The organism is Psychrobacillus sp. FSL H8-0510, assembly GCF_038008345.1.
Classification (GTDB): Bacteria; Bacillota; Bacilli; order Bacillales_A; family Planococcaceae; genus Psychrobacillus; species Psychrobacillus psychrotolerans.
Window position 1 is genome coordinate 403,701 of sequence record NZ_JBBOYZ010000001.1, and the last position, 57,671, is coordinate 461,371.

A 57,671-nucleotide genomic window follows, 5' to 3' on the forward strand; every position below is an offset into this window, starting at 1 on the left:
AAGAAAAATATTGTTATTGGTAAAATAAATTTGTTTTTCTTTCTTTTCAGGGATTTGAACTCTGTACTTTCTGCAATCGCAGAATAATTAGGCGGACCCCCTTTTTGGGGTGTTGTTTTCTTTTTATCTAGAGGTTTCGTCTTATTTAAAGCAGTTTCGGTCTTAATCGCCATGCACGTTCCTCCTAAATTATATTCAATTTTTAGAATTTTCTATCTAAAAACTGTAAATCTATCATAATAAAGATTAATAGAGTAAGCAATTATTAATTCACAAAATATTCATATTTATTTCATAACTCCTATTGATATTATTTGAAAATAGTATTAGCGAAAGATAGATAAGTCGGATTATGCAATTTCTCAGCTAAAAATGATAACATAGATAAGTTGAATAAATTACGTATTTACTTACGATAAAGAAGGAGGTTTGTTCATGAGCCAATCAGCAACCTTAGTTAAGACATTGCGCTGTAATTTAATGATTACTAATAAAGCGCGCAAAGGAATTCAGGAATGGTCAACTGATGAACATGCCTTTTTTAACATACAGAGTTCTTTTGAAGTACATATTGAAAAGCGCCCAGTAAATAATCATGGAAATACATCACTGTCCATATATTTTGATAATGTAGCAAACAATAAGCTCGCTGAAAAAATGGATAACCGTGTAGTAGTGATGGAGTGTATCCTGCAAAAAGACGGTTTACTTGCAACGGGTCTTTATGTGAGAGGTCCGAAGGTTCCTGTTCGTACTAATCGCCGTCTTCCGGTCAATTTAACATTTGTTACTGCTAAAAATAATGGTGCAGGCATGCCGCTAGCATTGCATACAAAAATTCAAGAACTCCCTGTAGCAGAAGAGCGTTCAGAGTATGTAAAAAAACGAATTTCTAGTTGGGAAGGTTATTTGAAGATTCAAGAGCGTAATGCAGATATTGCGGATATAACTAGTCCATACTCTAAACTTATCTTCAATGCAGATTTTAGTCGTATGAGCTTGCAAGGCTGTACGATGAATGCGAACGAATGGAAAAACTTAAGAGGTCTTAGTGTAACGTTAAAAGGTTTCCAAAATGACGTAGGCGATATATTGAAATCAGATCGAGCAAAACAAACAATTGAAATAGAAATCAAGCCAAAATATAGAGAACTTGCAAGGAAAAATCAATGGAATCCCAAATCGAAAGAGGCAGTTTTTAGTAATTTCGCCTCACTCAGTCAAATTAGACGTCTACGGAAGGGATTTGAAGATTTACAAAATGGGTTAGCTGCCAATCCAAATCTCGAGAAAATTTTATTCGAAGATCGGCCAACCATTCGTGTGAATGCAAAGCGTAAAGAATTAGAATTCCATAACCAGCTAAACGAATTCCAACAAGAAGCGGTAATTGGTGCGATGTCAGCGGAAGATTTATATGTGATTCAAGGTCCGCCTGGCACTGGAAAAACAACGGTCATCTCTGAAATATGTCAACAAAATGCAAAGGCCGGGTTACGTACACTTGTAGCGTCTCAATCTAATTTAGCAGTAGACAATGCACTTAGTAGATTACTTTCAAACAAAGAAATTCGTATTCTGCGATTCGGTAGGACAGAAAGTATTGAAGAAGAGGGCAAAAGGTTTATCGAAGAAAACGTGGGGCAGTATTGGAAAGAACAAACTTTATCTGCCTTACAAAAAGAGTTGGATGAACACTCTTTAAGAGAAGGTCAGCTCCTTAAACAAATAGCTGGATGTAAGCTTCAAATTGAGGAACTTAGTAAAGAACAAATTTTATTGAAAAAAGCTATTGAACAAAAAGCAGAAGCAAAAGTGGAGTATGAGTTAGGAATAGAAGAGATTAAAAAGTTAAAAAAAGCATTGGTTTTATTAAAAAAAGATCATGAAGAGCTAGAATCGAGACTATACGAAGTACGAGTAAAGTCGGAAGCTTTAGCGCATGAAGTAAATACTATGGAGCAATTCCTTGTGTCTAATCCGACTAAGCAAGAACTTGTCACCGAAATAGACTCTCTTATGGTAGAGATAAAGGGAATTCAAAATTACCTTGTATATAAGGACACGATAGCGTCCCTGCAACAAACAGAAGCAAATGTAGAAACATATAGAGAGAAGTATCAAACCGTACTGACAAAGTTAAATCATCTTGAAAGGTTAAAGATTGATATAGATTCTATCAAGAAGATAGATCAGCTGAAAAGTACAATGAAAGAGTATGGAATAGAACTATCATCGCAACTACAGCAACAGATGGCTGAATTAGATGAGCTAATAGACAAAATTAAAGCATTCAATGATTGGCAAGATTTAAACTCTCGCTTACACGCTGCTATAGATTATGTAGAAAAGTTACTTCTCAAGTATAAATTCCCTGTTGAAAATGTAAAAAACAACATGGGAAGAAGCGGTATTTTGTTTGATACTGAATATACGGTAAAAGAAATTCATCAGTTTATGAATCGGATGAAGCACATTATGACGGGTGATGATGAACTAACAACCGAAAAGTTAGCTATATTACTGGAAGGATTATATGTAAGAGAAAAATTTGTGATAAAGCAGAAATCAATGATTCAGTTAGTAAAAAATAGTTCCATTACTAAGTTTCAAACGATTAAGTCACAAGTGCTCAGTGATAGCAATAGAGAGTTTATATCACTTCAACATCTTCAAACTGATATAGCTAATAAGACCATAAATGAAAAGAAACAACTAGAGTTTCTTCAAAAGACAGTGAATGAGCTAAAGACGGAGATCGATACAACCAATCTACTCTTGATACACTCGGATTTAAGAGGCAGGAAATCGGAAATCGAAGTCTCTCTTGCCAAATTGAAGAAAACGAAAGAAACGGTTATAAGTTATATGGAACAACTGGAAATGAAAAAGAATCATTTTCAACAGCTAACCAAGGAACTAGAGGGAAAACAAGCTATTCTCCAAGACAACGATCAAAAAATTAAACAAGTGAATGCAGATGGTTTAGAGCAAGAGCGCAAACTAAAAGCTTTAGATGAAATTATACTTCAAAACCCTGAACATGCATTCGACAAAGTAGGGGAAACGATACAAGAAACTAAAGAAGAAATAGTAAAGCTTCAACTAGAGAAGGATCGCCTTCCAATTACGCAAACAGTGCAAAAAGACTGGCACTCACTATTAAAGGATGCAAATGACCACGATTTAGATGAAATTCGTAAGTTGTATGTTCGTCATGCCAATGTTATTGGAACAACATGTGTTGCATCTGCGCGTAAGGAATTTATGGAGAACTACCCTGTTTTTGATGTAGTTATAATAGATGAAGTTTCTAAAGCTACTCCGCCTGAATTGCTTTTACCAATGTTAAAAGGCAAGAAAGTTATTCTAGTTGGTGATCATCATCAGCTACCACCTCTTGTTGGAGAGGATACTCTAGATGAAACACTACAGGCTATACTAGAAGAAAGTGAAAATCTAGAGGAAAAGGATGAGTTAAAAAAACTTTTAAAGGAATCATTATTTGAACGGTTATTCAAAAATTTACCTAAGACGAGTAAAACGATGCTAGCAATCCAGTATAGAATGCATGAAAGTATAATGCAGACAATCACTCCGTTTTATGAGGAAGAGAATTATCGACTCCAATGTGGGTTGGTTGATTCAGATTCTGCCCGTGACCACCTACTTGAATCGCGCTACGTGAATAGAAAAGACCATCTGTTATGGATAGATATGCCCAACCAAAAACCGTATTTTGAAGAGCGTATGAAGGATGGGAAAAGTCGTTTTAACCAAGCGGAGTTAGATACTATTCGTGACGTACTAATAGATTTAAATGAGGCTACGGCAATTGCTAAAAAAGAAGGAAGAATGAATCCTGATGAACGTAAAAGTATTGGGGTCATTAGTTTTTACGGGGAGCAGGTCAAGCGAATTGATCGACTTATTCAACAGCAGGTTAACTTAACTCATTTGACCTTCCGAACTGGAACTGTAGATAAGTTTCAAGGGATGGAGATGGATGTCATCTTACTAAGTATGGTAAGGAACAATCATGAAAAGAGTGGAGACATTGGATTTGCTAATGACTACCGTCGCTTAAATGTGGCATTATCAAGAGCAAGAGAGCTGCTTGTTTTAGTAGGAAGCTCCGATATGTTCACTAAACGAGCAAAACAAAAAACTTCTAGAGAAATGTATGGTCGCTTGCTTCAAATTGTAAAAGATAAGAACGGATGGACTAACTTTCAAGGTGCCAGAAAGAAATAATGTTTAGGTTATAGGAGTATATTAAAATGATTGAACTAGAAAAACGCCTCAAAAAAGAGTTACTACAAAATGTTCAAGCTAAAGTAGTTTCATCCACAGCTTGGACGATTCCACTTCATACAATTGAAGTGGAATATAAACCTGTAAAACGTATAAAAATGGATGTTCTAATGAAAATGATGTTGATAACATGTCAAAAAGCAAAAGTAACAAGTGCTATGCAAATTAGTGAGTTACTACTTGTGGAGCAGTTATTTATGGAAGATTTGATCAACATTATGAAGAGAACACAATTAATAGAAATAAAAAATCAGGTTTATACGTTAACTGAAAAAGGGATTAAACAACTCAACGATGGAATATTTGAAGAAGAACTAGATGCTCAAAGCCAGAATTTACTTTATAGCCCAAGCCACTCTACTTTTTTACAGGGAGAAATAAAACCGGCATTGGACGGCGAAGAAACGTTGAATCTTTTCCGATATGCCTCGGAGGAAAAAGTAAGATTTAAATGGGCAGAAGACGTACTAGTTGATGCACTTCAAGCAAATGGAATGGAAAAAGTGGATGGAGATCTTCAAACCGTTGTATCTGAAATTGTATCCAACACGGAACTATATGTAGATGATGTTCCTTGCTTTGAATTTATTTTATACAATCCATCAGAGGATCTTCTATACGCGAGAGTCTGGAATACATTTCTTGACCAATGGGATGAAACACTCGAAAATGAGCTGAATGAAAAAGAACGAGTTATTTGGCGAGAGAAATTTTTAAATGTGGGTACGTGATTATTTTTATGTGAGAGAGATTCATTGCTATACAAGAGAGAAATTAGCACGAACAAGAGGCATTTATTCCTATACGAGAGCAACAGGAAAAGCCCGATTAGCGAACCAATGCTAATCGGGCTTTCTGTAATCATTTCTGGGAATTATAATACTCTTTAATCGGTATAAAAAGTCCAACTTTACCATACTCATCATGATCTAGTGTAGCAAATACAACGCCAATTACTTTCCCTTTGTCATCCAATACAGGGCTGCCACTATTTCCTCTATACACTGGAGCTTCCATCATCATTACAGGGACTTCCCAATCACTTAACTGATAAAAATCGATTAATGTTCCTTCATTCGCAATACCTGTAAATTTAAGTGGATTGCCGATAAAGGTAATAGGATCACCAAATGAGTAAGATGGTTTTTCTGCAAGCTCTAAATAAGGTAGGTCTTTTTCATCTACTTGTAGAATTGCGAGATCTATAGACGGATAGGTTTGTATAACATCTGCTTTAAAACGTCCCGCTTCTGGAAACCCGACTATTACGGTTTTATTGTCATCGACTACATGATAATTGGTGAGAATTTGTCCTTCCTTTGAAATAGAGAATCCAGTTCCCTTGCTATCATCCGTTAAAACAACAACAACGGCTTCCTTATATCGTGCAATATCTTCCTGTGCTGATAACTTAGCGGAAGTTTTGATAAATTCAATGGCTGGAATGGAATAGATCTGAAAAATGATTGCAAATGTATTGACGAATAAGACAACAGCCATTGTCCAGAATATCCATTTTGGAAAAGGTCGCTTTGGTTTTGGTCTTGTTTTTTGTAACGCTTCTTTTTCTAATGCTTCTCTTTGTGCTTCTAGAACTAGTATCTGTAATTCTTCATCAGTAATGTCTTCGAATTCTTTCTCTATTGATTCCTTGTCCACATCATCACATCCTCTGTAGCTCTTTTTACATTATACCAAATCATTTCCATTGAAATTTAATCGAGAAGAGTATATTATATAAACATAAGCTGCATTGTACGTATGGATATTAAGTTTTAACCTTTAAGCTGTAATAGGGAGTTTTATATAGAGCTGGAATGACACGCCTTGTTCTCTTTTAGACAATAAGGACATGCAGGATAGTATCTGCGAACACCCACTTTGAGGAGTGGTGGTTTAAAACTTTCTAATGAATGTACGGCAAAGGCGGCTTACTTAAAAAGTCTAATATAGCAACACTTATAGAGCACCCTTGCCAGGAATGGTAAGGGTGTTTTTTTGTGGATTTTAAAATGGGGTTGTTCTGGGGTTGAAAATCCAAATAAACCATCAAGTTAAGGGAAGAAGAAAAGCGGTTTTACGCAGGATTGGTAGATATGTGTCCAGTCGATATATGGACTTACTAAAATAACGCTAAAACACTCATTCGACAATCTCGGAGGAGTGTTTTTTATAGAAGGATAGCAACTACAAGCATCTAAACCCACGCAAGTGTGCTTGAAAGGTCCTATCATAGCCAAAAGAAACCTTGCACAGAGCGGTACGTTTAGCTAGGTTGGGAAAATTTTAACAAACCTTAATGAGCAGTTCAAAACACTTCATTTGACAATAATTTTCGATTTATGATATTATTATCTCGAATTAAAGATTTATTAATTAGAGATATAAAAGTCAAAATCAAATAGAGGATCTTTTTCTAAATTATCTCTACTTTTGATTATTTTAAGAAACTATAGGGAAAAGTAAAGCTATTACTTAGAAAAATATTCACTAAATATATGGTGAATAAAAACGGTATTAGTTTAGTAATACTTGCTACTAAGGTGGTGAAAAATAAATTGGGTTTTTTAAGTAAACTATTTGGAACGCAGGAACCACAACAAGAGGAGGAAAAAACAATGACAAAATTAAATATAGGTATCATTTTAGGATCAACACGTGAGGGACGCGTTAGTCCACAAGTAGGGGCATGGGTAAAAGAATTAGCTGATAAACGTGGAGATGCAAACTATACAATTATTGATATTGCAGAATATAAACTACCACTTTTAGGTGAAGCAGGCGGCGATGCATCAGGTGCAGCAGCATGGTCAGAAATTATTGCAAAACAAGACGGATTCGTATTTATCGTTCAAGAATACAATCACTCAATCACAGGAGCACTTAAAAATGCTTTAGATTATTTACGTGAAGAGTGGAATAACAAAGCAGCTGGAATCGTATCTTATGGTTCAGTTGGGGGAGCTCGTGCAACTGAACATTTACGTGGCATTTTAAGTGAATTATTAGTAGCGCATGTACGTGTACATCCAGCATTATCATTATTTACAGATTTTGAAAATGGTACAGACTTCAAACCAGCTGCGGTACAAGCAGATTCAGTAAACCAAATGCTAGATCAAGTTATCCCTTGGACAACAGCATTAAATACAATTCGTAAATAATTATTGTAAAACGATAAATCATAAAATGTACATGTTCGCATGTGCATTTTATAATTTACCAAATAAATTTTGTGCAAAACGATATCAAATAGATTGAAAGTTTTGCTCAGAACTTATTCCCATTAAGTGCTTGCAACCAGCTAATAGAGGAGTTGAAACTATTGATTTCGATTGATCCCAAACAAAATAGTGAGCGAGAGAATTATAAACTTTTAATAGGTTCTATTATTCCTAGGCCCATTGCTTTCGTTACTACACAATCTGGTGGTGGAATTGTTAATGGAGCACCATTTAGTTATTTCAATATTGTTTCGTCCAACCCGCCGATGGTGTCATTAGCAATCCAAAGACCAAGTGGTCGAGTAAAAGATACTGCTCGCAATATTTATGATAACCAACAATTTGTTGTCCATATTGTCGATGATGAGAATGTAGCGAAAATCAATGAAACAGCAGCTTCATTGCCTGCTTCAGAAAGTGAAATTGAATTAGCGAATCTAACTTTGGTAGCAAGCGATAATGTAACGGTACCGGGCATAATGGAAGCAAAGGTTCGAATGGAGTGCAGGCTAATACAAGCAATTCCTCTAGGTGGAGAAGAACCTAGTAGTGATTTATTCATAGGCGAAGTAGTTCAGTTTCATATTGATGAAGCAATATATGAAGATGGAAAGGTAGATCCCAAAAGTTTAAATGCTGTCAGTCGTTTAGCAGGAACTAACTATGCAACAATTGGTAAAATATTTTCTCTTGAAAGACCTAAATAGTGAATTTCCTTATGTACTGTAATAACACTCTTGCCAATAATGGTGAGAGTGTTTTTTATATGAAACGATCAGCTGTTGAATGAATTATTAAATACTTTACAAATGCAGTAAAATAATATTTAATTAATTAGGCTAACTAACTAGTTTTATAATATGAAGGAGGATACTCAACTGAACTCGATGTTTGCTAAATTTAAAATACTGCAAAGACCCTATGCGAATGGTTTACAGCAAGTGTTAGGCCCATATCAAATGTCGGAAGCCCAATGGGGATTAATAAGATATATTTCTGAGGTTGGACCTGCGACAAATTCAGAAATTGCCCTCTACTGGAGTGTAGAGAAGCCATCTGTAACAGCGCTTGCTCAGAAACTTATTGACCAACATCTAATATATGTTGTTTACGGTACGGATAAACGAAAAAAAGTGATGCATTTAACAGAGGAAGGCATAGTTAAATATCAGCAATTAAAGAAAGTAGTACATGCTTTTCAAGCTTCCCTTTTAGTAGATATCACGGAGGAAGAGTGTGAGGTAGTGGAAAAGGTATTAGAAAAATTGCAGCAAAATTTTAGGAAGTAGTGGTAGTTTATGAACAAGGAAAAACTTTGGACAAAGGATTTTATAATCGTTTCAACTATAAATTTTTTAGCGACATTAGTATATTTTTTACTACTTGTAACAATCGCATCTTATGCAAAATCGGAATTTGAGGCATCCACCAGTACGGCAGGCTTAGTATCTAGTATTTTTATTATAGGTTCATTAATAGGGAGACTTGGTGCTGGACGTTTCATCGGAATAAAAGGACCGACTACTATATTGTGGGTAGGTCTATCTTTCTTTACTATTACTTCCTTATTTTACTTTTTAGCGAACAGTATCCCGCTACTATTAGTTAACCGTTTAGCACAAGGGGTTGCCGTTGGAATTATAGGTACAGCTACCGGTACCATTGTGGCTCATATATTGCCGAGAGCCCGTAAAGGAGAAGGAATTGGCTATTTTAGTCTAAGCGCTGTACTAGCTACTGCGATTGGTCCTTTTATAGGGATTCTACTATTGAAGATGGAAAATGGATTCACAATCATGTTCACGATGAACCTTGCTTTGTCTATCCTCTGTATATTATTTTTGGCAGCTGTGAAACTGAAATTAGCGCCAATTAAACAACCAGAGAAAACAGAAGTTAAAAGCTCCATTTTATCTCAATTTATCGAACCGAAAGCAGTGCCTATTTCATTTGTGGCATTAATTATTGGGTTTAGTTATTCGGGCGTTATGACATTTTTGTCATTCTATGCAGAGTCCATTAATCTAGTTAGTGCCACTAGTTATTTCTTTTTAGTGTATGCAATTGTTATTATTATTTCTCGTCCCTTTACAGGTAAACTAATGGATACTAAAGGTGCGAACATAATCGTATACCCATGTATTGTTCTATTTGCTATTGGCATGCTGTTGTTTAGCCAGGCTTCAGCAGGGTGGATGTTACTCCTTGCAGCCGCATTTATAGGTATTGGTTATGGTAACTTTAATTCTGTGGCGCAAACAATAGCGGTTAAAGTAACAGAGCCCCATCGTTTTGGTTTGGCTACTGCAACTTATTTTATTTTATTTGATATTGGTTTAGGGGTAGGACCATATATTTTAGGTTTTATCGTACCTAACACTGGATACCGTACAATCTTTGTAGCAATGGTTGCGGTGATTGTGATTTGTATTCCCGTTTACTATTTATTACACGGAAGAAAAGATAGAGAATTGATGAAGATAGTATAAGTTTTTGTTACAAAAAGCATTAACTAGAAAACGCCTAACGTACAATTCGGTAGGCGTTTCGCTATTTTTTAATATACTCAATCGTTTAGTTTACATTCTAACTTTCCATTTCCATGGATTTTTTTCAGTAGTAAACTTTCAATAGGAAAGATAAATGTCCAAGGCATGCTGTTTCTTGGTTTAATAACTACCTGAGGAATAGTGAAAATATGTTCTGCAACAACTGTTTCTTTTTCCTGGTAGGTAAATTTTTGATGTCGAAAAGTATGTGGTGTATCTGTAAAGTTGTGAATAAGAACAGTGATCAATACCTCACCTTTATAATTCATGGCTTCCCAAATGGGTACCAATTGTATACTCTCTTCACCTTTTTTACTGCTAACTTGAAAAATATCGGTTATCAGTTTTCTGTCATTGATAGCAATGGCCTTCTCCCATGATGCCTCAAATTGTAAACTTTGCAAATTCAAAACTCCTCCATTTAATATCATCTTCCTTAACCATACCAATAAATTTAATAGAATAATATCTTTCATTTTGAGCTTAAATAACCTCTTAAGTATTCGACAATTTGACAACTTTAATTAGTGTTAAAACTTAAGGACTACTAGTTTATAGTGGTTTATGAGTATATTGTACTTTCAAATTAAAAATATTCAATATAAATCGGAAAACACTGTAGATATTGCTTTAAATGACGGTTATATAAAATAATTATGATAATAAAGACCTATTATTAAACATTGTTAGAAATGAGGGGACTTGCCCATTTTTTGCGACCGGGTACAATTGATTATTTATTTAAAATGAAAAAAAAGTGGCGTAAAAAAACAAAAATTTAGCAAATCAATAGCTATATGGTTAAAAGTGGATTATAAAAGTGTTTTTTAGAATATTAAACTTGCAAAGTAATTACTATTAGCCTAGTGAAAAAATACTAAAAATAGTTTATTTTTATCATTTTTCAATATTCAGATTATTTATGTCAGAATTCGACATTATTTAAGTTTGTATTACTTTATTGTTGTATATACACCAAGAGAAATTTAGATTGTCACCATTGATTCTATTTACCAAAATTTATTGGGAAGGAGGAGAGGGTGTTTTTTTGTGGGCTTTTGTTAGTTCAGTTGGTAAAAAAATCTTAATAAAATTCAGGGAGGAATGAAGTTGAGGAAGAAAAAGAGTCAAACTAAAGTTCTTAGTGTTGTTGCTAGTGTACTAATGACGTTTTCGCTTGTTGCACCAAATGTAGTTAGTGCTGAAACGGCAAGCAAACTTCATCAATCGTTCAGGGATTCAAATTCCAATTCTATTTCTGCGAAGGACAAGCTAAACAGTCGATTACTTGAAAGTTTCAAAAGCGATGACAAAGTTACATTTCTAATAAAATTCAAGGAAAAATCAGATTCTTTACAAGTTGCTAGGGAAGCTAAGGAAAGAGCGGAAAAAGCAAATTTATCATCACATAATACTAAGCTTATTCAACGATCGGCAGTTGTATCAGAATTGAAGTCTACTTCCTTAGAATCTCAGCAAACTGTTACAGAATTTCTGGAGCAAGAAGTTGCTAAGGGAAATGCAAAGGATGTTGAGTCATACTATATAGTAAACGGAATGTCTGTTACAGCAACTCAGGAAATTGCTGAAAAATTGGCTACATTCCCAGAGGTAGAAAAAATATTACCAAATGAAACTCGTCAGTTATTTACTACAAAAACAGAGAACGCAGTCGTTCCAAAGGCAGAAACGGCTAATATAGAGTGGAATGTAGAGCGTGTTAAAGCTCCAGAAGTTTGGGAGATGGGCATAGACGGAGCAGGAACTGTTGTAGCTAGTATTGATACAGGTGTGCAATGGGACCATCCTGCGTTGAAAGAAAAATATCGTGGCTTCAACAAGGCAAGTGGAGCAGTTTCTCATGACTTCAACTGGTTTGATGCAACAGCAGGTCGCGCTACTCCATATGATGACCAAGGGCATGGGACTCATGTGACAGGAACTATGGTTGGAAGTGAACCTAATGGTGCGAACCAAATTGGGGTAGCTCCAGGAGCAAAATATATCGCTGTTAAAGCATTTACTGCAAGTGGTGGATCAGATACTGATTTACTCGAAGCAGCGGAGTGGATTCTAGCTCCAACAGATGCAGCAGGCAATACACGAGTGGATATGGCTCCAGATGTAGTGAATAACTCATGGGGTGGCGGAGCAGGACTTGATGAATGGTACCGTGATGTCGTGATCAATTGGCGTGCAGCAGAAATTTTCCCGGAATTTTCTGCGGGTAATACTACTCTAACAAATCCTGGTGGAGCAGGTTCTGTAGCAGCACCTGCAAACTATCCAGAATCATTTGCAACAGGAGCGACTGATATTAATAATGCAGTAGCAAATTTCTCGTTACGTGGACCTTCTCCGTATGCAGAGATTAAACCAGATGTCTCTGCACCTGGTGTGAATATTCGTTCATCTGTACCAGGTGGGGTTTATGAAGGTGGATGGAATGGTACATCGATGGCTGGACCAGCAGTAGCCGGTGTAGCAGCTTTGCTTAGACAAGTGGATGCTGACATAACTGTGAATGAGATGGAAGAGATTCTGCTTAATACAGCAAACCCATTAACAGATTCTGTATATACAGCAGTTCCGAATCATGGATACGGATATGGATTAGTAGATGCATATGAAGCAGTAGGATCTATTATTACAGGTCTTGGAACATTAAAAGGACAGGTTTCAAAAGAAGGCGATGATACAGAGGGTCCAGTATTTGAACATACTGCTCCGGCTGAGACGTATGAGGGAATGGCTTTACCTCTAACAATATCAGTTACTGATAATATCAGTGTTTCATCAGTTAACTTAAACTATAAAGATGGAAGCGGCGCATGGCAATCAATTGAAGCGGGGCGCACATCTGGAGACTATACGGATGGTGAATACACTGTAGTAGTACCCGGAGAAGTTATAACAGGGGAAACATTTACGTACAAATGGACGATAAATGATTTCGGTAACAATGAGGTAGTTAGTGAAGAATATGGAATCCAAGTTAACCCTGGTATAACAGTTGGTTACTCCCAAGATTTTGAAGCTACACCTGTTGGTTGGACTTCTTTTGGGGAGAAGAATAGCTGGGAATGGGGTATTCCAACAGTAGGTCCTGATGGAGCTTCATCGGGAGAAAAAGTGTACGCTACTAACTTAGACGGAGCATATGAGAGTTCTATGAATGCTACACTCGTTATGCCTCCAGTAGATTTACCAGAAGGAAACTCATACCTACAATTCAAACAATGGCACGAGTTTGAACAATCTTCAGCAGGAAGAGCTTGGGATTATGGTCATGTGTTTATCTCTACAGATCAAGTTGAATGGACACAACTTTTAATGATCCAAGGTACATCTAATGGTTGGATCGACGCAGAGGTTGACTTGACAGACTATGCAGGTCAGCGAGTATACATTGGTTTTAACGCTTTCTCAGACGGAAGTGTTGTAAAAAATGGTTGGTATTTAGATGATGTTGTTTTACAGGATACTTCTCAAACAGGAAAAGTATCAAAAGGTGCAAATAAAGGTAATAACGGCAATAAAGCAGGTAATAGTGGAAATAAAGCAAACAAAGATAATAATAAAGAAACGGATAAAAAATCTTTGAAAGAAGCAATTGACCCTAAAACGATTAAACCTATAGTGCCTACTAAAATAGCACCACCAGTAGTAGAGACAATTGTTAATCCGACACTTCTACCATTAGGTGCTCAAGTAAGTGTCTTAGAATCTGGTCGCTCGGTTTATTCGAACCCGGCAGATGGTACGTATTCGCTTATGCATGGCACAGGGACATTTACAGCTAAAGCAGAGTCTTACGGATTTGAATCTGAAGAAAAATCTGTAACGATCGAAGCAGATGGCACTTCAACTGCTAACTTTACTTTATCGGAAATTGAAGAAAATACGATAAGTGGCGTAATCACTGATCAATCGACGGGAGAGGGAATTGAAGGAGCAACGATTATACTTGTAGAAGATGCAAACGTAACTCCAGTAGTAACAGATGCATCTGGTAATTACTCTCTAACTGCTTACGAAGGAGACTACACAATAAAGATAATTGCTCGTGGGTACCATAGCCAAGAAGTTTCAATTACAATCGGTCCTGATGCAACTACACAAAATGTGGCTCTAGAACCCTTCTACACATATCCTGGTGGAGAAATTGGATATGATGACGGAACAGCAGAAAATGCCCGCGCTTTCAATGCAGCAGGAAATGCTTGGGCTGTGAAGATGTCAATGCCTGAAGGGAAAGAGAACGGGATTGTGACAGATGGTGTTTTCCGATTCTGGGATACAGCATGGCCAAACCCAGGTGGAACGGCATTTGCAGTAGAAGTTTGGGATGCTACTGGTGTAGATGGTACACCAGGGAAAAAACTAGCAGGTCCTATAGATGCAACAGCACTTCGTAATGGTGAGTGGACTGTAGTAGATCTTACAGAACATAATATTACGGTAAATGGTGACTTCTTCATGGTGTACGTTCAAACTTTTGCAAATCCAAATACACCTGGTCTTGCAACAGACGAAAATGGAGTAAATGCAGGAAGAAGTTATCAAGGAGTATCTGGAGCATGGTCCCCTTCTCCAGCAGAAGAAGGGAATTATATGATTCGTGCCCGTGTTAGTTATGAAGTTGTTGGTCCAATTATTACATCACCAGAGACTGGTTTAGTAACAAATGAAACGCAGTTTACTGTACAAGGAACTGCTTCACCAACAACTACAATTGAGTTAACACAAAACGGAGAAGATGCAGGCTCAGTAATTGTTGACGAGGCTGGTAAATTCTCTATAGAAACGGAACTGACGGAAGGATCAAATGAATTTGTAGCAGTTTCAGTACTAGATGGTCGAGTAACTGGTCAATCTGAGCCTGCCACTGTTGTTCTTGATACACTAAAACCTGTATTAACTATCGATAGCCCGATTGACGGAGAAAAAACGAATCGTGAAACTGTAACAGTACAAGGTACTATTGCGGATGAGAACCTAGATTTCGTTCATGTTAACGGTCAAGCTGCGGCGGTTTCGAATGGAAAATACTCTAAACGGATTCTTCTAGATGAAGGTGTCAATGAAATTCTAGTAGAGGCTAGTGACAAAGCGGGGAATAGTGAAACGAAAAAAGTCACTGTTACAGCAGACTATAATGCCCCTGAAATTACAAATCTGAAGCCAGAAAATGATCTTTATTTGGCAACAGGTAGAAGCGTTAAAATTGAATTTGACAGCAGCCCAGGATTAAAACCTTCGTTTGTGATCCATATGCCATTAACTAATGTAGGACAAGTGACTAATGCAACTGAGCTACCTATGATGGAGCAAGGCAGTGGACATTACGTTGGATATTGGACAGTGCCTGCGGATACTGTTGCGAATGGAGCAGTTGTCGAAGTAAAAGTGGTAGATGAATTCGCAAATGAAACAAGACAAAAAGCGACAGGTAAACTATTTGTCAATGTTCCTACACCTGCGGGACAGTCCCAAGAAACTGGGACTGAAGTAAAGAAAGATGAACCGGTTCAAGATTCAAAAGAATAAATTTAGCAAAGGTGCCAAAGGGGAAAGTTCCTCTTTGGCATCTTTTTGCTTAGTAAAAGATACTTGTCTTTTCACTGATGGAAGGTTTTACTTTTCTTTTGCATATGATGGCTTAAAGGGGTGTAAAAGTGAAGGATTTTGTTAATGTGTTGTTAAATTTTCTACCACCCACCGCATCTATCCTTGAGTTGTCCGGACTGCCTAATAGTCCCGCGGTGTTGTTGGCTGATATCGATAATGACCAAATCAATGAATTAATTGGTGCCTATAAGTATAAAGATCAAAATTACTTAGTGATTTTAAAAAATGTGGATAACCAGTGGCTACCTTTAATACATATAAAAGGAAGTGGATATGGTATTTCAAGTTTAATGGCGGCACCGATTACAACTAATTGGGTGAATACACTTATTGTTGGCTGGCAAATAGGTAGCGAATGGTCCAAGTTAGATTTACTACAATGGATGGATGGAGGCATTATTCAATTGCCCACTTCGAATATAGCTTATAGTAAGTTAGAAGTAGAAGACATGCCTGGTCTATACGGTCCTGATGGTCAATATGAACTTGCGATATGGATACATGATACAGGCGAAGCCTACAAAGTAGACGTATATCGTTTTGAAGAAAACCAACTAGTTTTAGCTAAGGATGTATATCCATATTATTTTAAAAGGGTAGAAAGTTATTATGAAAGACTACTAAAATCTAATGATTTCTCCTACTATTGGTATTATTTAGCGGAAGCTCAAAAGAAGTCAGGGGATTTCGAGCAGTTTATGATTTCTATTGATAAGGCTCTATCTTTCAGTGAGCCGTACCCTTCACTCGAGTCTTTGTTAAATATGAGGAAGCAAGTGTTAGAGCATATGCAAAATAGTAGGAATAATAATGATGAAATTATTGTGTATTCTAGAGGGGACTTAACTGGGAATGGATTTTTGGACACTGTTTACTTAACTGGAGAAAAAACGGAAGGAAGCCCCTTTTGGCAGAACATCACTTTGAACGTTTTGTATCAACATGAAAATACGTTAGAAAGAATTTATTTAAATCAAAATGTTGGGTATAATCCCACCATCTTTCTTGGAGACTTTACTGGTGATCAAGTGGATGACATTTTAGTTGTTATTGATACTGGAGGAAGTGGAGGGACAATTTATGCATTTGTCTTTTCTTTTACGGTTGGGAGTATGCAACAAGTATTTGACGTAGAAGATTTTAACGAAACCTCCAAGTTTCAAGTGCTTTATGAAAATTACTACAAAGTTAAAGTAATTAGCTCTAATCCAAACAAGCAATACGTATTAGATTTAGCATATAAAGGAGAAGAATATTTATCGGAAATCTATGATGGAAATGGAATTTTAAAGGAACCAATTGAGGGGTGGGTTGACCCTGTTGGTGGATTGTACCCAATCGACTTTGCCAGGGACGGTACGTATGAACTGATGGCTTTTCAAGAAATTGCAGGAAGATACCATGCTGATGCAATTGGATATGTTCAAACAGTATTAAAATGGGATGGACAAAAATTTATAGTGGAGAGGCAGAATGTTGCCATCTTTGGAGAGAACTTGTCTATCAAATAGTGAAAGTTAATATAATAAAGGTCGATTTTCTAAGTTAATAGAAAATCGACCTTTACAAAATTTATATGAATTTTTCAGATGCTAATATTATTGTGCAGTTAATCCGCCGTCAATAATGAATTCTGACCCTGTTGAGTAGCTAGACTCATCAGAAGCTAAGAATAGTACCATGTTTGAAACTTCTTCTGGTTGCGCCACGCGTTTTAAAGGAATGTGTTTAGCAAATTCTTCTACAGCTGCTTTTGTATCTTCTTGAACAACCATAGGTGTAGCGATAACTCCTGGATGTACAGAGTTTACGCGGATTCCCATTGGGGCTAAGTTTATCGCAGCTGCTTTCGTCATACCACGAACTGCAAATTTTGTATCAGTGTAACCTACAGCACCGGCAACTAAACCATTCATTGAAGAAATGTTGATGATTGAACCTCCACCAGTTTTCATCATTGAAGTTGCTGCAGTTTTCATACCCAAGAATACTGAGACTTGGTTAATGTCTACGATACGACGATATTCCTCAACTGTAATATCAAGCATATTTTTCGCCATTGTAATACCAGCGTTGTTTACTAATACGTTTACTGGACCGAAAGCTTCTTCCGTTTTTGCAATAACTGTTGTCCAATCTTCTTCTGATGTTACATTATGTTTAATGAAAAGGGCATTTTCACCTAATTCGGTAGCAAGTGCATTTCCTTTTTCCTCATTTAAATCTGTTAAAACAACCTTTGCACCATGCTCAATGAATAATTTTGCATGTGCTGCACCCATGCCTTGTGCTGCTCCTGTAATAACTGCTACTTTACCTGATAAACGACTCATATAAAATGCCTCCTAAGATAGATTGATATAATGTGATAGTTGACTATCATGTTTTACACTTTCTAGTAAACAGTTTTTTTATGACAATGTCAATCAATCCGTCTGTTTTAGTTATGCCTCAATATAGCGTAAAAATACATCCTTCATCATTGCAAGCTGCTTGTCCGAAGAAAGCAATGACGAAAGACTGGTACCATGCTTCGTTAAGCTAGATTTAAACGAAAATAAGCTGAAATTTTGCACCATTGTCAAGATAAATACATCCAAATCCAGGTCCGATCTTAATGAGCCATCTCGCTGCCCCTGTTCACCTAATGTGAATAAAATGCAGGCTAATCTGCCTCTTGCAGATAAGTACTCCGCGTATTGCTCCGGCGATTCCTCTGCAATTTTCTCATATAAATCATAGGACTCGAAAAATTTTGCTAAGCGCAATTGTGGATCGTTTGTCATTTCAATATAATAATCCAAAATTTGATCGATCTTTTCATATGCCGTCACAGTCTGCTCGATAATCTTTCCAATATCCGAGGCCATTTCATCTGTAATCGCATTCGTTGCCGCAATCATTAAATACTCTTTTTTGGGAAAATAGCGAAATAACGTCGCAATCCCTATATTAGCGGCTGTAGCCACATCTTGCATTTGTATTGTTTTTACACCGTGTTCCAAAAATAATTCCTTTGCAATCTGAATAATGTTTTGACGGCGTTGTTGTTTCTGTTGTTCTCGTTTACTCATATTCGTCACTCCACCTGTTCTTCATCCATTGATTGTAACATGTTTGATAGCTATCAACTTATATTCGTATCGTAGTATAGCATCAAGAAATTGCTGAAATGCAGTCATTAATATTGGATTTTTTATAGCCTAAAACTTTGGATAATACTATATGAAGGAAGTTTGCTACATGGATCGGAATATATCATTTATGTATTCAATGGCAAACAGTATTACAAATAAGGGAAGTTTATATAAATGAATAAGAGAGGAGGTGCCAATAAAATTTGGTCATCTCCTCTTTTTATTTCAATTATTCATTAAAATTGGTTTGCAAAAGTACCCCAATTTTCTACCTTGTTTAAGGGAGGGTATATGGATTGGAAGTGAACTATTATGGAGGAATTATTTAACGTAGGATATGAATCGAAAAGCCACCTATCTCCATATCTGATTGCTTGAATGGCCAATGGTAATTCACGTCTGTATATGTCATTTCGTTTTGCTGCAACAGTCTGAGTAAATTGTCCATCTATATCCAAATCCACATATACATTATATACATAGGAACCTCCATGTTTAGTCCATTACTTGGCGGTAACAAAAGTAGCAGGAGCTACGAGCTAAAGCATCATTAAGTGATGAACTTGTAGTAAAGACATGGACCTTTTAGAAACATTTAAAATACACTTATGCAATTTAGGTGAAATATATCCTTTCATAAGAAAAACACACCGCATGGCGGTGTGTTTTTTCTTAGAGATAGTACTCTCTCTTATTTATTTTCCATTACTTTAGAGCGAATAATGAAGGACATATCATTTGAGCTTTCTAGTGAAAACGAATTTCCCATACCATTTTGCACGTCAATGACAATTTGGAGATGTTGCCAGTAAGAAGAGTTTGAAGTATGCATAAAATATGGTACGTTCATAACTTCACCTATTTTTTCATCTCGGCTACCAAGATAAAAGTCGCCCTCTGTCATACAGATTGGTGAAGTCCCATCACAGCAACCTTCTGAATGAACAAATATAAGTTTGCCATGTTGTTTCTGTAGTTGCGTAATTAAGTCTTGAGCTGCAGTTGTCGCAATGACTTTTTCCATTTTAGAAGAAGCCCATTGATCCTTTATTGTAGCCAACTAAAATACATTTTGTTTGTTGGTAATGAGATAGCATCATTAAGTGGTTTTCACGGCCGATACCGGATTGTTTGTAACCACCGAATGCAGCATGTGCAGGGTATTGGTGGTATGTGTTAGTCCAAACACGACCAGCTTGTACAGCACGACCTGCACGATAAGCAGTTTCGCCACTACGTGACCATACACCAGCACCTAAGCCGTATACTGTATCATTTGCAATTTCCATTGCATCGTCAAAGTCTTTGAATGTTGTCACAGCTAGAACTGGACCAAATATTTCTTCTTGGAAGATACGCATTTTGTTATTACCTTTGAATACAGTCGGTGCTACATAGTAACCTTCTGCTTGATCGCCGTCTAATTTGTTTTGGTAACCGCCGATTAGTAATTCTGCGCCTTCTTGTTGACCAATTTCAATATAAGAAAGGATTTTATCCATTTGTTGTTTAGAAGCTTGTGCACCCATCATTGTTTCAGTGTCTAGTGGGTTACCAATTTTGATTGCTTTTACGCGTTCTAATACTTTTTCCATGAATTTTTCGTAGATGGATTCATGTATTAATGCACGTGAAGGAGCTGTACAAATTTCACCTGAGTTAAGAGCGAATAATACGAAGCCTTCAATTGCTTTGTCTAAGTACTCATCATCTGCATCCATTACGTCTTGGAAGAAGATATTTGGTGATTTACCACCAAGCTCTAACGTTACAGGAATGATATTTTCTGTTGCATATTGCATAATAGAGCGTCCTACAGCAGTTGAGCCAGTGAATGCAATTTTAGCAATACGTGGATTTGATGCAAGTGGTTTCCCAACTTCTAAACCTGTTCCTTGAACGATGTTGAATACACCTTTTGGTAAAAGATCTTGGATTAACTCGATTAATACACACATAGAAGCTGGTGTTTGTTCAGCAGGCTTCATTACGATACAGTTCCCTGCAGCTAAAGCCGGTGCGATTTTCCATGCAGCCATAAGTAATGGGAAGTTCCAAGGAATAATTTGACCAACTACTCCTAGTGGTTCGCTGTAGTGATATGCTACAGTATCGCCGTCGATTTCACTAATACCGCCTTCTTGAGCACGAATAACTCCTGCGAAATAACGGAAGTGATCAACTATTAAAGGAACGTCAGCATTTAATGTTTCACGTACAGCTTTACCATTGTCCCAAGTTTCAGCAACAGCAATTGTTTCAAGGTTTGCTTCAATACGATCTGCAATTTTATTTAAAATTTGTGAACGGTAAGAAACAGTAGTTTTACCCCAAGCATCTTTTGCAGCGTGTGCAGCATCTAGTGCTAGCTCAACATCTTCTGCAGTAGAGCGTGGTACTGATGTAAATACTTTGCCCGTTACTGGAGATATAACTTCAAGGTATTGTCCTTTAACTGGAGCAACCCATTCTCCACCAATGAAATTTTGATATTGTTCTTTAAAGTTTACTAAAGAACCTTCAGTATTTGGATTTGCATATATCATAATATAGTGCCTCCTAAGATGTGTTTTTGTCATGTAATTAACACGTAGTTAGCTAAAAGAAATTCACTACTATATTAGTATACTACTATATTTTTTTAAGAGCCTCTTTTTCAATTTTCGATAAATAGACACATTTAAATAATCTGAGTTAGCCATTTATATTAAAAGTGAATAATTAGTTATGCCGGTGAGCGTTCTTCTCGCCACACTGGTGAACGCCAGAAGTTTAGCGTTATGAGCCCGAGCGAGAGGTCTATCCGCTCGCAAGCAAGGTACATACGCCCATCCCTGGGTCCTATCCGTCCATAGCTTTTAATAAGAAGATTTAAAGTGAATTCTTTATACTTATTTTCCGTTCACAAAAATGACAAAAATAATTGACAACTTTGTGAACGTGTTGGATAATATAAGTATAAAGGGGTGTTACAATATGGAATCTTACGTAAAAATGTTGCACGCTACTAAATTGGTCGGAGCTACTTTACTTACAATCGGAATTGCTATTTTTATATATGGATCATTAATAAGTGAGTTTAGTACAGTTATGGGCATTGGAATTGGCGTTGTCATGGGAGCAGTTTTTATCTTTTTAATCGGAATGATATTAGTGGCATCTGAAGAAATGATTTTGAATTCGAGTAAATATAAAAAAGAGAGCGTTTAGTATAACGCTCTCTTTTGTTTTATTAGTAAGCTACAAAAAAAGGGGGATCCAGACTCTAGAGTCTAGATCCTCCTTTTTACTTTTCATATACTTACATATCCCAAACCAATACAAGTAGCGTACCGAAGATAGTGAATAAAGCGATGATCAAAGCATAGTAAATATTAATGTAAATTGATCCTTTATCCTTGGTTTCTCCAGCATGCATGAAGACAACGACCTGTAATCCTGCTTGAACGAAAGCAGTTATTAGTAGCACAGTCATGCCCATAGTGTAGGACATGTCAGTAAAGTAAACCAAAAGTGCAACTGCAGTCAGTACGATTGAAAATGCAAAGCCCATTACTTGTTTAACAGGGAATAATTCTTTCATATTACATCATTCCTTTCAAGTAGATGAAGCTGAAGATGAAGATCCAAATGATATCAAGGAAATGCCAGTATAGAGAGAAAATAAATGATTTGTTGGCTGTTTCGGGAGTTAAGCCACGTTTTTTAATCTGGATTAGTATAAATAATCCCCAGAATAATCCCAAAGTTACATGTAAACCATGTGTTCCCAGAGTTGTTAGTAGAGCTGCAGTGAATGCACTAGTTTGAAGCCCAGCCCCAACATGTACATAATGGGAGAACTCATAAATCTCTACTCCTAGGAAAGCAGCTCCTAATATCAATGTAATGATAAAGAATCCCATTGTTGCTTTTTTCTTATTTAACCGCATAGCGTGAATACCAAGACCAATAGTAAAACTACTAGTCAAAAGTAAAATAGTTTCGATTAATACTGGTGTAATTTCAAAAATTTCAGCGCCGGATGGTCCATTACCAATACGATTTTCTAATGTGAAATATGCAGTGAAGAGTGTTGCGAATAGCATAATTTCAGCACCGATGAAGATCCAAAAACCTAGTATTTTCAGGTTATTTTCTTCCGTACTATATTCAAGTGGAAGCGAGTTATCTACCTTCATTTTTTAGCACCTCGCAATCTTGTTTCCGTTTCTTTAATTTCTTCTACAGATATATATCTTCCGTGATCTTGCTCGAATGAACGGTAAACTAAACAAGCTAATATACCGATTAAGGAGACAATTACCACTGGCCATATACTAAATACCATAGCGAAACCAAATACAAAGAACATACAACTCATGATAAATGGTAAACCACTATTATTTGGCATATGAATCTTTTCTATCTCGCCTTTAAATAACTCATGTCCGTTTTTCTTAGAATCCCAGAATGCTTGTGTAGAAGCAACCTGTGGTGTAATTGCAAAGTTATACTCTGGTATTGGGGTATGCGTCGACCATTCAAGTGAACGTGCATCCCAAGGATCATTACCGATATCTCTAGGTGAATAACGAATACTATAGTAAATATTATAAACAAGTAGAACAAAGGCAATTGCCATAATTGCAGCACCGCCAAATGAAACCATGTTCAGTAGACTAAAACCAGTCGATTCAGAGTACGTATACATACGACGTGCCTGACCATCTAAGCCAGTAATATACATTGGTATAAAGGCTAATACAAAGCCGATTGTAAGTAACCAAGCAGTCCATTTACCAAGTCTCTCATTCAACATAAAGCCAAAGATTTTTGGCCAATAGAATGTCATACCAGCAAGCATAGCGTAAACTACTCCAGGAATAATTACGTTATGGAAGTGGGCCACTAAGAACATCGTATTGTGATATTGATAGTCAGCTGCTGACATCGCAAGCATTACACCGGTAACTCCCCCTAATGTGAAGAGTGGAATAAAGAGCACCGAATAGAGCATTGGTGTTGTAAATTCGATTTTCCCTTTCCATAAGGTGAATAACCAGTTAAATATTTTAACACCGGTTGGAATAGCAATCGCCATCGTTGTAATAGAGAATATACTGTTTGCAAATGGTCCTTGACCCATTGTAAAGAAATGGTGAGCCCAAACGACGAAAGAAAGGACTGAAATAACGACCATTGATGCAACCATTGATTTATATCCGTACAGGTTACGTCGTGCAAATGTTGGAATAATTTCACTGTAAAGTCCAAATGCAGGCAATATTAAAATGTATACCTCCGGATGCCCCCAAACCCAGAATAGGTTAGCCCAAAGCATATCCATACCACCATTATCGGTAGTGAAGAAATTTGTGCCAAACAATCTATCCATCGTTCCCATTGCTAATAATACTGTTAAGACAGGGAAAGCAAAAACGATAATAACGTTTGCTATGAAAGCTGACCATGTGAACATTGGCATCTTCATAAGAGTCATGCCGGGTGCTCTCATTTTTAATATCGTTGTTATAAAGTTAATACCAGTCATTAGTGTACCGATACCAGCTATTTGAATAGCAATCATGTAATAGTTCGTCCCAACAGACGTACTAAACTCATTACCTGCTAGTGGGAAGTAGGATGTCCATCCTGCATCAGGTGAACCACCTATTATAAATGACAGATTGAATAATCCCATACCCATAAAGAATAACCAAAAACTTAACGCATTTAAGCGTGGAAATGCAACATCTCGGGCTCCAATTTGTAGTGGAACGAGAAAGTTAAAGAAAAATATAATGAACGGCATAGCCATAAATAGGATCATTACGATACCGTGCGTTGTGAAGACCTCATTATAATGTTGTGAATCTAAAAATGTATTTTCAGGCATAGAAAGTTGATAACGCATCATAATTCCATCTACGCCACCGCGGAATAGCATAAGTAATGCGGTTAATAAATACATGATACCGATTCGTTTATGGTCAACAGTAGTTATCCATTCGCGCCATAGGTATCCCCATTTCTTGAAGTAGGTTATTCCTACAACAATCGCAAGCATAGTTAGTCCGATACCAACCATGGAAGCGTATATTAAAAAGCTTGGATGTGGTACTGCAAAACGATCAAAGAAATCCATACTTTTTGTAACTCCTTTCAAAAAATAGTGTGTATTCATCGAGCATTAATGACTTGAATGATCTGAATGATCTTGTGTTTCGTGTTCCTCAAGGTGTTCGGAATCTACATCTTCTTTTGCATCCGTATCAGTAGAACCGTGATTATGTTCTGGAGGCGGAGCAAATTCTAAATGTGTTCCCGTATAAGTAGAACGTCCAAGATGCCCGGGTTCTAATAACTCTTCAAATTTTTCTTCTGTAAGAGGTGAAGCTGTTGCGTGTACTTCTTCTACCCATTCCATATACTCTTTAGGGGACATTGCAGTAACTTCAAATGTATTTTCTGCAAATCCAGCTCCACTAAAGTTTGCATTTCTACCCATAAATTCACCTGGTTGATCTGCAGCTAAGTGTAAAGTTGTAACCATGTCAGACATAGCGTATTTTTGACCGCCTAGCTGTGGAATCCAAAAGCTTGTGATTGGGCCATATGAATATAGTTTAAATTCAATAGCACGATCTTCAGGAATATATAGATAGTTAACTGTTTCAATATTTTCTTCTGGATAACTAAAATGCCATTTCCAGTTAGATGAAGAAGCATAAATAACTAAAGGCTCTTGATCTTCGTATCCCGCTGGAGTTGCTTCGACTTCATAGTTACTTTTCACAGAAACAATAGAAAGGAAGATAACTATAATAATAGGAATACCAATACAAATTGCTTCGACTATTGGGCTTCCTTCGATATGTGGTGGCTCGTAATCTTTTGGTTGTTTAGAAGCGCGGTATTTCAGTAAGACAAAAACTAGAATAGCTAAGACGACAATGACGATGCCTAACATAAGCCAAATTGATAGCATAATATCGTCAGCCTGTGTTTTTGCTTGAGGACCTTTTGGATCTAAGACTAATAATGGTTCACAACCTGTTAGCACGGTGGTAATAGTGATAACCATGGTTAAAAGAAGCCATTTCATTTTTAATTTCATTCTTCTACCCCTTCCAAAAATATTTATATAAACGAATAGAAAACAGATGTGGTCTCTGTATGCCTCTATCTTATTACCAGTACTGCTAAAAACAAAATGATAAAATCCAACTTCACAAAACGTTCATTAAGATGTGAACAAATTAAAGTAAATTGGTAACGTAATTGTGAAGTGTGCGGAGATATAAGGAAATAGAGGAAAAGTGAGCATACTAAAAGGCGACAGAACAACTATATGTTGTTCTGTCGCCTTTACTCTTAATCTATCATTTTTAAAAGGGCTTCTCTTCCAATCATGCCCGGAGTAATACCGAGTTCTTCTGCTTCATAGGTAATGGATTCGAGTGGTGCATCTAGAAGCTGGGTAATTGTTTTTACTCCAACAGCTCTTCCGGCAATAACTTTTCTATCCTTTAACTTTTCATTTAGCAGTGCAACGTCTAAGGCGCCACACATTATATATCCTTTGTCATTCGTGACAACGAGTAAGTTGGTTTTCGGCAGTTCCACAGAAATCGATAGAAACGTGTGTCCCTCGATATTAATTGGTTCTAGGTTAATCATGAACTAAGCAGTCCTCCTTTTACTATCTCTACAATTTATGTAAACGATAGAAAAAGCGTGTTTATTTTCGGTTCTAAAGAAAGCATATTAGAATGGACCGTATATTGGGTTAATGTTACTGAAAAGAATGAGTAATACTATTGCCATTTGCCATTCGGCCGCACTTTCATATTTTGAAGTGAGTACCGTAACGTCAGTAGGGGGAAGAGCGTGACTCCACTCCTAAATGAGATACTTTAAGGGACAGGCTAAAGTAGACGTTCAAAGAAAAAGGGGAGAGGGCTATGACATTCACCGTCTCCCTTTCACTCTGTTCTGTCCAAAGCCATCGAAAACGATGGATACATGTAAACCTTACTGCCAACTATATATATTCCATATCTAGTTGGTTACACTGTGTCATAGGTAACCTTTTAAGCCTGTTTTTTCTGCTGATTTTATTTCTTTTTCCAATTCTTCTATGCTTTCAGCACGTTGTTCATTTTTCTTTTTAATGGCAGCGACATCTTCCTTCGGTGCATATTCCATTGCTATTTCGGCTGCTTCCATATGTCTGATTGTTTTCTTAAGCCTTTCTTCACTATTCGCCCGATCATTAGGACCACGTTTGGTTTTAGGCATATCTTTTCCTCCTTTAAATTAATGCTATCAAAAGATAGTGTTCCCGAACCTAACAAGACTATGAACTACCAAGTTAATCCACGGGTGAATAAATACAGGTTGAAGTTGCCATAGTAATCCTTAAGGCAAATGAAGGAGGACTTTAAATGGATCACACGCAAATGAGTTGGAAAGAAGATAATGTTATTGCGCGTTTACACAATTCTGTGGATAATGTGACGCTTGCTGTTGGTCAAGCTTTGACTAATCCTACAGATCGGTCTATCCAAAATGCGGAGGACATGATTGAACGTGCCAATAAGTCGATTGCAATGGCATTAGAAAGTAGAGGGAACTTAGAGCCAATCAGTACGCTTCAGGAACAGCTACATCAAAATGTAGAAAAACTTCATACGTTACACTAATAAGTTGGATTTTTTAAATGCTAACCTACCGTCTTTCCAGGCAGTAGGTTTTTTTCTTAAGACCATGTTGATGATATATTGTCGAAGTATTAAAGTCATTAATCTGACAGATAAATGTTAATATAATAGAAGGGAGTTATATTCTAAATATTCATGTAATTAAAGGGGAGAATACAATGACAAATAATTATCCGAAAAAGTTAAATGAGAGAATCTATATAATCGATGGATTTGATATGGGAGAGTCAGAACGTACCGGTACATATGTCATCGATGAACTAGAACTTACTATTGTAGAAACTGGACCAAGCCCATCGGTAAAGTATGTGAAAAGCGGCTTAGAGTTATTAGGATTTTCATTAGACCAGGTGAAATACATAATCGTTACACATATCCATCTGGATCATGCTGGAGGAGCGGGCCTTTTAATGGAGGAATGTCCAAATGCTCAACTAGTGGTTCACCCAAAAGGAGTAAGACATCTGGCTGAACCAGCGAGGCTGATAGCTGGAGCAAAGGCTGTATATGGGACTAAATTTGAGGAATTATTCAATCCAATTATTCCAATTCCCCAAGAGCGTATGGTTATAAAAAATGATGGGGATATATTGAAAATAGGAGATACGTGTATATTGAAATTTTTTGATACTCCTGGACATGCAAATCATCATTTCTCTATCTATGATCCTGTTAGCAATGGAATGTTTACGGGGGACACAGTTGGCGTTCGCTATGAGCAATTGGTATCTGATGGAGTTGACTTCTTCTTGCCATCGACTTCACCAAACCAATTTAATCCAGTCGCTATGCAAAGAGCAATAGAGCTTTTTGCACAAATGAATCTCCAATCTATTTATTATGGGCATTATGGAATGACTAGTTCTCCTGAAGAAGCACTTTCTCAAGTATCGATGTGGTTAAATATATTTATGGCAGAAGCAGAAACTGTCTATGAGGAAGATAAAGGATATGAAGAACTAGCGAGTAGATTAGAAAAGTTAGTAAAAAAGCATCTGGGCAATGAAGGAATTTCTGAAAATCATGAAGTATTTAGATTAATTCAATTAGATCTGGAAGTAAGTTCCATGGGAATAATTGATTATTTGACGAAACAAGATAAGGCTAAAGCCGATTATTGAATTTGTATTTACGGAATAATCCCTATAGAATTGATATATATAAAGAAAAAGGGGACATTTGGTGGAATTTTTTTTAATTATCTTATTGTTGTTAGGCATTATTGGACTATCCAATTTTATTAATCACTTTTTTCCATTTATACCGGTACCACTAATTCAAATTGCACTTGGAGTTTCGCTTGCTGCGGTTCCTTTAGGTATACATATTGAGTTAGAACCGGAGCTATTTTTTGTTCTATTTATTGCTCCGTTACTGTTCTATGATGGAAAAAATGTATCGAGACATGAGTTATGGAAGTTACGCAAACCAATTTTCATGTTGGCGCTTGGACTTGTATTCTTAACTGTATTAGTCATAGGGTATTTAATACACTGGCTTATACCATCGATTCCATTATCTGCGGCATTTGCATTAGCGGCTATTTTATCGCCAACAGATGTTGTGGCAGTAGGTGCCATATCTAGTCGTGTGAAAATACCAAAAACAATTACGCATATCCTTGAAGGCGAGGGCCTTATGAATGACGCATCTGGACTAGTAGCATTTAAATTTGCGGTCGCAGCTACTGTAACAGGCGTTTTCTCGCTAGCAGAAGCAAGTGTGAGTTTTGTGGTAATAGCATTAGGTGGATTTCTCGGAGGTGCACTACTAGCCTATATAATCATTCGATTGAAAGTGTTTATACGACGTTTGGGTATGGAAGATGTAACGCTGCATATGCTTATTCAACTGTTAACGCCTTTCGTTATTTTTTATATAATAGAGCATGTTAATCTTTCAGGAATTCTTTCAGTTGTAGCAGCTGGTATTGTACATGCCATATTCAAAGATCGTGAACAGTCACCAGCTATACAATTACAATTGGTCTCGAAAAGTACTTGGACGATTCTTATATTTATATTAAATGGACTTGTATTCGTGCTACTTGGATTACAAATTCCAAGTGTTTCTCAAGAAATATTTGATAGCCCGTTATTTAATAATTATCAGGTAATTATGTATATCTTCATTATAACTGCGGCTCTTCTAATACTTCGTTGGCTTTGGATTTATATAGCTTGGTGGATTGGTTGGTTTATGAAGGAGCAAAATTTAACTATACCTTCTCTTCGTTACGTTGCTATTATAACTATTGCAGGAGTACGAGGTGCAGTTACTTTGGCTGGAGCCTTTACAATTCCATATTTCCTAGCCAACGGTGATGATTTTCCACAGCGTGCATTGATCATTTTCATAGCAGCAGGAGTCATTTTAGTAACACTTGTACTGGCAAGTATTGTCCTTCCTTTACTAGTAAAATCAGAAAAAGCTGGTACGGAGGAAGCAAAAGAAGAGATGGAAAGATTGGCTATACTTCAAACAGCTGAGAGTGCGATTGAAACATTGCGTGACCTGACAACTGAAGAAAATCATGGAGCAGCAGTCTCGATTATTGCTCAATACAATGAAATAAGAAATCAGCTTTTGTTTGTAAGTGAAGATGAAGCAGACCGTATAAAAGAACTAGAAACATACACTCGAATGAAAGTGTTAGAAGTTGAAAGTGATTTTATAGAAAAGTTAAAAACAAATAATAAAATTGGTCGTGAATCACTAAACTTAATAGAAGAACATATTCATCGAATGCGAGTGGCTGTAACTAATCGCTTATTGTATCGTGTGTTACTTGTTTGGACCGTGATTAAAAGAGGATATTATAACATTTTAAAGATATTCACTAATAAAAAACGTGATTCCATTAAAATTCGTTTAGAAAAAGGACATGAAGTAGTAAGTTTTAAAGTGAAAATGGCAAAGGCTGCTATTAAGTACTTGAGAGAAACGATGACCCCAGAAAACGAGGTAGTTCATGTACAACTTATTGGAGAGTACAATGAAATGATAGTTAAATTTAAGCTAGCCAATAAACTGACTGATTCTGGTCATTATATAAGTGTACAAAGAGAGCTCCGTGATAAAGCTTTTCAGGCAGAACGAGATGAAATTCAACGCTTATATCAAAGTAATGAAATAACTTTAGAAATAACTAGGAAAATGCGAAGACATATCAATATACGTGAAGCCTATTGGATGGAAGAAAATAGTATTCATACGCATTAATGAATAACGTACTGACTAAACATAGTCGGTGCGTTTTTTTGTTACAGAAGTAAATTTATTTAACAAAATTTAATCATTATTTTTCCCGTGTAATCCTTTGTTGAAAGGTGATACTACGAAGAGTAAGACGAAGGAGGAAGGTAGAATGACGATAAACAAAGAAATTGAAGCGTTGAAAGCATACACCAGTATGGATCGAAGTGTTTTAAGTATTTATTTGAATACCAATCCTGCTGATCCTGAACAACTAAATGGTGCTTGGGCAATTCATCTGAAAAGTGGCTTAAAGCGTATCGGAGAGTATATAGAAGCTTCAGGTGATGAAAAAGAACTAAAAGCATTTAATAAAGTAAAGGAAAAAGTAAAAAATGAAATGGAAAAAAACTCACTAGAGTTACGTAAAGGCGCCGTCATTTTTGCCAATGCAAATGAGGATTTATGGTCTGTTCATTATGTCCAGGTACCTGTAAAAACAAATTTCTATTGGGAAGACCATCCTGTTACAGAGCAATTGGAGTATATGTACAAAGCATATCCAGAAGCGGGTATAATCATGCCAAGCTTTGGGGAAGTTCGTATTTTAGACACGGCATTAGGATTTGTTCGTGATGATGTGACGTTCAAATATGACCCAGTTTCCGAAACATGGAATGAAAAGGTCAAAATAGATAGTAGAGGAAGACGAGCCGTTGCTGATAGCAAAACTGCTGTTTTAGATACACATTACAGAGTTAATGCAAGTACATTTTATAAAGGGATGAGGACAACCGTTGAACAGTTAAGGAAAAAAAGAGGTTGGCGAGAATATCATGTAGCGGGAGAAGCAGAAATGGCGAATGCATTTACAGATACACTAAGGGATTCCCCAGCAAGTTGCGTTTATAAAAATTTAAACAATAGTAAAGCAAACGAAGTGATCAATCAAATCCTTGAAAAGTAGCCAACAACACTTGAAAGATATTACCAAAATATCTTGTTGAATTCTCTAGTATAAATGATGAAAAAAAACACAATATAAGCTTACAAGGAGGTGAACAACATGCCAAACAGTAATTCAAATCAACTTCTAGTACCCGGCGTAAAACAAGCCCTTGATCAAATGAAATATGAGATCGCACAAGAATTCGGTGTTCAACTTGGAGGAGAAGCTTCAGCGCGTGCTAACGGTTCCGTTGGCGGAGAAATAACTAAGCGTTTAGTAGCTCAAGCCCAATCACAAATGAGTGGAAATCAATTCAGCAAATAATAACAATTAGGTCGGTGGAGAAATCCACCGACTTTTTTTTATAAAAGCTATATGGGATTCCACAGCTTTTAACGATGAATACTTTACCTGTAATTAACTAGCATTTTGTATGGACAAACAACGGCGAGCTATTTCGGATTCTAACAGTTCCAGAAAATCTGGATTTAGTTTTAGTTTTTTTGCTGTTAAATAAGACTCGATTAGAAGATCATCAGACATTTTACTCATAACCCCTCGCACCTCCGTTTTATATTTATTATGTAATTTGTGCTTAACAACAATTAGAGATTAACACCTCATTTATTAATCCGTCAAAGCGATTAAGCGTTATCTTTCACAAGACTAATTTAACAAACATTTCACTTGAGAACAACTGTTCTGTTATCCACAACGAAAAGTGGGTAATATGTTAGTAAGTTGTTAGTAATGTTAAAAAACCTATATATACCAGTGTGAATTTTGTGTATAAAGTTATGCACAATTTTGAAAAAATCGAATTTTGTCGAAACATTTTCCTTAAAAATCATTAGAAACGAGGTTCTAAAACATTTTTCTATGAAAAAAATCGAATTTTTTTATGTTTTGTCAAAATAAATCCAAGTTCGGGTACCGTTAGTATATAAAAGAGGCAAAAATATTGATTACTGAAACTTTATCCACATCTTGCAGTGGATAAGTTGTGAGTTACTAACAAATTAATGTCAAAATTGTTGTTATAACAACCTATTGGTTGTGCATAACTTTATCCACAGTCACTTTTTCTAACTGATGTCGAATAATAGGTGTAATAGGACAATCCAACAGAGACATATTTTGGTGTAAATCAATAAAAGGAAGTGAATAGGATATCCAATAAAAAGTGTAAAAAATGTAACAAACTAAATGGGAAAGGAACTTGTCCGTGTAAATAAAAAGGTCATGGCCCCCACAATAATTGTGGGGGTCATGATTTTTCCTAATAATATTTACTCTCCGTCTTTATCTTCCTCTTCTAATTCTTGTTCTACATCTTCTTCCATATTGTCATCTACATCGGATTCATTATCTCCATCACCACATCCAGCTAATAAACCAACAGATAGGAATGCTGCTGCACCTATCTTCCACCATTTTTGTCCTGCTATAGATTGTTCAGTCATGTTAAATTCCTCCATTTTCTGATTATTTGTTTATTAATAAGTACTTACCCCAAAAGTATTCTGTTATAAACATTTTATAAGAGATGTTTTTGCATTTTATAAAAAAAACTACCTCTTCGTGTTAAGAAGAGGTAGTAAACGCACGAGAAGTTTCCTTTTTTAAATCCATATGCATTGTTTCTATGTCCACACTAAAAATACGATCTTCTATAATGGAGGGAACAATACTACGTATTGATTGCCATTTGTTTTGTAAAGCAGGGGACATGAGGATATTTCCTCTATATTCCACTCCTTGTGCCGCACAAATTGCTTCAATTGCTATGACCCTACGGCAATTCTGGATAATTTGATGAGCGTGTCTTGCCCCAATAGTTCCCATACTTACATGATCTTCCTGATTTGCGGAAGAGGGAATAGAATCGACGGAGGCGGGATGAGCCAGAGTTTTGTTTTCAGAAACGAGACTTGCTGCTGCATATTGCAAAATCATGGCCCCAGATTGTAATCCAGGTTCTGGACTTAAAAAAGGTGGTAGTCCTTCGTTTAAATAGGGATTTACTAAGCGTTCGATTCTACGTTCAGATACATTTGCAAGTTCAGCCATTGCTACTTTTAAGAAATCCATGGCAAATGCAATAGGTTGGCCGTGGAAGTTCCCTCCGGAAATAATTACTTCTCCATCCTCTAGGATTAACGGGTTATCAGTAGCTGCGTTCATTTCTATTTCAAGTTTTTCTTTTACATAAGCAAGGACCTGCCAGCTAGCTCCATGAATTTGAGGTATACATCTTATGGAGTAAGCATCTTGCACACGTTTTTCTCCTTGTTTAGTTACAAGTTGGCTTCCTTTGAGCCACTGGAGCATTCTTTTCGCAACTTCCACCTGTTCTGGATAACCTCGCGCTTCATGGATATCTGGGTGAAAAGCATCTGTAATGCCGTATAAAGCTTCCATTGTCATAGCAGCAATCCATTCGCTCTGATAGGCAAGTGTTTCCGATTCTAACCAATTGATAACGCCCTGGGCAGTCATTGCTTGCGTTCCATTGATCAACGCAAGACCTTCTTTAGCTTCTAGTACAATGGGTGATAAACCATGCTTTTCCCAAACTAGATGAGAGGGGATATGATTGTTACCATCCCAGACAAAGCCTTCTCCTATTAAAACAAGTGCTAGGTGCGAAAGGGGAGCTAAATCACCAGATGCCCCAAGTGAACCTTGTTGAGGAATTACAGGATGTATTTGATAGTTAACCATGTATGCTAGTCGTTCTAATACTTCTAAACGAATACCTGAAAAGCCTTTTAGTAATGCATTTAAGCGAAGTACTACCATTGCGCGTGAAACTATTTCTTCAAATGGTTCTCCCATTCCACACGCATGAGAACGAATAAGATGAAGTTGCAGGGCATGAACATCAGAATCGTTTATACTTACATCACTAAATTTACCAAAACCGGTGTTTATGCCATATACAGTTTGGCCAGTTTCTACAATCCGTTCAACAACTTTTCGGCTTTTCACAACATTTTCTTTTGCACTATTATCTATTATAATTTGTTCATTTTGATATAAAATTGCTCTCATATGTTCTAGAGTAAGACCATTTCCTTTTAAGTTAATCAAGACTCATCACGTTCTTTCCAAGTTGAATTTGTGTCATCCTTAACCGACCACTTTTACTCCTTTTTTCCAAACACTATTTACATGATTTACCCCAAATAAATACTGTAATTGCTGATAATTTGACACGTTCCAGAGCACAATGTCGGCTTGTTTTCCTACTTCTAACGAGCCAACTTTATCTTCTATTTCTATAGCGCAGGCCGCATTATAGGTGGCTGCACACAAGCTCTCTGCAGGAGTAAGCCGCATCGAAATGCAAGCTAAGTTCATTACAAGGGGCATGGACGTGGTAGGAGATGATCCAGGATTGCAGTCTGTTGAAATCGCTACAGGTACGCCAGCATCAATCATTTCTCGGCCCCTTGCAGCAGTCTCTCGTAAATATAATGCTGTTGCAGGCAATAGACAGGCGATAACTCCTTTTTTAGCCATTGCAGCAATTCCCATATCCGATACTTTCAATAAGTGCTCTGCTGAAATAGCACCCACCTCAGCTGCAAGTTCGGCTCCACCATATGATTCAATCTCATCTGCATGAATCTTAGGGGTTAACCCAAGAGTTTTCCCCGCCTCTAAAATTCGTTTTGATTGCTCCGGGGTAAAGACACCTACTTCACAGAAGACATCATTAAATTTAGCGAGTTTGTCATGGGCTACTCTAGGGAGCATTTCATTGACAACTAAGTCGACATATTGGTCTTCCTTTCCTTTAAAGTCAGAAGGGACAGCATGCGCTCCCATAAAAGTGGGAACAATATCTATTGGGTGTTCTTGTTGTAATCTACGCATGACACGAAGTTGTTTTATCTCTGTCTCTAGATTCAATCCATAACCACTTTTTCCTTCTATAGAAGTAACGCCATGAGCTAAAAAGGAGTCTAATCTTTTCTCTGTTTGTACAAAAATCTCTTCTTCCGTTGCTTCTCTAGTCATGCGGCTAGTCGCATGAATACCTCCACCAGCATTCATAATGTCCATATACGTTGCGCCTTCTAAACGCAACTCAAACTCCCGCTCACGACTTCCTCCATAAACGACATGTGTATGCGGATCAACGAGCCCAGGTGTGACAAGCTTTCCGGATGCATCAATAATTTCTGCTGAATCTATTCGATCTGCGTATTTTATTTGAAGCTCATCTGTTGTGCCAAAAGCTTGAATTATTTCATTTTCCAACCATATACTTCCATCCTCAATGATGGAGAGCTCACTCATAGCCTCTTTGGTTCTTGGACCTCTATGTTCACTAGCCAGAGTAACTAACTGAGAGGCGTGTTTTATCCAAACTGCTTTACTCATTTGTTTTAGTCCTCCTTTTTCATCATTGGAATATGGATGTCTTTAGCACGAGCTGTTTTTTCTGCAAGCTCATAGCCAGCGTCAAAATGACGAACTATACCCATACCTGGATCTGAAGTGAGTACACGTTCTAATCTTGCTTCCGCTTCCTTTGTTCCGTCGGCAACTATGACCATACCAGCATGAATGGAATACCCCATTCCAACACCACCTCCATGATGCACGGAAACCCATGTTGCTCCACCGACTGCATTGATCATCGCATTTAGTATTGGCCAGTCGGCAACTGCATCTGATCCATCTTTCATCGCTTCAGTTTCACGATTTGGGGAGGCAACAGATCCTGAATCTAGATGATCTCTTCCTATTACAATTGGTGCACTTAATTCACCGGAAGCGACCATATCATTGATGATTTTACCGAAGCGAGCGCGTTCGCCGTAGCCTAACCAACATATACGAGAAGGTAAGCCTTGGAATTGAATTTTTTCACGCGCCATTTTAATCCAATTGCATAAGTGAGTATTATAGCTAAACTCACGTAAGATTACTTCGTCTGTTTTATATATGTCTTCAGGATCCCCAGATAATGCGACCCATCTAAATGGGCCTTTGCCTTCACAAAACTGTGGTCGGATGTATGCAGGAACAAATCCTGGGAAGCAAAAAGCCCGATCAAAGCCTTCATCCTTCGCTACTTGTCGTATGTTATTTCCATAATCGAATGTAACTGCACCTTTATCCATTAACTCGACCATTGCACGTACATGCGTAGTCATAGAAGTTTTGGAGAGGCTTATATATTCGTTAGGATTATTCTGGCGTAAATCCCTTGCTTCCTCTAGAGAAGTTTGAGAAGGGATGTAGCCATTTAAAGGATCATGAGCTGAAGTTTGATCAGTCAAAATATCTGGTGTAAAACCACGAGCTATCAGTTCAGGTAAAATATCGGCTGCATTTCCAACCAACCCTATAGAAAGAGGTTTCCCAGCCATTTTTGCTTCTTCCGCTAACTGAATAGCCTCGTCTAATGTATGCGCTTTCAAATCTGTGTAATGAGTTTCAATACGTCTATCTATTCTTGTTTCATCTACTTCTAATGCAATGCATACGCCACCATTCATCGTAACTGCTAATGGCTGTGCAGCACCCATACCGCCTAACCCAGCTGTAAGTGTAATCGTATTTTTTAACGTTCCATTAAAATGTTGTTTAGCAAGTTCAGCAAACGTTTCGTAAGTCCCTTGTACGATTCCTTGAGAACCAATATAAATCCAACTGCCGGCAGTCATCTGTCCATACATCATTAACCCTTTTTTATCGAGCTCATGGAAATGCTCCCATGTAGCGTATGCTGGCACTAAGTTGGAGTTGGCTATTAATACACGTGGTGCATCCATGTGAGATTTAAAAACCGCTACTGGTTTGCCAGACTGGACAAGCAAAGTTTCATCATTTTCTAATTCCTTTAACGAGTGAACTATTGCGTCAAAAGCTTCCCAATTCCGAGCTGCCTTTCCGATCCCACCATAAACAACTAAGTCATCAGGATGCTCTGCTACCTCTGCATCTAAATTGTTCATAAGCATGCGAAGAGCTGCTTCTTGCAGCCAACCTTTCGTATTCAACTTGGTTCCTCTATAACGAATTACCTTATCGTTTGCTGTACCCATTTAAATACCTCCTCAATTCTTACTCCTATTCTATCTAAATATTTAAACTATTTAAGGGGTTTCGTGAAAAAAATGAAAATTTCTCCTCTGCTAACGGGGTACTTTACTAGTGTGCTAGTGTATCGAGAAGTTGGTATGAAACTCTTTTATACATAATTCGTCTGATTATTCAGACATATATAAGGGGGTAATTATATTGAAAAAAGCTTGGTTATTGTTGGTTACCATAAGTCTTTTCGTTATATTAACAGCCTGTAGTAGTAGCGATGAAGAGTTAGCTAAAATGAGTACAGAAGATAGAGCATCGGATTCGGCAGAATTTGAAACTAAAGAAGAGCAAAGTGTTGATGCGGAGAGGGAACAGGAAAGTGTAGCTGAAGAAACTGCGGCACCTAGCACTAGAATGATTATTCATCAGGCTAGAATTAGCACGAATGTAAAGGATTTAAAGAAGGCTCAGCATAATATGGAGCAAAGGGTGAAGGATTATGGAGGCTATATTGTAGAGTCCAACGTGTATTTGGAATCTGATGAAACAAGTTCAGGGAAAATGATAGTGCGAATTCCAGAGAAGCATTTTGAAACGTTTTTGTCTGAAGCGGAAGTAGAGGCATCTAAAGTTTTAGAAAAAAACGTAACTGGTCAGGATGTAACTGAGCAATATGTAGATCTAAGTTCTCGCGTGAAATCGAAAAGTGCAGTGGAAGAACGCTTACTAGCATTTATGAAAGATGCAGAAAAAACAGAGGATTTACTAAAAATTTCTAGCGACCTTGCAAAGGTCCAAGAAGAAATAGAGGTATTAGTAGGGAAAATAAAATATTTGGAGAACCAAACATCTTTTTCCACTATCGAACTAACTATGTTTGAAAATCGAGTCATCATTCCAGAAATAGAAAACAAAGATCTGAACACATGGGAAAAAACGAAAAAACAATTTATAACAAGTACCAATGCACTGTTATCAATAGGCTCAGGAATAATCGTATTTATAGTAGGTAACTTACCAGTGTTAATACTTGTAACAATTATTGCAGTTGCAGTTTTTTGGATTATTAAGAAAAGGAAAATAAAAGAATAATAATTTTAATCGCTATTCTAACGGTGAGCATATCGTAAAACAATGAACAAAGCATCTCTTGATTTTCAAAGAGATGCTTTATTCGTGTAAAGAAAAAGGTATCATAATTTCTAAAACTTCATACTATGTATAAATAACTCCCATGAATGGAGGGAAACATGGACATTTTAAACAAGGTAAGAAATTATCGAGAAGAAGAGAACCAGCTCAAGTGGGAAGGTACGTTTAAAGAATTTTTAGCGATTGTGAAGGAACGTCCAGAGGTTGCCCAAACGGCGCATGCACGAGTTTATAGCATGATTAAAAATGCAGGTGTAACGGAACTAGATAACAAAAAAGAATTCAATTTTTTTGGAAATGAAATATTTGGAGTAGAAGATTCACTAGAGCGATTAGTAGAAGAATACTTTCATCCCGCTGCCAAAAGACTAGATGTTAGAAAACGAATTTTATTATTAATGGGTCCAGTAAGTGGTGGGAAATCTACTATTGTAACGCTTCTAAAAAGAGGATTTGAACAATACTCTCGTACTGATGAAGGTGCGGTTTACGCTATAAAAGGCTGTCCAATGCATGAGGATCCATTGCATTTAATCCCGCAGCATTTACGAAAAGACTTTTTTGATGAATATGGAATACGTATTGAAGGTAGTTTGTCACCATTAAACTCCATGAGGCTCGAAAGTGAGTACGGCGGGCGTGTAGAAGATGTCCTGGTGGAGCGCATTTTCTTCTCTGAGGATAAACGAGTAGGAATTGGTACGTTCACTCCTTCCGATCCTAAATCTCAAGATATAGCGGATTTAACGGGATCGATTGATTTTTCAACAATAGCAGAATATGGCTCAGAATCAGATCCTCGTGCATACCGCTTTGACGGAGAGTTGAATAAGGCGAACCGTGGAATGATGGAATTTCAAGAAATGCTCAAATTGGACGAAAAATTTCTATGGCACTTATTATCATTAACACAAGAAGGAAATTTTAAGGCAGGACGTTTTGCGTTAATCAGTGCAGATGAATTGATCGTAGCCCATACGAATGAAACGGAGTACCGTTCATTTATAGCCAATAAAAAGAATGAAGCATTGCATTCAAGAATTATTGTCATGCCGATTCCTTATAACCTAAAGGTCAGCCAGGAAGAGCGCATATATGAAAAGATGATTAGAGAAAGCGATATGACACATGTTCATATTGCTCCACATGCATTAAGAGCAGCAGCAATTTTTTCTATACTGACGAGACTGGAGATTCCGAAAAAGACAGGAATAGATATAGTCAAAAAAATGCGTCTATATGATGGGGAAAATGTGGAAGGATTTAACGACATTGATGTGGAAGAATTGAAGAAAGAATCGCAAAATGAAGGGATGAACGGTATTGATCCACGGTACGTGATCAACCGTATTTCATCTGCCATAATACGAAAAGAAATTCCATCGATTAATGCGCTAGATGTGTTGCGTTCTTTAAAAGAGGGGCTTGATCAACATGCATCGATCTCTGATGAAGACAAAGAAAAATATATGAATTATATAGCGATTGCTCGAAAAGAATACGATGAAATTGCTAAGAAAGAAGTACAGAAAGCATTTGTGTACTCGTATGAAGAGTCTGCCATTACACTGATGAATAATTATTTAGATAACGTAGAAGCATTTTGCAATAAAAACAAAATGAGAGATCCATTGACAGGAGAAGAGATGAACCCGGATGAGAAGCTGATGCGCTCCATTGAGGAACAAATCGGCATTTCCGAAAATGCGAAAAAAGCATTCCGTGAAGAAATCCTTATCCGATTATCGGCATACGCAAGAAAAGGGAAGCGTTTTGAATATAATTCGCACGAGCGACTACGTGAAGCTATCCAAAAGAAATTATTTGCGGATTTAAAGGATGTCGTAAAAATTACTACTTCATCAAAAACACCAGATGAAGCCCATCTAAAGAAAGTAAATGAAGTAGTGGCAAGATTAATAGATGAACATGGATACAATTCCAATTCAGCTAATGAGCTATTGAAATATGTTGGTAGTTTGCTTAATCGATAGGCATAGGTGAAGGACCAATAGTATAGCTAAATGATTGGTCAAAACCTGTTTCTATCGTTTTCGAAGGACTTTGGATAGACGATTTGCTATACGATTACCGAGTGAATTTTTAGGGATGCTGGCTGGTTGTGATGTCCGTCACAACCAGCCAGCATCCCAATTTTTCGGTAACCTTGTGGCGTTTGTCTATCCGTCGCCCTGCTACAACTCTTAGAAACAGGACAGTGCATTTTTGGATAACTAGAGAAAAAGTTCCCTTTCTATTTAAAGAAGAAGCGCACGAATATGCAATTTCGTGAGCTAGCTCACTTCTTTATTTAGTTAACACTTAATATTTCTCTTTTTTTCCACTAGATAAAATAGAATTTATTTTCTTCATTCTTCATTACATAATAGCCTTCCAAATTTAACAGATGGTTTTATCACATTATTAACCTTGACTACTCTTATCATCTAAGCGATACGCTCTGCTAAATCATATAATTTAAAACTACACGTTAAATTGATTGAAGTGAAAGGTAGCGACTCCGGTGGGATGAGTGAGACAGATGAGATATCACAACGACGCGTTAGAGACGGTGCTAGCCCATCGCTCACCCCGCGGAGGCCAACAGGATGTTGGTCACGAAGGCGTTGCCACACGAGGTGGCGCACTTAGTCTTTGTTCTCAACCTGAAACGGAAATCAGCAGTTTTAATGGATAGCTTCTATTCTTCAAAATTTTCTTTTGAAAAAGTCTATTCCATCACCGGTCTTTCGGTATGTGAATGTCTTTTTTCTTATCTTTTATACTATCAACCCCTACATTTTTCAAATTCATCTGCAATAAGAATGACAAACGGGCATATGATAAAAAATAGGTAGGTGTTGAGAAAAATGGAGAACAAAGAAACTAAACAATTTGTCGTCTCTCAGGAAAACTGGTCTTTACATCGAAAAGGACACCAAGACCAACAACGCCATATGGAGAAAGTGAAGGAAGCAATTCAAAACAATTTGCCTGATCTGATCAGTGAAGAAAATATCATCATGTCTAATGGACGAGAAGTCATCAAAATTCCGATTCGCTCACTAGATGAATATAAAATCCGCTATAACTATGATTCATCGAAGCATGTGGGGCAAGGAGATGGGAAAAGCCAAGTAGGAGACGTAGTTGCTAAAGGTTCAGGTGATGAAGAGGGAAAAGCAGGTCAAGGGAAACAGGCTGGTGACCAGGCAGGTCAAGACTATTATGAAGCAGAGATATCCATTGCAGAAATAGAGCAGGAACTTTTCAGCCAAATGGAGCTACCTAATTTAGAACAAAAGGAACAGACAGAAATAACAACAGAACATATTACATTTAACGATATACGAAAAAAAGGCCTAATGGGCAATATAGACAAAAAGCGAACTATTATATCTGCTATTAAGCGAAATGCAATGAAAGGGAAGGCAGAAATAATGCCTATTCATCAAGATGACTTGCGTTTTAAAACTTGGGATGAGGTAGTAAAACCTGAGTCGAAAGCAGTTGTATTAGCAATGATGGATACAAGTGGATCGATGGGTAACTTTGAAAAGTATTGTGCTAGAAGCTTTTTTTTCTGGATGACAAGGTTTTTACGCTCCCAATATGAAACAGTGGAAATTGAATTTATTGCCCATCATACAGAAGCAAAGGTTGTAACAGAGGAAGCATTTTTTTCTAAAGGAGAAAGCGGAGGGACAATTTGCTCTTCTGCTTATATGAAGGCACTAGAGCTTATAAAAGAGAAGTATAGTCCATCTAAATATAATATTTACCCTGTCCATTTTTCTGATGGAGAGAATATGACAAGTGATAATATGAGATGCATTGAACTAGTGAATGAACTGATGGAGGTTTCTAGTATCTTTGGCTATGGGGAAGTAAATGCGCATAGCAGATATTCTACGTTAATGAACACCTATAAAAAGATTGAAAGTCCTAAGTTTAGATACTATGTGTTGAAGGAAAATCAAGATGTTTACGAAGCGCTGAAGCATATTTTTCAAAAGGGAGTCAAGTAATGGAGAAAAAACTACAACATGCTATTGCGGAAATTACCGAAATTGCCACTGCATTTGGCCTTGATACGTATCCAATGAGATATGAGATTTGCCCAGCAGATATTATTTATACATTCGGCGCGTACGGCATGCCCACACGTTTTGCCCATTGGAGTTTTGGTAAACAATTTCATAAGATGAAAATGCAATATGATTTTGGGCTTAGCCAAATTTATGAGTTAGTCATTAATTCAGATCCTTGCTATGCGTTCTTATTGGACACAAATAGCCTCATACAAAATAAGCTCATCATTGCACATGTACTTGCTCACTGTGACTTTTTTAAACATAATGTACGTTTTTCTAATACACGAAGAGACATGGTAGAGAGCATGACGGCAACTGCAGAACGTATTGCAGAGTATGAGAGACTGTATGGAAAAGATGAAGTAGAAAGTTTTTTAGATGCGGTATTAGCAATTCAGGAACATATTGACCCTTCTATTATGAGACCTAAATTGCCAGTTTATGAGGATGAAGAAGAAGTCGATGTCATACGAAAAACAGAATATGATGATTTGTGGAAGTTGGATCATAGAGAAGATAAATCAAAATTGGTACTTCCGTATCGTAAAAAGTTCCCTCCGAAACCTGAAAAAGACTTGCTATTGTTTATTGAGGAATATAGCAGTGAGTTAGAAGATTGGCAACGAGATATATTAACGATGATGCGGGAGGAAATGCTCTACTTCTGGCCGCAACTAGAAACAAAGATTATGAACGAAGGTTGGGCTTCCTATTGGCATCAACGGATATTAAGAGAAATGGATTTAACGAGCGATGAAACAATAGAGTTCGCAAAGTTAAATGCAAATGTAGTGCAACCTTCCAAAACCGGCATTAACCCATATTATTTAGGTGTGAAAATTTTTGAAGATATAGAAAATAGATATAATAATCCAACAGCAGAAATGAAAGATTTAGGAATTAAAGTTAATTCGGGTAGGGAGAAAATGTTTGAAGTAAGAGAAATAGAATCGGACATATCTTTTATCCGAAATTACTTAACGAAGGATTTAGTGAAGCAGGAAGATTTATATTTATTTGAAAAAAAGAATGGGAACTATGAAATAACGGATAAGGATTATGAAAATGTACGTGATCAGCTTGTCTCCATGCGAGTGAATGGAAGCTTTCCATATATCGTAGTAGAAAATGGGGACTATATGAGGCTAGGAGAGTTGTATTTACGTCATGGATTTGAAGGGACGGAACTCGATCCACATTATTTAGAAAACGTTCTGCCATATATTCATCAATTATGGGGGCGAACAATTCATATGGAAACAGTAGTAGATGAAAAACAGGTATTGTATACTTTTGATGGGAAAAAAGTTTCGAAAATGAACATGTGATAAAACGAGGTCCTATTGACATAGGATCTCGTTTTTTATTTATGGCACGAGAAAATATAAAATGTAAGTACTCAAATAGACTGCGTAAAAGTACCAAGGCAGTATCTCTTCCAAGGTGCGTGTGCAGTTGATCCTAGGTCTGGGAGATTCCTGTCGCTGGAGAGAAACTCAATTCAGCTTAGTCTAGAGATTCCGTTCTGCTCGACTAGTAAAAAATAGACATCAAAAAATGACCCTGGAGAAACACTCCGGCTCATTTTTTTCTTTGAATTTTAAATTGGTCTTTCTACTTTTACATAGTCTTTTATTTTAAGCTATCATTCAAGATACTATCTTCTAAAACGGAAAATTTATCTCCGTATACTTTTGTAATATGTTCTTCTCCCCATGAACAAAGGGCACTGAGTATACTTTCAAGACTTGTACCATACTCGCTCAACTCATATTCTACTTTTGGAGGGACTTGGTTATAGACGATTCTATTAATAACGCCATCACTCTCTAACTCTCTAAGTTGCTGCGTTAACATTTTTTGAGTTATATCAGGCATAAGCCGCTTTAATTCACTTGTCCGCTTTTTTCCGTGGGTTAAGTGACACAATATGACGCATTTCCACTTGCCGCCAATGACCTCCAATGTAGCTTCCACTGATATATTATATTTTTTTTGTTTCATACTATTTCTCCTTTAGATAGGAACAAAAAAGTTCCTATAGTACTTTATAGTGCCTATATTACTTTAAAGTGCGTACTTTCCTTTTAAAACTCTATGAATCATAATAACATTTGCCGGTAGATTTACAATATAGTTTGGTCTCGCGGAATTTATTTATTCCGCATGAAGAAAGGTTGAGAAATAATGACTTTAGATAAAAATAGAAGTATGTTTGCATTATTGGCATTAGCAGTAAGTGCATTTGCAATAGGAACGACTGAATTTATCAGTGTCGGGCTATTGCCATTAATATCTAAAGACTTGGATATATCTTTGACAACAGCGGGGCTGACAGTTTCCTTATATGCCCTCGGAGTAACAGTGGGTGCACCAGTTTTAACAGCACTTACTTCAAGGATGCCTCGCAAATCCTTACTTCTTTGGATAATGATTGTGTTCATTATAGGTAATGGAATAGCCGCTAGTGCTACAAGTGTAACAGTGCTATTAATTGCACGTGTCATATCTGCATTTTCACATGGTGTTTTTATGTCCATCGGATCAACGATAGCTGCCGATCTAGTACCAGAGGATAAGAGAGCTAGTGCAATTTCTATTATGTTTACAGGATTAACAGTCGCAACCATTACAGGAGTGCCTTTTGGTACATTTCTTGGACAGCAGTTAGGTTGGCGCTTTGCCTTTATAGCAATTGTCGTAATAGGAATCATTGGGTTTATAGCAAATAGTATACTTATTCCTTCTGATTTACGAAAAGGTACAAGAACATCAATACAAGATCATGTAAAGCTAATAACAAATAGTAGATTATTATTAATCTTTCTAATTACAGCACTTGGTTACGGGGGGACATTTGTCGTATTCACGTATTTATCCCCATTGCTTCAGTCTGTAACAGGATTTAAACAAGGGACAATCGCTTTAATATTACTTGTTTATGGGGTTGCAATCGCAGTAGGGAATATGATTGGCGGAAAACTAGCCAATAAAAACCCAATCGGCTCACTTTTTTATATGTTTATTATTCAAGCGATTATACTACTTCTATTAACATTTACAGCCCCTTTTAAGGTTTTAGGGTTAATAACGATTATTTTAATGGGAGTTTTTGCATTTATGAATGTTCCAGGCCTGCAGGTGTATGTTGTCATGTTAGCTGAGCGCTATGTTCCTAGTGCAGTTGATGTTGCTTCAGCTATGAATATTGCTGCTTTTAATGCCGGCATTGCAATTGGGTCTTATTTAGGGGGAATTGTCGCAGATTCTATTGGCCTTATCCATACTGCTTGGATTGGATCGATAATGGTTATGATTGCAGCAATATTAACTGGTATTAGTAGAATGTTGGAGAGAAAAGAGCAAATATAATAATTAACAGACGGAGGAATTCAAAATGGAAAATTTACAATCTATAAAAACATTACACAATGGGGTAGAAATGCCACTATTAGGGCTTGGCGTATTTAGAGTAGAGGATGGACAAGAGTTAATAGATGCAGTGAAAATCGCTATAAAAAATGGGTACCGTAGCATCGATACAGCAGCCATCTATGGAAATGAAGTAGGAGTAGGAAAAGGAATCCGAAAAGGGATAGAAGATGGAAATATTGCTAGAGAGGATCTTTTTATTACTTCAAAAGTATGGAATTCTGAGCTGGGCTATGAGGAAACAATTGCAGCCTATGAAGAAAGTTTAACTAAACTTGGACTAGAATATTTAGATTTATACTTAATTCATTGGCCAGTGGAAGGGAAGTATAAAGCGGCTTGGAAAGCTCTAGAAACACTCTACAAAGAGGGACGTGTGAAAGCGATTGGTGTAAGTAATTTTCAAATCCATCACCTAGAAGAGTTAATGAAGGATGCGGAAATTAATCCAATGATCAACCAAGTAGAATATCATCCGCGTTTAACACAAAAAGAATTGCACAATTTCTGTAGGGAGCATCAGATTCAATTAGAGGCATGGTCACCACTAATGGCAGGGCAGTTACTCGACAATGAAGAACTTCAAGAAATAGCATCTAAATATGGGAAATCAGTAGCACAAATTATCGTGCGCTGGGACCTTCAAAATAATGTAATTACAATTCCAAAGTCTACGAAAGAACAACGCATAATAGAAAATGCAAATGTATTTGACTTTAAATTAACAAAAGAGGACATGAAGCAGATTGATCTATTGAATAAAAATCACCGTGTTGGACCAGATCCAGATAACTTTGATTTTTAATTACTATAAAAACTAAACTCACAAAAAATAACCGAGATTCTTGAAGAATCTCGGTTATTTATAAATGCAATATTTAGACTGCACAGATTGTTTAAGAATCTGATTTACAATTTACTAAGATTGCCGGGTATGATTACCGGTATTTTAAATTAGTAACCGCCATCAACAAAAGCAGCGCCAACAATAATAAGTAAAATAAATAAAACAACAATCAGTGTAAAACCAGAACCGTATCCATATCCTCCAGCACTATCATTTCCAGACATATATTCATTCCTCTTTTCCTAGTAATACTATTAGAGTATTAATAAGTCTTAAGATGAACAGGGCAACAAGGTAAAAATAATTGGTACAAATAAAATAAATCACAAATAATTGTTTAGGATATGAAAAATGCTCAGAGAAAACTCTGAGCATTTTTTAATGATTTTGCAATTAAGAACCTACAAAGTCCCCACCATCTACGTGAATCGTTTGACCAGTCATATAACTGGAATCAGTGGAAGCTAAAAATACATACGCTGGTGCGTTTTCAGAAGGTTGTCCACGACGACCGATTGGCGTACTAGCTCCATGCTGTTTCACTTTTTCTTTATCAAATGTTGCGGGAATAAGTGGTGTCCAAATTGGACCAGGTGCCACGGCGTTTACCCTAATTCCTTTTTCGATTAAGTTCAATGCCAACGAACGAGTAAAGGATGTAATAGCCCCCTTAGTAGAAGAATAATCGATTAACTCAGGGGAACCGTTGTAGGCTGTGATAGAGGAGGTATTAATAATCGTATCGCCTTTCTTCATATGCGGTAGCGCAGCCTGAGATAAATAAAACATCGAGTATATATTAGTAGAAAAAGTTTCTTGTAATTGGTCTGGTGTAATAGCTAGAAAATCCTTTGTTGGGAATTGCTTACCTGCATTATTAACTAGTACATTCAGTTGTCCGAATTCCTGAATCACTTGCTCCACTGCCTGTTGACAGTTTTCATCATCACTTAAGTCCGTTTTGATCGCTAATGCTTTTCCGCCGTACTTTTCTATAAGTTTTATTGTTTTTTCAGCATCTGGTTGCTCATCTGCATCTAAATAGACGATAGCGACATTCGCGCCTTCTTTGGCAAATGCAATAGAAGCTGCACGTCCTATTCCACTATCCCCACCTGTAACTAAGGCAACCTTCCCGGTCAATTTCCCGGATCCTTTATAATTTTGGTCATCATAAATAGGTTCAGGAGTCATTTCTTCTTCAATACCTGGTTGCTGTTGTTGTGTTTGTCCTTTAACTTCTTTGTCTATTTTTTCGTATTTATCTGCCATGAAAATTTCCTCCTTAAACTTGGTTGATATATTTATTCCCTAGATAAATAAAAACAAACGTATAAACTAAATATTTGTCGGAATAGTCGGTTACGTTTTTCCAGATTAATATACGGGTATGTAAAAAGAAAACACTTAAAAAGAGATGAGAGAATATATATGAAACCAATAATAGGAATTACAACAGAAGTGCTAGAAGATGGCTGTTATTATATGCCTCCAGTCTATGCAAATGCAATTATACAAGCTGGTGGGATACCTATACTTATTCCTTTAGTTCCGGAGGATGATATAGAAGAACTTAGTAAAAGATTAGATGGCCTTTTTGTTACAGGAGGCGAGGATATTGATCCAAGTTATTATAATGAAAATCCTCATGTACATTTAAAACAAATTACACCTGAATTGGATGAAATGGAGTATAAACTTATTAAAAAAATGTTGGATTTAGACAAACCTTATATTGGGGTATGTCGCGGTTTGCATATGTTGAATATTGTCCAAGGTGGTTCACTGTATCAGTCCATTCATTCACAGCGAGAAGAGCCGGTCATGCAGCATTTACAAAAGGCAGTTCGGACGCATAGATCACATCCTGTAACACTGAAAAAAGATAGTCGAATATATGACTTATTACAGGAAGAAGAATTTAGAGTGAATTCGTTCCATCATCAAGCAGTCAACAAAGTGGGTCAAGGATTGGAAGTTATTGCGAGAGCAACGGACGGGATTGTTGAATGTGTAGAAAGTAAGAATCATAGTTTCGTATTTGGCTTCCAATGGCATCCAGAAGAGTTTGCGGTTGACGGGGACGAGCCATCAAAACGCATTTTTAAAGCGTATATAAATGCAGCGATTGAACACAGAATAAGTAATGCTAATAATATTCCTGCTGTAGTGCTAAAATAAATAGACAATTGAGTTTCAGGAGGGGAAATATGACTGAAAGCATGTCGTTAGTGGAAGTATTTAAGCAAACGCAGTATCAAATAGCCGGAAATGGAAGAAGAAATATACAAATTCTAAAAGAAGCCTTTGAACACATAGATGACCAACAAGACAGTGATATGTACGGAAATGGTGAAATTATTGAGATGTTTCAAAAGAAAATGGCTACATATTTAGGGAAAGAGTCAGCCGTATTCTTCCCAAGTGGCACAATGGCTCAACAAATAGCTCTACGAATTTGGTGCGATGAAAAGGGTATTAAGAGAGTAGCATACCATCCACTAAGTCATTTAGAAATTCATGAAGCAGATGGACTAAAGGAAATGCATCATATTGATACATTATTATTAGGTGATGAATCTGGCTTAATGGAATTAGAAGATGTTCTAAATTTAGATCAAGAAATAGCTTGTCTATTATTAGAACTTCCCCAACGAGAGATTGGTGGTCAGCTTCCTGACTACCAAACCATTGTTGAAATCTCCGAGTATTGCCAAGCAAAGGGAATTCGATTGCATTTAGATGGAGCACGACTTTTTGAAATCCTCCCGTACTATCAGAAATCTGCGTCAGAGGTTTGTGGACTTTTTGATAGTGTATATATTTCATTTTATAAAGGAATTGGAGGAATAGCTGGAGCTATCCTTGCTGGAAATCAGGAGTTTACCCAACAATCGAAAGTCTGGAAACGACGACATGGTGGAGACTTAATAAGTTTGTATCCGTACATCATAAGTGCAAATCACTATTTTGATCAGAGAATATCAAAAATGGAGCAGTATTATGAAAATGCAAAAGAGTTAGCAAGACTATTCAACTCGTGCCCTTTCATACAAACTAAACCAGCTGTTCCCCAATCTAATATGTTTCATGTTCACATTACTAGATCAAAAGAACAATTAGAGACAATATTTAAAGAGGTTTACTATGAAACAGGTATAGGGTTGACTAGCTATCTCAGAGAAGAAAACCAATCAAGCGTTAGTTTCGAGGTTAGTGTCGGAGATCAATACAACTCCATCCCAAAAGGTAAAGTACAGAAGGCATTTCAATCCCTACAAGTTAAGCTGACGGAATAAATGAATAAAACCTCCTAACTTACACAAGTTATTTTCATGGAGGTGAAATTTCATGACGAAGAAAAATAATAAAAACAACAAGAGTAATTCATTAGACCGAGAAGAATATGGTTTCGGTTATGACGTCAGTCCAGATGATTTAGAGGTCTACGTACAAAATAATAATAGACAGAAAAAGAAAAACAATGAAATCAAAGATCAAGCTACTAACGAGAATAAATAACATAATACTAATCAACATACCCATTTACAAGACAGTTATTGTTTTGGAATGGGCTTTTTTTTGAAGTTTCAACACCTACTTTCGCCATAAAATGCTCGGAGGTTCTAATTCTCTCCTTTTTTTCTTACATTGTAACAATGGGTAGAAAAAGGAGGACGTTCATTGTTAATAGATGGTGTTTTTTCAGGAGGTGGATTAAAGGGATATGCACTAGTTGGTGCTTATCAAGTAATAGAAGAAAAAGGGTATAAATTTAAGCGAGTAGCCGGTACGAGTGCAGGTGCTATCCTTGCATGTTTTATTGCTGCTGGTTTTACAAGCAAAGAAATAGAAGAGTTATTAAGTGAACTAGACACATTAACCCTTTTAGATCCTCGAAAAACTATTCTACCAATTCCCTTCATGAAGTGGATAAATCTCTACTGGAGACTAGGATTATATCAAGGGAAAGCGCTGGAAAACTGGTTTTTAGAAAAGCTGGCTTTAAAGGGAGTATATACTTTTTCTGATATTGAGGCAGGTTCGCTGAAGTTAGTTGCCTCTGATCTTACGAATGGCAAAATAATGGTACTTCCTGATGATTTAGAGCGTTACGGGATATCAGCAGCTAGTTTTCCAATAGCACGGGCCCTACGCATGAGCTGTGGAATTCCATTTTTCTTTGAACCCGTCAAATTAAAAGTGACGTCGACTGATACGATAATTGTGGACGGTGGTGTATTAAGTAATTTTCCTATGTGGATTTTTGATAATGGAAACAAAGAGAGACCGATTTTGGGCTTAAAACTTAGTAGTAATTCAGAAGAGATGGAACCTCATAAAATAACAAACGGCTTAAACTTATTTGAAGCATTATTTTCTACTATGAAAAATGCCCATGATGAAAGATATATCTCCAGAAAAATTGAGAAAAACATAATATTTATTCCGGTAGAGGATTATAAAGCAACACAGTTTGATCTGAGCGAAGATATGAAAAACGAGTTACTGGAAAAGGGCAGAAGCCGTGCCAATCAATTTTTGAAAATGTGGTAGGTAATTCCTGGGTGAATGTTTAATTCCATCAGTCAAAGGAATAATAGAACAGAGAATACACTGAAGGAGAGGATATTCATGGCAAAGAACGCAAAAGAGGAAGCACTAAAAATCTTAGATAAAAATATGATTGGTACAATGGCAACAGTTCAACACAACAAACCACATTCTCGTTACATGACATTTTTTAACGAGGAATTCACTCTCTATACAGCAACAAGTAAAAAAACACATAAAGCAGAGGAACTACAGCAAAACCCGAATACGCATATCTTGTTAGGTTATGATGGGCATGGATTAGGAGATAGCTTTTTAGAAATTGAAGGAACAGTTATCGAATCAGATGATGAAGCGATGAAAGAAAAAGTGTGGAACAAAGCTCTTAAAGGCTGGTTCGAAGGCCCAGAGGATCCGGACCTTTTAATCTTGAAAGTTACACCTACCCAAATGCGATTAATGAATACAAAAGGAGAAGAACCTCAAGTTATCGAACTTTGATGTTCCTCTTTATTTTCCCGGAGACCTTTTTGATGTTAAAAAAGGTCTCTTTTTATGCGATTTAAACTGATGGGTAAAATAGTAGTAACAAAAGTTTAGCTTAATAAGTTGCTAGTATTATCTTTGTTTAATCTTTCCACAATTCTTCGTTTTCGATAAAGCATCATTCCAGCTTCACCTATATCATTTATCGCGGAACGATTAATAAATGCTCCAAAAACTAAGCCGGCAATTGGAATCATCTGAAACATTTTTTTCCATCCGAATTGATCTCTATAGGATAATACAACCTCACGCCAGCCTTGCAGCTCCGATAAAACCTCCCGTTTTGTTTCTTCGTCTTGACTATCAAACTTGGAAAGCTGAGCCAAGATAACTTGTTTGCCAACAATGTCGGAAGAAATAAATTGAAGTGATTTAATAATGAACAACCGTTCCTTCTTATCATTCGGGTCATAGCCATAACAAATGGCAATATCCTGCAATGTTTTTAGTTGTAAACCTAACAGGAAAGGAATATCAAGTGACAATGTAAAAATACCTCCAATACCTGTTCCAGCACCTTGAATGGTAGCAATATTTTTTCTGTTTTTTGTTATACCTTTTACAGCCTTGTCCATTGTTGAAACAGGCAATCTGTTTACGTCCTCAACGCTATCAATACCCATATTTGGATAATAGGACTTGATCTTGGAAGTTGAACTCAAATAACTGCCGCCCGTTTGGATATATTGGCCAAGCTCATCAAGTAAAGTACCCATTTTTGTTTGTATAAATTTTGGAGTCCACTTGTCCATTATTTTAAAAGGTAATCGTCCAATTTTTTCCCAAAACCATAAATCGCCTTGATCCTTTTCCCAGGCCTCTATTCTTAAAAGCTCAGATTGTAACCAATCCTTTGAATCTATCATTACTATCACCTCGTTTATAATACGTCCGGTCAACAAAATAGTTTCAATTCAAGGTAGTTTAGGTTTTAATGTAGGAAAAACAAAACAGTCTTTAGAGAAATCAGTGGTTTTAGAAAATATGACAACCAATCAACTTCGATTTTGGCATCATTAAAGACGACATGATAGCGTTTTCATTTTATTGAATATTAAATGTAAACGCTTTAATATGAGAGACAACAAGAAACTTTAATAAAATCAAGGGGAGGATTGCTAAAATGAACACAGAACAGACAGGATTCAAGGTTAAAGTCCAGCGTTTTGGTAGTTTTTTAAGTGGGATGATTATGCCGAATATCGGCGCATTCATCGCATGGGGTCTTATAACAGCATTATTTATACCAACAGGATGGTGGCCTCGTGAAGATTTTGCAGAGCTAGTCGGTCCTATGATCAATTACTTATTGCCAATCTTAATTGGGTTTACGGGTGGTCGTCTCGTTCACGGTATTCGAGGTGGTGTAGTTGGTGCAACTGTAACGATGGGAGTAATCGTTGGAGCAGAAATCCCAATGTTCCTTGGTGCGATGATAGTTGGTCCACTAGGTGGTTGGGTTATCAAGCAGTTTGATAAACTAGTAGAGGGTAAAATAAAAGCTGGTTTTGAAATGCTCGTAAATAACTTTTCAGCAGGTATTATTGGTGGATTCCTAACATTAGTCGCATACAAATTGATAGGGCCAGCAGTTAATGCGTTAACAGATTTTCTTGCAGCTGGAGTTCAATTCATATTTGATGCAGGTCTCTTACCACTTGCAAGTATTTTCATAGAACCAGCCAAAGTATTATTCTTAAATAATGCGATTAATCATGGGATATTAGGTCCTTTAGGTATTGAGCAGGCTGCAGATGCAGGTAAGTCAATTCTATTCTTATTGGAGTCAAATCCAGGACCTGGTCTTGGAATTTTACTTGCTTTCATGGTCTTTGGAAAAGGAGCAGCGAAACAAACTGCACCTGGAGCAGTAATTATTCACTTCCTAGGTGGAATTCATGAAATTTACTTCCCTTATATTTTGATGAAGCCATTCCTACTTGTAGCAGCTATTGCCGGTGGAGCTTCTGGTATCTTTACACTGCAATTATTCAATGCAGGTCTAGTGGCAGCACCTTCACCAGGAAGTATATTCTCTATATTAGCGTTAACTCCAAAAGGAAGTCATATAGGAGTTATATTAGCCGTAGTAGTTGCAACTGCCGTATCCTTCCTGATCGCATCTCTTATTCTTAAAACGTCTAAAGATATAGCGGAGGAAGATTTAGTTAAAGCAACAGAAAAAACTTCTTCACTAAAAGGGTCAGAAAGTAGAGCAGCAGAATTTATAAAACCAACGACAACAGTTGACTCTATGCAAGAAACTTCCCTTGCAAATGTAAAACATATTATATTTGCGTGTGATGCGGGAATGGGCTCCAGTGCAATGGGAGCATCTATCTTAAGAAATAAAATGAAAAAAGAGGGACTTGATGTATCGGTAACAAATACTGCTATTAGCAACCTTCCAGCAGATGCAAAAGTAGTTATTACGCATAAGGATTTGACGAGTCGAGCAAAAGATCAAGTGCCAAATGCATACCATATTTCTGTAGAAAATTTCTTAAATAGTCCAAAATACGATGAACTAATTGAACAACTAAAATAAGAAAAGCGAAAGTGCTAGAGTCCTGAACAGATTCTAAGTAATGCATATACTTTCTTGTTAAAATAGAGACACATCCGAGACTCGGCCTATTTCATAGGCTGAGTTTTGCCAATGATTTGGATCGTTAGGAATGAGGTGTTGACAATATTTATTTCGAGCAGAGAAAAGATGATTATGGAAGCTTTGATAATAGAAAAGGAAGAAATAACGATTAAAGAATTATCCAAAAGAATAGATGTGAGTTCTCGAACTATTCAACGAGATTTAAATAATATCCAAACTATTTTAGACTCCTATCAACTTGAACTAGTTAGAAAATCAGGAGTCGGTGTACAGATTATAGGGGATGAACAAAGAAAGCAAGAATTGGTTCAACAGCTTAAAAAGTTCACACAAAGAGAATATACACTGGAGGAAAGACTGACATTAATCCTATGTATTTTGTATGAATCAACTGAACCTGTAAAGCTCTATTCACTCTCAAAAGATTTGGGCGTTTCCATTTCAACAGTCAGTGCCGATTTGATGAAACTAGAGGAACAATTACAGCCTATCCAACTTTCAATCTTGAAGAAAAGAGGATATGGAGTTGAACTATCAGGGACGGAAAAGGCAAAACGTAGAGCAATTAGTTATGCACTTTCGAAAACCTTGAAGGAAGAGGGATTATTTTCATTAATAAAAGAAAAGATTCATCAAAAATCAAGCAAGTATGAAGATCCAATTTCTGAAAGACTAATGCACCTTGTCGACCGAGAAAAGTTAGGGATGATTGAAGAGGCGATGAAGGACCTTTATCCAGACTTCTCTTTGTCGATGACAGATAGTGCTTATGTTGCGTTAATCGTTCACCTTGCACTCGCTATTGAACGTATTTTGCAAGGAGAAAACATTACGATTGATGAAGCGTATTTAAAGCAGATTTCGCTTGAGCCAGAATATCCTATAGCCCAAAAAATTATCAGTATGTTAATGGACCGTTTCCAGGTGGATATCCCAGAAGCAGAAGTAGGCTATATAACAATGCATCTTCAAGGCTCCAAACTTCGTCAACAAGAAGGGGTTTTAGTGGAGTCTTCCAATTTAGAGTTATATAGACAGGCTAAAAGTTTGGTCAGGGAGATGGAAAAGCAAACTAGCTTTTCTTTATCTGACAATGCTTCCCTTCTGGAAGGTCTCGTTACTCATTTAAAGCCTGCAATCTATCGTATAGAGCAAAATATGGGCATAGCTAATCCCTTACTAGATGAAATACAAACGAATTATAAGGATTTGTTTGAGCAAGTAAAAACGGCTACTCGTAAAGTTTTTCCAAAGCTCCAAGTTCCAAACGAAGAAATTGGATACTTAGTAATGCATTTTGGATCTGCTTTAATTGGGGTATTAGGTAAGGGAGACCTAAAGGCATATATTATTTGTTCTAGTGGAATTGGAACCTCTAAATTACTAGCTTCACGATTACTTCGAGAAATTCAAGAAATTTCAGAGGTAGCTAATATTTCTGTATTTGACCTAAACAAGCTTGCGACTACTATAACGGATAGGGATCTTATCGTTTCCACCATCTACTTGCAGGATTTTCAAAGGGAGTATATTATGGTTAACCCTTTTTTAACAACAGAAGAGATTAACCAAGTCCAGCTATATGCAAGAAGGAAAATGCTCATACAAAAACCTTCTCCACTCGCAAAAGAAAGTAATCCAAATGCAGATGTACTAACAGAAAAAATAGCAAAGGTACACGAATACTCAGGTGTAATGTTAAATGTATTAACTAATTTTCAACTTACGTTGCTAAAAGGCCAACTTACCGTAAAGCAATATATGCAGCGGATATGTGAGAACTTGGAGTCTAGACAAGTCATTACAGAAAAAGAAATAGTAGTAGAAGCCTTACTCGAGAGAGAAAAAAATGGTGGTATTGGGATTCCAGGAACTAAACTTGCACTCTATCATACGCGCCATGAGAACGTACAAAAGCCATCGTTCACTATTCACAAACTTGACCACGTTATTTGTATAAAAGGCATGGATGGTAGTGATGTAGAAGTGGACACACTACTTGTATTATTATCACCTAAATCATTTCTCACAGCAGGGTTAGAGGTTCTAAGTTTGATCAGTACTTTAATCATTCAGAATGAACAAAATATCCACTTGTTTGAAACAGGGGAAGAAGCTCAAATTCATTCATTTTTAGCAGAAGAATTTGAAGTATTTATTAAAGAAAATATAAACTAATGGAGGCGTAATACAATGACATTACCAATTTTATCAGCAGAAAATATTTTACTTAATCAACAAATAGCTACTAAGGAAGAAGCAATCCGACTAGCGGGTCAAATGTTAGTAGACAAAGGTTATGTGGAGACTGGTTATATAGAAAAAATGTTAGAAAGAGAAGAAATGACCTCCACTTTTATGGGCAATTTCGTAGCAATTCCACATGGTACTGATGATGCAAAAAAAGAAGTGAAGGAAACCGGCATTACTATTATTCAAGTTCCAAATGGAGTAGATTTTGGAGATGGTAATATTGTGAAATTGATTTTTGGTATTGCTGGTAAAGGCAATGATCACTTGGATATATTATCTAATATTGCAATTACTGTATCAGAAGAAGAGAATGTAGAGAAGATAGTTAAAGCAACTTCACCTAACGATATTTTGTCCTTTTTTGAAGGAGTGAACTAATATGAATGCTGTTCATTTTGGAGCAGGTAATATTGGTAGGGGATTT

At 36.8% G+C, this 57,671-nt stretch carries 51 protein-coding genes, 1 other RNA gene and 1 pseudogene (2 of these 53 cut by a window edge); 30 read left to right on the forward strand and 23 right to left on the reverse strand.

All coding sequences use genetic code 11. The annotated features are described in order from the left end of the window. Positions 1 to 173: the start of a DUF485 domain-containing protein gene (locus MHI40_RS02040; RefSeq protein ID WP_093536163.1), read on the reverse strand. It extends 211 nt beyond the left edge of the window; only the first 173 of its 384 coding nucleotides appear in the window; it begins with the start codon at positions 171 to 173; the stop codon falls past the left edge of the window. A gap of 262 nt (positions 174 to 435) precedes the next feature. Between MHI40_RS02040 and MHI40_RS02045 the strand changes: the two genes are divergently transcribed. Both MHI40_RS02045 and MHI40_RS02050 read left to right on the forward strand, forming a co-directional pair. Further along, complete coding sequence (locus tag MHI40_RS02045) at positions 436 to 4,254, forward strand: DEAD/DEAH box helicase (RefSeq protein ID WP_340761315.1); 3,819 nt, start codon at positions 436 to 438, stop codon at positions 4,252 to 4,254. A gap of 26 nt (positions 4,255 to 4,280) precedes the next feature. Further along, a complete protein-coding gene (locus tag MHI40_RS02050) occupies positions 4,281 to 5,045 on the forward strand; it encodes a hypothetical protein (RefSeq protein WP_340761316.1) in 765 nt (254 codons plus the stop codon). A gap of 130 nt (positions 5,046 to 5,175) precedes the next feature. On the opposite strand, the gene MHI40_RS02055 is transcribed toward MHI40_RS02050, so the two are convergent. Beyond that, positions 5,176 to 5,973, reverse strand: coding sequence for a S1C family serine protease (locus MHI40_RS02055; protein ID WP_340761317.1), 798 nt, complete (start codon positions 5,971 to 5,973; stop codon positions 5,176 to 5,178). An 83-nt stretch (positions 5,974 to 6,056) separates the two neighbouring features. Here MHI40_RS02055 and ssrS point away from each other — a divergent pair. The 5 genes from ssrS to MHI40_RS02080 all read left to right on the forward strand — a co-directional run bounded on the left by ssrS (position 6,057) and on the right by MHI40_RS02080 (position 10,027). Continuing rightward, a non-coding RNA gene (ssrS, locus tag MHI40_RS02060) (6S RNA) lies at positions 6,057 to 6,251 on the forward strand. 621 nt (positions 6,252 to 6,872) lie between these two features. Next, entirely contained in the window at positions 6,873 to 7,478 is a 606-nt protein-coding gene (locus MHI40_RS02065; RefSeq protein ID WP_093536156.1) for an NADPH-dependent FMN reductase, read from the forward strand. Positions 7,479 to 7,639: 161 nt separating this feature from the next. After that, complete coding sequence (locus MHI40_RS02070; RefSeq protein ID WP_340761319.1) at positions 7,640 to 8,245, forward strand: flavin reductase family protein; 606 nt, start codon at positions 7,640 to 7,642, stop codon at positions 8,243 to 8,245. Positions 8,246 to 8,425: 180 nt separating this feature from the next. Further along, complete coding sequence (locus MHI40_RS02075) at positions 8,426 to 8,827, forward strand: MarR family transcriptional regulator (RefSeq protein ID WP_093536152.1); 402 nt, start codon at positions 8,426 to 8,428, stop codon at positions 8,825 to 8,827. A 9-nt stretch (positions 8,828 to 8,836) separates the two neighbouring features. After that, positions 8,837 to 10,027, forward strand: a complete 1,191-nt coding sequence (locus MHI40_RS02080; protein ID WP_340761320.1) for an MFS transporter — start codon at positions 8,837 to 8,839, stop codon at positions 10,025 to 10,027. Between the two features lie 77 nt (positions 10,028 to 10,104). On the opposite strand, the gene MHI40_RS02085 is transcribed toward MHI40_RS02080, so the two are convergent. Beyond that, positions 10,105 to 10,491 (reverse strand): SLAP domain-containing protein, encoded by a 387-nt coding sequence (locus MHI40_RS02085; protein WP_340761321.1) that lies wholly within the window; start codon positions 10,489 to 10,491, stop codon positions 10,105 to 10,107. A gap of 700 nt (positions 10,492 to 11,191) precedes the next feature. Here MHI40_RS02085 and MHI40_RS02090 point away from each other — a divergent pair. Both MHI40_RS02090 and MHI40_RS02095 read left to right on the forward strand, forming a co-directional pair. After that, positions 11,192 to 15,637, forward strand: coding sequence for a S8 family serine peptidase (locus MHI40_RS02090; RefSeq protein WP_340761322.1), 4,446 nt, complete (start codon positions 11,192 to 11,194; stop codon positions 15,635 to 15,637). Positions 15,638 to 15,765: 128 nt separating this feature from the next. Further along, positions 15,766 to 17,229 carry a hypothetical protein gene (locus tag MHI40_RS02095; protein ID WP_340761323.1) on the forward strand — a complete coding sequence of 488 codons (1,464 nt, stop codon included), beginning with the start codon at positions 15,766 to 15,768 and terminating at the stop codon, positions 17,227 to 17,229. Positions 17,230 to 17,316: 87 nt separating this feature from the next. Here the strand turns inward: MHI40_RS02095 and MHI40_RS02100 are convergent, their stop codons facing one another. From MHI40_RS02100 to exaC, 5 genes and pseudogenes are all read right to left on the reverse strand, one after another. Continuing rightward, complete coding sequence (locus tag MHI40_RS02100) at positions 17,317 to 18,051, reverse strand: glucose 1-dehydrogenase (RefSeq protein ID WP_093536144.1); 735 nt, start codon at positions 18,049 to 18,051, stop codon at positions 17,317 to 17,319. Positions 18,052 to 18,162: 111 nt separating this feature from the next. Further along, positions 18,163 to 18,792 carry a TetR/AcrR family transcriptional regulator gene (locus tag MHI40_RS02105; RefSeq protein WP_340761324.1) on the reverse strand — a complete coding sequence of 210 codons (630 nt, stop codon included), beginning with the start codon at positions 18,790 to 18,792 and terminating at the stop codon, positions 18,163 to 18,165. Positions 18,793 to 19,091: 299 nt separating this feature from the next. Continuing rightward, a pseudogene (locus tag MHI40_RS23400) lies at positions 19,092 to 19,346 on the reverse strand (staygreen family protein); the annotation flags it as partial. Between the two features lie 200 nt (positions 19,347 to 19,546). Next, positions 19,547 to 19,915 carry a DUF779 domain-containing protein gene (locus MHI40_RS02110; protein WP_340761325.1) on the reverse strand — a complete coding sequence of 123 codons (369 nt, stop codon included), beginning with the start codon at positions 19,913 to 19,915 and terminating at the stop codon, positions 19,547 to 19,549. After that, the gene (exaC, locus tag MHI40_RS02115) at positions 19,881 to 21,401 is read right to left on the reverse strand and encodes an acetaldehyde dehydrogenase ExaC (protein ID WP_093536136.1); all 1,521 of its coding nucleotides are present in this window, start codon (positions 21,399 to 21,401) and stop codon (positions 19,881 to 19,883) included. Before exaC ends, MHI40_RS02110 begins: the two co-directional genes overlap by 35 nt. A 430-nt stretch (positions 21,402 to 21,831) precedes the next feature. Between exaC and MHI40_RS02120 the strand changes: the two genes are divergently transcribed. Continuing rightward, complete coding sequence (locus MHI40_RS02120; protein WP_093536134.1) at positions 21,832 to 22,065, forward strand: hypothetical protein; 234 nt, start codon at positions 21,832 to 21,834, stop codon at positions 22,063 to 22,065. Between the two features lie 91 nt (positions 22,066 to 22,156). On the opposite strand, the gene qoxD is transcribed toward MHI40_RS02120, so the two are convergent. The 6 genes from qoxD to MHI40_RS02150 all read right to left on the reverse strand — a co-directional run bounded on the left by qoxD (position 22,157) and on the right by MHI40_RS02150 (position 27,138). Beyond that, positions 22,157 to 22,438, reverse strand: coding sequence for a cytochrome aa3 quinol oxidase subunit IV (gene qoxD / locus MHI40_RS02125; protein WP_093536132.1), 282 nt, complete (start codon positions 22,436 to 22,438; stop codon positions 22,157 to 22,159). A 1-nt stretch (position 22,439) separates the two neighbouring features. Further along, on the reverse strand, positions 22,440 to 23,036 hold the full coding sequence (gene qoxC / locus MHI40_RS02130) for a cytochrome aa3 quinol oxidase subunit III (RefSeq protein WP_340761326.1): 597 nt from the start codon (positions 23,034 to 23,036) through the stop codon (positions 22,440 to 22,442). Further along, positions 23,033 to 24,982, reverse strand: coding sequence for a cytochrome aa3 quinol oxidase subunit I (gene qoxB / locus MHI40_RS02135; protein WP_093536128.1), 1,950 nt, complete (start codon positions 24,980 to 24,982; stop codon positions 23,033 to 23,035). Before qoxB ends, qoxC begins: the two co-directional genes overlap by 4 nt. A 45-nt stretch (positions 24,983 to 25,027) precedes the next feature. Then, the gene (qoxA, locus tag MHI40_RS02140) at positions 25,028 to 25,954 is read right to left on the reverse strand and encodes a cytochrome aa3 quinol oxidase subunit II (RefSeq protein WP_340761327.1); all 927 of its coding nucleotides are present in this window, start codon (positions 25,952 to 25,954) and stop codon (positions 25,028 to 25,030) included. A 257-nt stretch (positions 25,955 to 26,211) separates the two neighbouring features. Continuing rightward, the gene (locus MHI40_RS02145) at positions 26,212 to 26,517 is read right to left on the reverse strand and encodes a YunC family protein (protein WP_340761328.1); all 306 of its coding nucleotides are present in this window, start codon (positions 26,515 to 26,517) and stop codon (positions 26,212 to 26,214) included. A 399-nt stretch (positions 26,518 to 26,916) separates the two neighbouring features. Beyond that, the gene (locus MHI40_RS02150; RefSeq protein WP_340761329.1) at positions 26,917 to 27,138 is read right to left on the reverse strand and encodes a small, acid-soluble spore protein tlp; all 222 of its coding nucleotides are present in this window, start codon (positions 27,136 to 27,138) and stop codon (positions 26,917 to 26,919) included. 146 nt (positions 27,139 to 27,284) lie between these two features. Between MHI40_RS02150 and MHI40_RS02155 the strand changes: the two genes are divergently transcribed. The 5 genes from MHI40_RS02155 (at position 27,285) to MHI40_RS02175 (ending at position 32,028) form a co-directional block, all read left to right on the forward strand. Further along, on the forward strand, positions 27,285 to 27,542 hold the full coding sequence (locus tag MHI40_RS02155; RefSeq protein WP_093536120.1) for a hypothetical protein: 258 nt from the start codon (positions 27,285 to 27,287) through the stop codon (positions 27,540 to 27,542). 176 nt (positions 27,543 to 27,718) lie between these two features. Continuing rightward, positions 27,719 to 28,681 (forward strand): MBL fold metallo-hydrolase, encoded by a 963-nt coding sequence (locus tag MHI40_RS02160; protein ID WP_340761330.1) that lies wholly within the window; start codon positions 27,719 to 27,721, stop codon positions 28,679 to 28,681. Positions 28,682 to 28,742: 61 nt separating this feature from the next. Beyond that, a complete protein-coding gene (locus MHI40_RS02165; RefSeq protein WP_340761331.1) occupies positions 28,743 to 30,782 on the forward strand; it encodes a Na+/H+ antiporter in 2,040 nt (679 codons plus the stop codon). 145 nt (positions 30,783 to 30,927) lie between these two features. Continuing rightward, positions 30,928 to 31,722 (forward strand): VLRF1 family aeRF1-type release factor, encoded by a 795-nt coding sequence (locus tag MHI40_RS02170; RefSeq protein WP_340761332.1) that lies wholly within the window; start codon positions 30,928 to 30,930, stop codon positions 31,720 to 31,722. Positions 31,723 to 31,821: 99 nt separating this feature from the next. Further along, complete coding sequence (locus MHI40_RS02175; RefSeq protein WP_093536112.1) at positions 31,822 to 32,028, forward strand: alpha/beta-type small acid-soluble spore protein; 207 nt, start codon at positions 31,822 to 31,824, stop codon at positions 32,026 to 32,028. Positions 32,029 to 32,121: 93 nt separating this feature from the next. Here MHI40_RS02175 and MHI40_RS02180 read toward each other — a convergent pair whose 3' ends face one another. The 5 genes from MHI40_RS02180 to hutU all read right to left on the reverse strand — a co-directional run bounded on the left by MHI40_RS02180 (position 32,122) and on the right by hutU (position 37,769). Next, a complete protein-coding gene (locus MHI40_RS02180) occupies positions 32,122 to 32,256 on the reverse strand; it encodes a sporulation histidine kinase inhibitor Sda (protein ID WP_093536110.1) in 135 nt (44 codons plus the stop codon). A gap of 737 nt (positions 32,257 to 32,993) precedes the next feature. Further along, a complete protein-coding gene (locus MHI40_RS02185; protein WP_175496213.1) occupies positions 32,994 to 33,167 on the reverse strand; it encodes a hypothetical protein in 174 nt (57 codons plus the stop codon). Between the two features lie 121 nt (positions 33,168 to 33,288). Then, positions 33,289 to 34,797, reverse strand: coding sequence for a histidine ammonia-lyase (hutH, locus tag MHI40_RS02190; RefSeq protein ID WP_340761333.1), 1,509 nt, complete (start codon positions 34,795 to 34,797; stop codon positions 33,289 to 33,291). Positions 34,798 to 34,836: 39 nt separating this feature from the next. After that, positions 34,837 to 36,096 carry an imidazolonepropionase gene (gene hutI, locus MHI40_RS02195; protein WP_340761334.1) on the reverse strand — a complete coding sequence of 420 codons (1,260 nt, stop codon included), beginning with the start codon at positions 36,094 to 36,096 and terminating at the stop codon, positions 34,837 to 34,839. Between the two features lie 5 nt (positions 36,097 to 36,101). Next, positions 36,102 to 37,769: a urocanate hydratase gene (gene hutU, locus MHI40_RS02200; protein ID WP_340761335.1), complete on the reverse strand. Its 1,668-nt coding sequence runs from the start codon at positions 37,767 to 37,769 to the stop codon at positions 36,102 to 36,104. 196 nt (positions 37,770 to 37,965) lie between these two features. Between hutU and MHI40_RS02205 the strand changes: the two genes are divergently transcribed. From MHI40_RS02205 to MHI40_RS02220, 4 genes are all read left to right on the forward strand, one after another. Further along, a complete protein-coding gene (locus MHI40_RS02205) occupies positions 37,966 to 38,850 on the forward strand; it encodes a DUF4349 domain-containing protein (RefSeq protein WP_340761336.1) in 885 nt (294 codons plus the stop codon). Between the two features lie 158 nt (positions 38,851 to 39,008). Then, positions 39,009 to 40,904 (forward strand): PrkA family serine protein kinase, encoded by a 1,896-nt coding sequence (locus MHI40_RS02210; RefSeq protein WP_093536100.1) that lies wholly within the window; start codon positions 39,009 to 39,011, stop codon positions 40,902 to 40,904. 876 nt (positions 40,905 to 41,780) lie between these two features. Next, positions 41,781 to 42,938 (forward strand): sporulation protein YhbH, encoded by a 1,158-nt coding sequence (gene yhbH / locus MHI40_RS02215; protein ID WP_340761337.1) that lies wholly within the window; start codon positions 41,781 to 41,783, stop codon positions 42,936 to 42,938. After that, positions 42,938 to 44,332, forward strand: a complete 1,395-nt coding sequence (locus MHI40_RS02220; RefSeq protein ID WP_340761338.1) for a SpoVR family protein — start codon at positions 42,938 to 42,940, stop codon at positions 44,330 to 44,332. Before yhbH ends, MHI40_RS02220 begins: the two co-directional genes overlap by 1 nt. A gap of 304 nt (positions 44,333 to 44,636) precedes the next feature. Here MHI40_RS02220 and MHI40_RS02225 read toward each other — a convergent pair whose 3' ends face one another. Beyond that, entirely contained in the window at positions 44,637 to 45,008 is a 372-nt protein-coding gene (locus tag MHI40_RS02225; RefSeq protein ID WP_340761339.1) for a winged helix-turn-helix transcriptional regulator, read from the reverse strand. 183 nt (positions 45,009 to 45,191) lie between these two features. On the opposite strand from MHI40_RS02225, the gene MHI40_RS02230 reads away from it, so the two are divergent. Together MHI40_RS02230 and MHI40_RS02235 are read left to right on the forward strand one after the other, a co-directional pair. Beyond that, complete coding sequence (locus MHI40_RS02230; protein ID WP_340761340.1) at positions 45,192 to 46,376, forward strand: MFS transporter; 1,185 nt, start codon at positions 45,192 to 45,194, stop codon at positions 46,374 to 46,376. A gap of 25 nt (positions 46,377 to 46,401) precedes the next feature. After that, positions 46,402 to 47,241 (forward strand): aldo/keto reductase, encoded by an 840-nt coding sequence (locus tag MHI40_RS02235; RefSeq protein ID WP_340761341.1) that lies wholly within the window; start codon positions 46,402 to 46,404, stop codon positions 47,239 to 47,241. Between the two features lie 149 nt (positions 47,242 to 47,390). On the opposite strand, the gene MHI40_RS02240 is transcribed toward MHI40_RS02235, so the two are convergent. Together MHI40_RS02240 and MHI40_RS02245 are read right to left on the reverse strand one after the other, a co-directional pair. Then, a complete protein-coding gene (locus MHI40_RS02240; protein ID WP_093536088.1) occupies positions 47,391 to 47,507 on the reverse strand; it encodes a YjcZ family sporulation protein in 117 nt (38 codons plus the stop codon). A 169-nt stretch (positions 47,508 to 47,676) separates the two neighbouring features. After that, a complete protein-coding gene (locus tag MHI40_RS02245) occupies positions 47,677 to 48,555 on the reverse strand; it encodes an SDR family oxidoreductase (RefSeq protein WP_093536086.1) in 879 nt (292 codons plus the stop codon). Positions 48,556 to 48,714: 159 nt separating this feature from the next. Between MHI40_RS02245 and MHI40_RS02250 the strand changes: the two genes are divergently transcribed. The 5 genes from MHI40_RS02250 (at position 48,715) to MHI40_RS02270 (ending at position 52,338) form a co-directional block, all read left to right on the forward strand. Beyond that, positions 48,715 to 49,464, forward strand: coding sequence for a gamma-glutamyl-gamma-aminobutyrate hydrolase family protein (locus tag MHI40_RS02250; RefSeq protein ID WP_340761342.1), 750 nt, complete (start codon positions 48,715 to 48,717; stop codon positions 49,462 to 49,464). Between the two features lie 29 nt (positions 49,465 to 49,493). Beyond that, on the forward strand, positions 49,494 to 50,582 hold the full coding sequence (locus tag MHI40_RS02255) for a threonine aldolase family protein (protein ID WP_340761343.1): 1,089 nt from the start codon (positions 49,494 to 49,496) through the stop codon (positions 50,580 to 50,582). Positions 50,583 to 50,634: 52 nt separating this feature from the next. Further along, positions 50,635 to 50,805: a hypothetical protein gene (locus MHI40_RS02260; RefSeq protein WP_340761344.1), complete on the forward strand. Its 171-nt coding sequence runs from the start codon at positions 50,635 to 50,637 to the stop codon at positions 50,803 to 50,805. A 162-nt stretch (positions 50,806 to 50,967) separates the two neighbouring features. Further along, the gene (locus tag MHI40_RS02265; protein ID WP_340761345.1) at positions 50,968 to 51,840 is read left to right on the forward strand and encodes a patatin-like phospholipase family protein; all 873 of its coding nucleotides are present in this window, start codon (positions 50,968 to 50,970) and stop codon (positions 51,838 to 51,840) included. Between the two features lie 78 nt (positions 51,841 to 51,918). Next, positions 51,919 to 52,338 carry a pyridoxamine 5'-phosphate oxidase family protein gene (locus tag MHI40_RS02270; protein ID WP_340761346.1) on the forward strand — a complete coding sequence of 140 codons (420 nt, stop codon included), beginning with the start codon at positions 51,919 to 51,921 and terminating at the stop codon, positions 52,336 to 52,338. Between the two features lie 95 nt (positions 52,339 to 52,433). Here MHI40_RS02270 and MHI40_RS02275 read toward each other — a convergent pair whose 3' ends face one another. Further along, complete coding sequence (locus MHI40_RS02275) at positions 52,434 to 53,249, reverse strand: EcsC family protein (RefSeq protein WP_340761347.1); 816 nt, start codon at positions 53,247 to 53,249, stop codon at positions 52,434 to 52,436. A 257-nt stretch (positions 53,250 to 53,506) separates the two neighbouring features. Here MHI40_RS02275 and MHI40_RS02280 point away from each other — a divergent pair, with 257 nt between their 5' ends. The 4 genes from MHI40_RS02280 to MHI40_RS02295 form a co-directional block, all read left to right on the forward strand. Then, on the forward strand, positions 53,507 to 54,931 hold the full coding sequence (locus MHI40_RS02280) for a PTS mannitol transporter subunit IICB (protein ID WP_340761348.1): 1,425 nt from the start codon (positions 53,507 to 53,509) through the stop codon (positions 54,929 to 54,931). A gap of 111 nt (positions 54,932 to 55,042) precedes the next feature. Beyond that, a complete protein-coding gene (locus MHI40_RS02285; protein WP_340761349.1) occupies positions 55,043 to 57,172 on the forward strand; it encodes a BglG family transcription antiterminator in 2,130 nt (709 codons plus the stop codon). A gap of 15 nt (positions 57,173 to 57,187) precedes the next feature. After that, positions 57,188 to 57,625: a PTS sugar transporter subunit IIA gene (locus MHI40_RS02290; protein WP_340761350.1), complete on the forward strand. Its 438-nt coding sequence runs from the start codon at positions 57,188 to 57,190 to the stop codon at positions 57,623 to 57,625. 1 nt (position 57,626) lies between these two features. Next, positions 57,627 to 57,671: the 5' end (the start) of a mannitol-1-phosphate 5-dehydrogenase gene (locus MHI40_RS02295; RefSeq protein ID WP_340761351.1), read on the forward strand. The gene runs 1,122 nt beyond the window's last position; the window shows 45 of its 1,167 coding nt (coding positions 1-45); it begins with the start codon at positions 57,627 to 57,629; its stop codon lies off the right edge, out of view.

Excerpts from the sequence above, each read along its gene's own strand:
- qoxB (WP_093536128.1), bottom strand. The coding sequence starts at position 24,982 with ATGGATTTCTTTGATCGTTTTGCAGTACCACATCCAAGCTTTTTAATA.
- MHI40_RS02180 (WP_093536110.1), bottom strand. The coding sequence starts at position 32,256 with ATGAGTAAAATGTCTGATGATCTTCTAATCGAGTCTTATTTAACAGCA.
- qoxC (WP_340761326.1), bottom strand. The coding sequence starts at position 23,036 with ATGAAGGTAGATAACTCGCTTCCACTTGAATATAGTACGGAAGAAAAT.
- MHI40_RS02100 (WP_093536144.1), bottom strand. The coding sequence starts at position 18,051 with ATGAGTCGTTTATCAGGTAAAGTAGCAGTTATTACAGGAGCAGCACAA.
- MHI40_RS02105 (WP_340761324.1), bottom strand. The coding sequence starts at position 18,792 with ATGAGTAAACGAGAACAACAGAAACAACAACGCCGTCAAAACATTATT.
- MHI40_RS02285 (WP_340761349.1), top strand. The coding sequence starts at position 55,043 with ATGATTTGGATCGTTAGGAATGAGGTGTTGACAATATTTATTTCGAGC.
- MHI40_RS02080 (WP_340761320.1), top strand. The coding sequence starts at position 8,837 with ATGAACAAGGAAAAACTTTGGACAAAGGATTTTATAATCGTTTCAACT.
- MHI40_RS02220 (WP_340761338.1), top strand. The coding sequence starts at position 42,938 with ATGGAGAAAAAACTACAACATGCTATTGCGGAAATTACCGAAATTGCC.
- hutU (WP_340761335.1), bottom strand. The coding sequence starts at position 37,769 with ATGGGTACAGCAAACGATAAGGTAATTCGTTATAGAGGAACCAAGTTG.
- MHI40_RS02175 (WP_093536112.1), top strand. The coding sequence starts at position 31,822 with ATGCCAAACAGTAATTCAAATCAACTTCTAGTACCCGGCGTAAAACAA.
- MHI40_RS02250 (WP_340761342.1), top strand. The coding sequence starts at position 48,715 with ATGAAACCAATAATAGGAATTACAACAGAAGTGCTAGAAGATGGCTGT.
- MHI40_RS02255 (WP_340761343.1), top strand. The coding sequence starts at position 49,494 with ATGACTGAAAGCATGTCGTTAGTGGAAGTATTTAAGCAAACGCAGTAT.
- MHI40_RS02170 (WP_340761332.1), top strand. The coding sequence starts at position 30,928 with ATGACGATAAACAAAGAAATTGAAGCGTTGAAAGCATACACCAGTATG.
- MHI40_RS02050 (WP_340761316.1), top strand. The coding sequence starts at position 4,281 with ATGATTGAACTAGAAAAACGCCTCAAAAAAGAGTTACTACAAAATGTT.
- MHI40_RS02120 (WP_093536134.1), top strand. The coding sequence starts at position 21,832 with ATGGAATCTTACGTAAAAATGTTGCACGCTACTAAATTGGTCGGAGCT.
- MHI40_RS02270 (WP_340761346.1), top strand. The coding sequence starts at position 51,919 with ATGGCAAAGAACGCAAAAGAGGAAGCACTAAAAATCTTAGATAAAAAT.
- MHI40_RS02260 (WP_340761344.1), top strand. The coding sequence starts at position 50,635 with ATGACGAAGAAAAATAATAAAAACAACAAGAGTAATTCATTAGACCGA.
- exaC (WP_093536136.1), bottom strand. The coding sequence starts at position 21,401 with ATGATATATGCAAATCCAAATACTGAAGGTTCTTTAGTAAACTTTAAA.
- hutI (WP_340761334.1), bottom strand. The coding sequence starts at position 36,096 with ATGAGTAAAGCAGTTTGGATAAAACACGCCTCTCAGTTAGTTACTCTG.
- MHI40_RS02150 (WP_340761329.1), bottom strand. The coding sequence starts at position 27,138 with ATGCCTAAAACCAAACGTGGTCCTAATGATCGGGCGAATAGTGAAGAA.
- MHI40_RS02225 (WP_340761339.1), bottom strand. The coding sequence starts at position 45,008 with ATGAAACAAAAAAAATATAATATATCAGTGGAAGCTACATTGGAGGTC.
- MHI40_RS02160 (WP_340761330.1), top strand. The coding sequence starts at position 27,719 with ATGACAAATAATTATCCGAAAAAGTTAAATGAGAGAATCTATATAATC.
- qoxD (WP_093536132.1), bottom strand. The coding sequence starts at position 22,438 with ATGAAAGAATTATTCCCTGTTAAACAAGTAATGGGCTTTGCATTTTCA.
- MHI40_RS02290 (WP_340761350.1), top strand. The coding sequence starts at position 57,188 with ATGACATTACCAATTTTATCAGCAGAAAATATTTTACTTAATCAACAA.
- MHI40_RS02240 (WP_093536088.1), bottom strand. The coding sequence starts at position 47,507 with ATGTCTGGAAATGATAGTGCTGGAGGATATGGATACGGTTCTGGTTTT.
- MHI40_RS02210 (WP_093536100.1), top strand. The coding sequence starts at position 39,009 with ATGGACATTTTAAACAAGGTAAGAAATTATCGAGAAGAAGAGAACCAG.
- qoxA (WP_340761327.1), bottom strand. The coding sequence starts at position 25,954 with ATGAAATTAAAAATGAAATGGCTTCTTTTAACCATGGTTATCACTATT.
- MHI40_RS02280 (WP_340761348.1), top strand. The coding sequence starts at position 53,507 with ATGAACACAGAACAGACAGGATTCAAGGTTAAAGTCCAGCGTTTTGGT.
- MHI40_RS02145 (WP_340761328.1), bottom strand. The coding sequence starts at position 26,517 with ATGATTAACCTAGAACCAATTAATATCGAGGGACACACGTTTCTATCG.
- MHI40_RS02185 (WP_175496213.1), bottom strand. The coding sequence starts at position 33,167 with ATGACTGAACAATCTATAGCAGGACAAAAATGGTGGAAGATAGGTGCA.
- MHI40_RS02090 (WP_340761322.1), top strand. The coding sequence starts at position 11,192 with ATGAAGTTGAGGAAGAAAAAGAGTCAAACTAAAGTTCTTAGTGTTGTT.
- MHI40_RS02075 (WP_093536152.1), top strand. The coding sequence starts at position 8,426 with ATGTTTGCTAAATTTAAAATACTGCAAAGACCCTATGCGAATGGTTTA.
- MHI40_RS02045 (WP_340761315.1), top strand. The coding sequence starts at position 436 with ATGAGCCAATCAGCAACCTTAGTTAAGACATTGCGCTGTAATTTAATG.
- MHI40_RS02275 (WP_340761347.1), bottom strand. The coding sequence starts at position 53,249 with ATGATAGATTCAAAGGATTGGTTACAATCTGAGCTTTTAAGAATAGAG.
- MHI40_RS02230 (WP_340761340.1), top strand. The coding sequence starts at position 45,192 with ATGACTTTAGATAAAAATAGAAGTATGTTTGCATTATTGGCATTAGCA.
- MHI40_RS02155 (WP_093536120.1), top strand. The coding sequence starts at position 27,285 with ATGGATCACACGCAAATGAGTTGGAAAGAAGATAATGTTATTGCGCGT.
- yhbH (WP_340761337.1), top strand. The coding sequence starts at position 41,781 with ATGGAGAACAAAGAAACTAAACAATTTGTCGTCTCTCAGGAAAACTGG.
- MHI40_RS02245 (WP_093536086.1), bottom strand. The coding sequence starts at position 48,555 with ATGGCAGATAAATACGAAAAAATAGACAAAGAAGTTAAAGGACAAACA.
- MHI40_RS02235 (WP_340761341.1), top strand. The coding sequence starts at position 46,402 with ATGGAAAATTTACAATCTATAAAAACATTACACAATGGGGTAGAAATG.